This is a genomic window from Furfurilactobacillus rossiae, assembly GCF_013394005.1.
Taxonomy (GTDB): domain Bacteria; phylum Bacillota; class Bacilli; order Lactobacillales; family Lactobacillaceae; genus Furfurilactobacillus; species Furfurilactobacillus rossiae.
Genome location: NZ_CP040586.1, coordinates 1,844,103 through 1,901,317 on the forward strand (window position 1 = coordinate 1,844,103; position 57,215 = coordinate 1,901,317).

General features: G+C 43.7%; 56 protein-coding genes, 20 tRNA genes and 3 rRNA genes (2 of these 79 cut by a window edge). 6 read left to right on the forward strand and 73 right to left on the reverse strand.

What is annotated here, in order from left to right; translation table 11 throughout:
- Positions 1-1,129 carry the 3' portion of a hypothetical protein gene (locus tag LROSL1_RS08845; RefSeq protein ID WP_225440517.1) on the forward strand. It extends 11 nt beyond the left edge of the window, so 1,129 of the gene's 1,140 nt are visible here — the last part of the coding sequence; its start codon lies off the left edge, out of view; it ends in the stop codon at positions 1,127-1,129.
- Positions 1,130-1,452: 323 nt separating this feature from the next.
- Here LROSL1_RS08845 and LROSL1_RS08850 read toward each other — a convergent pair whose 3' ends face one another.
- From LROSL1_RS08850 to LROSL1_RS08860, 3 genes are all read right to left on the reverse strand, one after another.
- Entirely contained in the window at positions 1,453-2,211 is a 759-nt protein-coding gene (locus LROSL1_RS08850; RefSeq protein ID WP_017262785.1) for an adaptor protein MecA, read from the reverse strand.
- Between the two features lie 206 nt (positions 2,212-2,417).
- Complete coding sequence (gene spxA / locus LROSL1_RS08855; protein ID WP_026017224.1) at positions 2,418-2,816, reverse strand: transcriptional regulator SpxA; 399 nt, start codon at positions 2,814-2,816, stop codon at positions 2,418-2,420.
- Positions 2,817-3,150: 334 nt separating this feature from the next.
- On the reverse strand, positions 3,151-3,891 hold the full coding sequence (locus LROSL1_RS08860) for an MBL fold metallo-hydrolase (RefSeq protein WP_178914387.1): 741 nt from the start codon (positions 3,889-3,891) through the stop codon (positions 3,151-3,153).
- Between the two features lie 125 nt (positions 3,892-4,016).
- Here LROSL1_RS08860 and LROSL1_RS08865 point away from each other — a divergent pair, with 125 nt between their 5' ends.
- A complete protein-coding gene (locus LROSL1_RS08865; protein WP_017262782.1) occupies positions 4,017-4,514 on the forward strand; it encodes a hypothetical protein in 498 nt (165 codons plus the stop codon).
- A gap of 159 nt (positions 4,515-4,673) precedes the next feature.
- Here LROSL1_RS08865 and LROSL1_RS08870 read toward each other — a convergent pair.
- The 26 genes from LROSL1_RS08870 to LROSL1_RS08995 form a co-directional block, all read right to left on the reverse strand.
- A tRNA-Met gene (locus tag LROSL1_RS08870) sits at positions 4,674-4,747 on the reverse strand.
- A 17-nt stretch (positions 4,748-4,764) separates the two neighbouring features.
- Positions 4,765-4,837 (reverse strand) — tRNA-Glu (locus tag LROSL1_RS08875).
- A 34-nt stretch (positions 4,838-4,871) separates the two neighbouring features.
- Positions 4,872-4,959: transfer RNA gene (locus tag LROSL1_RS08880), tRNA-Ser, on the reverse strand.
- Positions 4,960-4,968: 9 nt separating this feature from the next.
- A tRNA-Ile gene (locus tag LROSL1_RS08885) sits at positions 4,969-5,042 on the reverse strand.
- Position 5,043: 1 nt separating this feature from the next.
- A tRNA-Gly gene (locus LROSL1_RS08890) sits at positions 5,044-5,117 on the reverse strand.
- Positions 5,118-5,132: 15 nt separating this feature from the next.
- Positions 5,133-5,205: transfer RNA gene (locus tag LROSL1_RS08895), tRNA-Phe, on the reverse strand.
- A gap of 5 nt (positions 5,206-5,210) precedes the next feature.
- A tRNA-Asp gene (locus LROSL1_RS08900) sits at positions 5,211-5,284 on the reverse strand.
- Positions 5,285-5,288: 4 nt separating this feature from the next.
- A tRNA-Met gene (locus tag LROSL1_RS08905) sits at positions 5,289-5,362 on the reverse strand.
- A gap of 19 nt (positions 5,363-5,381) precedes the next feature.
- Positions 5,382-5,473: transfer RNA gene (locus LROSL1_RS08910), tRNA-Ser, on the reverse strand.
- Positions 5,474-5,508: 35 nt separating this feature from the next.
- A tRNA-Ile gene (locus tag LROSL1_RS08915) sits at positions 5,509-5,582 on the reverse strand.
- 20 nt (positions 5,583-5,602) lie between these two features.
- Positions 5,603-5,676, reverse strand: a tRNA-Met gene (locus tag LROSL1_RS08920).
- 30 nt (positions 5,677-5,706) lie between these two features.
- Positions 5,707-5,780 (reverse strand) — tRNA-Pro (locus LROSL1_RS08925).
- A gap of 33 nt (positions 5,781-5,813) precedes the next feature.
- Positions 5,814-5,887: transfer RNA gene (locus tag LROSL1_RS08930), tRNA-Arg, on the reverse strand.
- Positions 5,888-5,894: 7 nt separating this feature from the next.
- Positions 5,895-5,980, reverse strand: a tRNA-Leu gene (locus LROSL1_RS08935).
- Positions 5,981-5,999: 19 nt separating this feature from the next.
- Positions 6,000-6,071: transfer RNA gene (locus LROSL1_RS08940), tRNA-Gly, on the reverse strand.
- Positions 6,072-6,086: 15 nt separating this feature from the next.
- Positions 6,087-6,159, reverse strand: a tRNA-Thr gene (locus LROSL1_RS08945).
- Between the two features lie 36 nt (positions 6,160-6,195).
- Positions 6,196-6,268: transfer RNA gene (locus tag LROSL1_RS08950), tRNA-Lys, on the reverse strand.
- Between the two features lie 6 nt (positions 6,269-6,274).
- Positions 6,275-6,347: transfer RNA gene (locus LROSL1_RS08955), tRNA-Val, on the reverse strand.
- Between the two features lie 5 nt (positions 6,348-6,352).
- Positions 6,353-6,469 (reverse strand): 5S ribosomal RNA (rrf, locus tag LROSL1_RS08960).
- Positions 6,470-6,533: 64 nt separating this feature from the next.
- A 23S ribosomal RNA gene (locus LROSL1_RS08965) occupies positions 6,534-9,453 on the reverse strand.
- A gap of 154 nt (positions 9,454-9,607) precedes the next feature.
- A tRNA-Ala gene (locus LROSL1_RS08970) sits at positions 9,608-9,680 on the reverse strand.
- Positions 9,681-9,703: 23 nt separating this feature from the next.
- Positions 9,704-9,777, reverse strand: a tRNA-Ile gene (locus LROSL1_RS08975).
- 78 nt (positions 9,778-9,855) lie between these two features.
- Positions 9,856-11,429: ribosomal RNA gene (locus LROSL1_RS08980) — 16S ribosomal RNA — on the reverse strand.
- Together the 16S, 23S and 5S rRNA genes with 20 tRNA genes alongside form the textbook arrangement of a ribosomal RNA operon.
- A 341-nt stretch (positions 11,430-11,770) precedes the next feature.
- Complete coding sequence (locus tag LROSL1_RS08985) at positions 11,771-12,136, reverse strand: hypothetical protein (protein WP_017261142.1); 366 nt, start codon at positions 12,134-12,136, stop codon at positions 11,771-11,773.
- 33 nt (positions 12,137-12,169) lie between these two features.
- A complete protein-coding gene (locus LROSL1_RS08990) occupies positions 12,170-12,550 on the reverse strand; it encodes a CvfD/Ygs/GSP13 family RNA-binding post-transcriptional regulator (RefSeq protein WP_017261143.1) in 381 nt (126 codons plus the stop codon).
- 23 nt (positions 12,551-12,573) lie between these two features.
- A complete protein-coding gene (locus tag LROSL1_RS08995) occupies positions 12,574-13,158 on the reverse strand; it encodes a peptidylprolyl isomerase (protein WP_178914388.1) in 585 nt (194 codons plus the stop codon).
- A gap of 358 nt (positions 13,159-13,516) precedes the next feature.
- Here LROSL1_RS08995 and LROSL1_RS09000 point away from each other — a divergent pair, with 358 nt between their 5' ends.
- Positions 13,517-14,158 (forward strand): VTT domain-containing protein, encoded by a 642-nt coding sequence (locus LROSL1_RS09000; RefSeq protein WP_017261145.1) that lies wholly within the window; start codon positions 13,517-13,519, stop codon positions 14,156-14,158.
- Positions 14,159-14,224: 66 nt separating this feature from the next.
- On the opposite strand, the gene LROSL1_RS09005 is transcribed toward LROSL1_RS09000, so the two are convergent.
- The 16 genes from LROSL1_RS09005 to LROSL1_RS09080 all read right to left on the reverse strand — a co-directional run bounded on the left by LROSL1_RS09005 (position 14,225) and on the right by LROSL1_RS09080 (position 26,998).
- Positions 14,225-14,890, reverse strand: coding sequence for a TIGR01906 family membrane protein (locus tag LROSL1_RS09005; RefSeq protein WP_318652998.1), 666 nt, complete (start codon positions 14,888-14,890; stop codon positions 14,225-14,227).
- A complete protein-coding gene (locus LROSL1_RS09010; protein ID WP_178914390.1) occupies positions 14,872-15,660 on the reverse strand; it encodes a TIGR01457 family HAD-type hydrolase in 789 nt (262 codons plus the stop codon). The genes LROSL1_RS09005 and LROSL1_RS09010 overlap by 19 nt, the downstream gene beginning before the upstream one ends.
- A 15-nt stretch (positions 15,661-15,675) precedes the next feature.
- Complete coding sequence (locus LROSL1_RS09015) at positions 15,676-16,395, reverse strand: YutD family protein (RefSeq protein ID WP_178914391.1); 720 nt, start codon at positions 16,393-16,395, stop codon at positions 15,676-15,678.
- A gap of 50 nt (positions 16,396-16,445) precedes the next feature.
- Positions 16,446-17,057, reverse strand: coding sequence for a metallophosphoesterase (locus LROSL1_RS09020; RefSeq protein WP_178914392.1), 612 nt, complete (start codon positions 17,055-17,057; stop codon positions 16,446-16,448).
- Positions 17,058-17,227: 170 nt separating this feature from the next.
- On the reverse strand, positions 17,228-18,619 hold the full coding sequence (locus LROSL1_RS09025; RefSeq protein ID WP_017261150.1) for an amino acid permease: 1,392 nt from the start codon (positions 18,617-18,619) through the stop codon (positions 17,228-17,230).
- Positions 18,620-18,853: 234 nt separating this feature from the next.
- Complete coding sequence (locus tag LROSL1_RS09030) at positions 18,854-20,038, reverse strand: acetate/propionate family kinase (RefSeq protein ID WP_017261151.1); 1,185 nt, start codon at positions 20,036-20,038, stop codon at positions 18,854-18,856.
- A gap of 46 nt (positions 20,039-20,084) precedes the next feature.
- Positions 20,085-21,095 (reverse strand): class I SAM-dependent methyltransferase, encoded by a 1,011-nt coding sequence (locus tag LROSL1_RS09035; protein WP_178914952.1) that lies wholly within the window; start codon positions 21,093-21,095, stop codon positions 20,085-20,087.
- An 89-nt stretch (positions 21,096-21,184) separates the two neighbouring features.
- Positions 21,185-21,511 carry a hypothetical protein gene (locus tag LROSL1_RS09040; RefSeq protein ID WP_178914393.1) on the reverse strand — a complete coding sequence of 109 codons (327 nt, stop codon included), beginning with the start codon at positions 21,509-21,511 and terminating at the stop codon, positions 21,185-21,187.
- Positions 21,501-21,953, reverse strand: coding sequence for a competence type IV pilus minor pilin ComGF (locus LROSL1_RS09045; protein ID WP_152323447.1), 453 nt, complete (start codon positions 21,951-21,953; stop codon positions 21,501-21,503). Before LROSL1_RS09045 ends, LROSL1_RS09040 begins: the two co-directional genes overlap by 11 nt.
- A complete protein-coding gene (locus tag LROSL1_RS09050; RefSeq protein WP_178914394.1) occupies positions 21,913-22,155 on the reverse strand; it encodes a hypothetical protein in 243 nt (80 codons plus the stop codon). Before LROSL1_RS09050 ends, LROSL1_RS09045 begins: the two co-directional genes overlap by 41 nt.
- Positions 22,136-22,564 carry a pilus assembly FimT family protein gene (locus LROSL1_RS09055; protein WP_017261156.1) on the reverse strand — a complete coding sequence of 143 codons (429 nt, stop codon included), beginning with the start codon at positions 22,562-22,564 and terminating at the stop codon, positions 22,136-22,138. The genes LROSL1_RS09050 and LROSL1_RS09055 overlap by 20 nt, the downstream gene beginning before the upstream one ends.
- Positions 22,551-22,898, reverse strand: a complete 348-nt coding sequence (gene comGC, locus LROSL1_RS09060) for a competence type IV pilus major pilin ComGC (RefSeq protein ID WP_017261157.1) — start codon at positions 22,896-22,898, stop codon at positions 22,551-22,553. Before comGC ends, LROSL1_RS09055 begins: the two co-directional genes overlap by 14 nt.
- A complete protein-coding gene (locus LROSL1_RS09065) occupies positions 22,898-23,977 on the reverse strand; it encodes a type II secretion system F family protein (protein ID WP_178914395.1) in 1,080 nt (359 codons plus the stop codon). The genes comGC and LROSL1_RS09065 overlap by 1 nt, the downstream gene beginning before the upstream one ends.
- Positions 23,904-24,902, reverse strand: a complete 999-nt coding sequence (gene comGA, locus LROSL1_RS09070; protein ID WP_017261159.1) for a competence type IV pilus ATPase ComGA — start codon at positions 24,900-24,902, stop codon at positions 23,904-23,906. Before comGA ends, LROSL1_RS09065 begins: the two co-directional genes overlap by 74 nt.
- Before the next feature lie 139 nt (positions 24,903-25,041).
- A complete protein-coding gene (locus LROSL1_RS09075; RefSeq protein WP_017261160.1) occupies positions 25,042-25,785 on the reverse strand; it encodes a YebC/PmpR family DNA-binding transcriptional regulator in 744 nt (247 codons plus the stop codon).
- Between the two features lie 136 nt (positions 25,786-25,921).
- Complete coding sequence (locus LROSL1_RS09080; RefSeq protein ID WP_178914396.1) at positions 25,922-26,998, reverse strand: S66 family peptidase; 1,077 nt, start codon at positions 26,996-26,998, stop codon at positions 25,922-25,924.
- A gap of 135 nt (positions 26,999-27,133) precedes the next feature.
- On the opposite strand from LROSL1_RS09080, the gene LROSL1_RS09085 reads away from it, so the two are divergent.
- Entirely contained in the window at positions 27,134-27,583 is a 450-nt protein-coding gene (locus LROSL1_RS09085) for a hypothetical protein (RefSeq protein WP_225440519.1), read from the forward strand.
- 45 nt (positions 27,584-27,628) lie between these two features.
- Here the strand turns inward: LROSL1_RS09085 and ccpA are convergent, their stop codons facing one another.
- Entirely contained in the window at positions 27,629-28,630 is a 1,002-nt protein-coding gene (ccpA, locus tag LROSL1_RS09090) for a catabolite control protein A (RefSeq protein WP_178914397.1), read from the reverse strand.
- 209 nt (positions 28,631-28,839) lie between these two features.
- Here ccpA and LROSL1_RS09095 point away from each other — a divergent pair, with 209 nt between their 5' ends.
- Positions 28,840-29,946 (forward strand): M24 family metallopeptidase, encoded by a 1,107-nt coding sequence (locus tag LROSL1_RS09095; RefSeq protein WP_178914398.1) that lies wholly within the window; start codon positions 28,840-28,842, stop codon positions 29,944-29,946.
- A gap of 133 nt (positions 29,947-30,079) precedes the next feature.
- Here LROSL1_RS09095 and LROSL1_RS09100 read toward each other — a convergent pair whose 3' ends face one another.
- The 7 genes from LROSL1_RS09100 to racE form a co-directional block, all read right to left on the reverse strand.
- Positions 30,080-30,304: a hypothetical protein gene (locus tag LROSL1_RS09100; RefSeq protein ID WP_017261165.1), complete on the reverse strand. Its 225-nt coding sequence runs from the start codon at positions 30,302-30,304 to the stop codon at positions 30,080-30,082.
- A 133-nt stretch (positions 30,305-30,437) separates the two neighbouring features.
- Positions 30,438-31,043 (reverse strand): YtxH domain-containing protein, encoded by a 606-nt coding sequence (locus tag LROSL1_RS09105; protein ID WP_178914399.1) that lies wholly within the window; start codon positions 31,041-31,043, stop codon positions 30,438-30,440.
- Between the two features lie 20 nt (positions 31,044-31,063).
- A complete protein-coding gene (locus LROSL1_RS09110) occupies positions 31,064-31,477 on the reverse strand; it encodes a DUF948 domain-containing protein (protein ID WP_178914400.1) in 414 nt (137 codons plus the stop codon).
- Between the two features lie 93 nt (positions 31,478-31,570).
- On the reverse strand, positions 31,571-32,425 hold the full coding sequence (locus tag LROSL1_RS09115; RefSeq protein ID WP_017261168.1) for an aldo/keto reductase: 855 nt from the start codon (positions 32,423-32,425) through the stop codon (positions 31,571-31,573).
- Positions 32,406-32,951 carry a metallophosphoesterase gene (locus LROSL1_RS09120; protein WP_178914401.1) on the reverse strand — a complete coding sequence of 182 codons (546 nt, stop codon included), beginning with the start codon at positions 32,949-32,951 and terminating at the stop codon, positions 32,406-32,408. The genes LROSL1_RS09115 and LROSL1_RS09120 overlap by 20 nt, the downstream gene beginning before the upstream one ends.
- Complete coding sequence (locus LROSL1_RS09125; RefSeq protein ID WP_017261170.1) at positions 32,951-33,553, reverse strand: XTP/dITP diphosphatase; 603 nt, start codon at positions 33,551-33,553, stop codon at positions 32,951-32,953. Before LROSL1_RS09125 ends, LROSL1_RS09120 begins: the two co-directional genes overlap by 1 nt.
- Before the next feature lie 61 nt (positions 33,554-33,614).
- Positions 33,615-34,439, reverse strand: a complete 825-nt coding sequence (gene racE / locus LROSL1_RS09130) for a glutamate racemase (RefSeq protein WP_017261171.1) — start codon at positions 34,437-34,439, stop codon at positions 33,615-33,617.
- A 192-nt stretch (positions 34,440-34,631) separates the two neighbouring features.
- Here racE and LROSL1_RS09135 point away from each other — a divergent pair, with 192 nt between their 5' ends.
- On the forward strand, positions 34,632-35,141 hold the full coding sequence (locus LROSL1_RS09135; protein WP_017261172.1) for a DUF2507 domain-containing protein: 510 nt from the start codon (positions 34,632-34,634) through the stop codon (positions 35,139-35,141).
- 176 nt (positions 35,142-35,317) lie between these two features.
- On the opposite strand, the gene dltD is transcribed toward LROSL1_RS09135, so the two are convergent.
- The 20 genes from dltD to mutS all read right to left on the reverse strand — a co-directional run.
- On the reverse strand, positions 35,318-36,592 hold the full coding sequence (dltD, locus tag LROSL1_RS09140) for a D-alanyl-lipoteichoic acid biosynthesis protein DltD (protein ID WP_017261173.1): 1,275 nt from the start codon (positions 36,590-36,592) through the stop codon (positions 35,318-35,320).
- A gap of 2 nt (positions 36,593-36,594) precedes the next feature.
- Positions 36,595-36,831 carry a D-alanine--poly(phosphoribitol) ligase subunit DltC gene (dltC, locus tag LROSL1_RS09145; protein WP_017261174.1) on the reverse strand — a complete coding sequence of 79 codons (237 nt, stop codon included), beginning with the start codon at positions 36,829-36,831 and terminating at the stop codon, positions 36,595-36,597.
- A 63-nt stretch (positions 36,832-36,894) separates the two neighbouring features.
- A complete protein-coding gene (gene dltB / locus LROSL1_RS09150) occupies positions 36,895-38,103 on the reverse strand; it encodes a D-alanyl-lipoteichoic acid biosynthesis protein DltB (protein ID WP_017261175.1) in 1,209 nt (402 codons plus the stop codon).
- Positions 38,100-39,629: a D-alanine--poly(phosphoribitol) ligase subunit DltA gene (gene dltA / locus LROSL1_RS09155; RefSeq protein WP_178914402.1), complete on the reverse strand. Its 1,530-nt coding sequence runs from the start codon at positions 39,627-39,629 to the stop codon at positions 38,100-38,102. The genes dltB and dltA overlap by 4 nt, the downstream gene beginning before the upstream one ends.
- A gap of 21 nt (positions 39,630-39,650) precedes the next feature.
- Positions 39,651-39,797, reverse strand: coding sequence for a teichoic acid D-Ala incorporation-associated protein DltX (locus LROSL1_RS09160; RefSeq protein ID WP_017261177.1), 147 nt, complete (start codon positions 39,795-39,797; stop codon positions 39,651-39,653).
- Between the two features lie 203 nt (positions 39,798-40,000).
- Entirely contained in the window at positions 40,001-40,318 is a 318-nt protein-coding gene (gene trxA, locus LROSL1_RS09165) for a thioredoxin (protein ID WP_017261178.1), read from the reverse strand.
- A 135-nt stretch (positions 40,319-40,453) separates the two neighbouring features.
- A complete protein-coding gene (locus tag LROSL1_RS09170; protein ID WP_178914954.1) occupies positions 40,454-42,823 on the reverse strand; it encodes an endonuclease MutS2 in 2,370 nt (789 codons plus the stop codon).
- A 21-nt stretch (positions 42,824-42,844) separates the two neighbouring features.
- Positions 42,845-43,372: a CvpA family protein gene (locus LROSL1_RS09175; RefSeq protein WP_178914403.1), complete on the reverse strand. Its 528-nt coding sequence runs from the start codon at positions 43,370-43,372 to the stop codon at positions 42,845-42,847.
- 109 nt (positions 43,373-43,481) lie between these two features.
- Positions 43,482-43,799, reverse strand: coding sequence for a DUF1292 domain-containing protein (locus tag LROSL1_RS09180; RefSeq protein ID WP_017261181.1), 318 nt, complete (start codon positions 43,797-43,799; stop codon positions 43,482-43,484).
- An 83-nt stretch (positions 43,800-43,882) separates the two neighbouring features.
- Positions 43,883-44,317: a Holliday junction resolvase RuvX gene (gene ruvX / locus LROSL1_RS09185; RefSeq protein WP_017261182.1), complete on the reverse strand. Its 435-nt coding sequence runs from the start codon at positions 44,315-44,317 to the stop codon at positions 43,883-43,885.
- Complete coding sequence (locus tag LROSL1_RS09190; protein WP_017261183.1) at positions 44,314-44,580, reverse strand: IreB family regulatory phosphoprotein; 267 nt, start codon at positions 44,578-44,580, stop codon at positions 44,314-44,316. Before LROSL1_RS09190 ends, ruvX begins: the two co-directional genes overlap by 4 nt.
- A 303-nt stretch (positions 44,581-44,883) precedes the next feature.
- Complete coding sequence (gene alaS / locus LROSL1_RS09195) at positions 44,884-47,529, reverse strand: alanine--tRNA ligase (RefSeq protein WP_178914955.1); 2,646 nt, start codon at positions 47,527-47,529, stop codon at positions 44,884-44,886.
- A 333-nt stretch (positions 47,530-47,862) separates the two neighbouring features.
- Complete coding sequence (locus LROSL1_RS09200; protein WP_178914404.1) at positions 47,863-49,239, reverse strand: DEAD/DEAH box helicase; 1,377 nt, start codon at positions 49,237-49,239, stop codon at positions 47,863-47,865.
- Positions 49,240-49,283: 44 nt separating this feature from the next.
- Positions 49,284-50,225, reverse strand: a complete 942-nt coding sequence (locus LROSL1_RS09205) for a DHH family phosphoesterase (protein WP_017261187.1) — start codon at positions 50,223-50,225, stop codon at positions 49,284-49,286.
- Between the two features lie 79 nt (positions 50,226-50,304).
- Positions 50,305-51,444, reverse strand: a complete 1,140-nt coding sequence (dinB, locus tag LROSL1_RS09210; RefSeq protein ID WP_178914405.1) for a DNA polymerase IV — start codon at positions 51,442-51,444, stop codon at positions 50,305-50,307.
- Between the two features lie 149 nt (positions 51,445-51,593).
- Positions 51,594-52,058 (reverse strand): preprotein translocase subunit YajC, encoded by a 465-nt coding sequence (gene yajC / locus LROSL1_RS09215; protein ID WP_017261189.1) that lies wholly within the window; start codon positions 52,056-52,058, stop codon positions 51,594-51,596.
- A gap of 75 nt (positions 52,059-52,133) precedes the next feature.
- Positions 52,134-53,141 carry a Holliday junction branch migration DNA helicase RuvB gene (gene ruvB / locus LROSL1_RS09220; protein WP_178914406.1) on the reverse strand — a complete coding sequence of 336 codons (1,008 nt, stop codon included), beginning with the start codon at positions 53,139-53,141 and terminating at the stop codon, positions 52,134-52,136.
- 187 nt (positions 53,142-53,328) lie between these two features.
- Complete coding sequence (ruvA, locus tag LROSL1_RS09225) at positions 53,329-53,931, reverse strand: Holliday junction branch migration protein RuvA (RefSeq protein WP_161000865.1); 603 nt, start codon at positions 53,929-53,931, stop codon at positions 53,329-53,331.
- Between the two features lie 88 nt (positions 53,932-54,019).
- Positions 54,020-56,071, reverse strand: a complete 2,052-nt coding sequence (gene mutL / locus LROSL1_RS09230; protein WP_178914407.1) for a DNA mismatch repair endonuclease MutL — start codon at positions 56,069-56,071, stop codon at positions 54,020-54,022.
- Between the two features lie 52 nt (positions 56,072-56,123).
- Positions 56,124-57,215: the 3' portion of a DNA mismatch repair protein MutS gene (gene mutS, locus LROSL1_RS09235; RefSeq protein ID WP_178914408.1), read on the reverse strand. 1,536 nt of this gene lie beyond the right edge of the window; the window shows 1,092 of its 2,628 coding nt (coding positions 1,537-2,628); its start codon lies beyond the right edge, outside the window; it ends in the stop codon at positions 56,124-56,126.

Below are 57,215 nucleotides of genomic sequence, written 5' to 3' on the forward strand. Positions count from 1 at the left end.
ATTTACATTAGGAGTAATTGCCCTGAGTGCCCTATTGCTTACAGCATGTGGCAACAATAGTTCAAAAGGTCAAAGTAATTCCGAGCAAAAATCAAGTCAGCAAAACAGTACTCAAGGATTTAAAAACAGTTCCATGTCAAACGCTAAAAGCATAGTCGTGATTAATAGTGTGAATACGCTAACTGCCACTGATCCAAGTGTTGAGGGTACAGTGCATGCAGTTATTTTCAGGGGTACTTTCACGAACAAAACTAAATCAGGAATCAGTGCTGAAGGTTTCTTTAACAAATACATATCTGCCTACTCTGTTAGCAGCGTAACTGACAAAAAGTTGGATACGGATGGACTTCAGGTTAACTCACCCTATGATTCTGAAATTTCATCGGCGCATGACGAAACCCATCCAGAAAAAACATCTCACTTTGCCATAGCCTTTCAAGTTACCTCACTTTCAAAAAAATACAAACTGACAGCGTTAAATGATACTCAAGATAAACTCGGTTCACAAACCTTTTCTGCTACATCTTTGCAAGCAAAATCGACTGCTACAGAATCTAGTTCAAACTTTAATGCCACTAATAAAAATACTCTCTCGAGATCTAGCGTGCCTTTGAACTCGTCACAAAAAGAAAAAATTAACGCCGCTTTCCTAGATTGGGCTGCTGAAAGAGCTGAAATCGGTCACATGGCCGTCAGTGATTGGTATTTTGATCATGGGGCTGCTGGCAATGGTGACTGGTACGCAAATACGCCAGATGGCCGTGTACAAACACAGGACAATGGCAATCCAGGTGCTGATGCTTTTAAAATCCATTCCATTGGTGGATGTGTCTTTTACAAGTCAAAAGACGGATCTACGGGAAAACAAGATTTATATCAAGGTTCCTTCGCAGATAACTATGCAGTTGCCATGGATTTCGACCAACCTGTAAGTAAATATATGCTTGGCGACAACGGGATCGTATATGAATTAAAAACTGGCAATGGAGAAAATGTATCTACCAATACAGGTTTTGGCCAAACTAGTGGCGAAGGAACGGAAGAATACCAACCAGATCAAGACTTCGAAATTTCGTCGGACTCTGCAGCTCAATCTGAACTGAAGGAATTAATAAATCAATATAAGTAAAAAAACACACCTTCCAGATGTGCTTTAGTCGCTCTGCTAACTATTATTGATAACAAATATACTCAACCATCAAATGATGGTTGTTTTTTTCAGATATACGCAACTTGTAAAAAAATTCTGTCATCAACCATGTCTTTTCACATGATTGACGACAGAATTAAAGGACAATTAAAATTATTTTTTCGCCATCAGCGCTAACACTATTTATAAAAATCGTACCCAACTTCGTTCCGACTTTAGGCTGAAAACGAAAGATATTCAATGACATTTTTTAATAGAAAGTACCATTAAACCAAACGTTTAGCGTCCTCTTTTTCCAAAGACTAGCCGAAATAATGTCGTGCTAATTCAAGCGCTGAAGTTTCCATAATCTTTTCACCATGCTCTGACAAAACATCACTAGTAATCGTAGTTTTGTTTGCGTATTCCAAAGCCACCGCCACATCATCTTTGATAGTTTCTGGCGTAGTTTGATCTGTGAAGAAAACCAAATCAAGGTAATATTGATCACGGTATTTATAAAGATTCGATACAGCGCCATCTAAATGAAGAACCTTAGCAATTGAGACAAGATCTTCAAAATCGTTCAGACGGAGTACAACCTCCCGCGTAGGAACGTTAGGATCAGAAGTATAATTCTTTAAAGCCTCAGGATCATTATCATCCGTGGCTTCACTACTGATTGTTGTTTTACGGTCATCATCGTCTTCTGAATCCTTACCCTGCAACTGTTGTTTTAAAAAGTCGGAGATCTGGTCAGTTGATGCATTGTCACCAAAATCGACTGCGCCGCTAAAACCAGCACTAGCTGCATCAAAATCATCAGTCCCATCACTTTCATCGCCTACATTCTTGCTGATAAACAGCTCTAAACCGTGGCGATTTGGCAAAACTTGAAATGTGACTGCGTCATTATCTTGGAATTGATGGTCTACGTCAACTTCCTCTAAGATGCTGTAAAAGAACCGTTCTATCTGCTGATGATTACCAAGTAGATCAAGTACTGTAATGCCACGCGCAGATAAATCATCATTGCCAATAACGACTCGAATTGTATTCTCGTTAATGCGTTCCATTTCCATGCGAAACACCCCTTTCGCAAAAGGAATTCCATCCTAAATGTTTATTCATATTTTAGTCCTCTAATCGTCAAAGTAAAGTTTAATCAACTATTTTTAACGGTTTCGATTCAGTCAATCACTTTAGTGCATAAAGATAACAAAAAGACCCAACCTATGCTATTATCCCATAGATTCGGCCACTTGCAAATTAATCTCAAAGTGTAGTTTTATAAATTTGCTAATCGTTGTGCTTCAGCCAATTCCAATGCACGCACGTCACGTGGCAAGAAGCGACGAATTTCATCTTCGTTGTATCCCACTTGAAGTCGCTTATCATCCATAATAATAGGACGACGTAACAAAGCCGGGTTTTCGTGAACAAGATCAATTAACTTATTCATTGGCAGATCATCAAGATCAACATGAAGATCTTGGAAAACCTTCGAACGTTTGGAGATGATTTCTTCAGTTCCATCTTCTGTCATTCGTAAAACAGTTTTAATTTCATCGGCTGACAGCGGTTCGGCAAAAATATTCCGCTCTTTGAAAGGAATATTGTTTTCAACGAGCCATGCACGAGCCTTTCGGCAAGAAGTGCAACTCGGTGAAGTGTAGAGCGTAACCATGTTACTCATAAATTGTCGTCCCCCTTTAAGCATGTTGCGAGCGTTATGAGATCTCTTATCTCATGCTTATATTGTACAGCACGTTTACAAAAAAATAAAGAGGATTTTATAAAGAAAGGGGAACATCTATTCGTGAAATTAAAAGACATTTCTTTAATTTATGTGTTTTATCTATTAACTAATATGCATAAAACAGCATAAGTAAATAAATATATTACCACATTTATTATTTCTAACGAATTGTATCAATAGGTTTTGTCATATGGTAATCGGTTCAAAACAGCGTCATATAAGGATTACGCTTCTTTTTCGTAAGTAAAATAGTTGTGTTATGTTAAATAATAATTTGATTAATGTCTGACGCCAAATTAATTTGTATTTTTTTGCCGGCAACTAGCTGTGCCTCTGCTTTTAATGATTCCAAATTGCCTGTTTGCGGTAAATGAGTCAATAATAACTGTTTGACCTGCGCTGCTTTGGCTAAGGCGCCCGCTTGGGTGGACGTCATGTGCCACATCTTGCCAGTATGATTTGCATAAAAGTTGGTGTCAACCATTAACAAATCCGCCCCCTTTGAGAAGCGATTTAACGTATCAGTCACTGCACTATCCGCCGTGAATACGAGCGTGTGACCAGATTTTGTTTCAGTAATGCGAACTGCAAACGTTGGAACTGGATGAACAGTTCGCGAAAAGGTAATCATAAATGGCCCAAGGACTAAAGACGATTGTGGATCATACGCATGGCCTTCTGTCGCGCCTGCCCACGTTAATGCGGCAAAATTCAATGGATCTTCTGTATTACCATAGATTGGCAGTACAGCATGTTTACGCGCACCCTGCTGAAGTTGCCATTCATATTGAAGCACGCCCACATCTGCTGTGTGATCGTGATGATAGTGTGTCAACAATAGTCCATCAAGTTGTAATGGGTTCAGCACTTTCTGCAATGCAAGCAAAGTGCCACTTCCAGCATCAATCATTAAATTGTAATCGTCACTCTGCAATAAATAGCCGCTTGTACCTACTCCGTTTGCAGGGTAACCGCCATAATAACCCAATATTGTTAGTTTCATCGTTTTTCCCTCCTCTCTAAAGGTAACTCATTCATGAAATTAATTCGAATAATGAATGCCCATATTTTGCACATCATTTAAAGGTGCGCTTATAATTAGGGTAAATAAAGCATGGAGGTATAATTATGACATCGGCGATTTCCTTAGCATTTGGCACTAAAAACATTTTACAGAACTTGCAGGAACAAAATCCTCAAAACAAGTTGATCTCACTATCTGAAACAAGTGGAGTCGCGCGTCTCATGCTGCTTGATGTAAGTGATTTGCCCACAGTATTTGCAAACCCCATTACGTTTAAAGTACTAAACGAGTTACCTCAACCCGCATATAAAGACTTTTTTGCTTTCATCAATTTGCAATTGGACCCAGACCACGCGAAAATTTTACGCGCAAGCGTTGATCACTTTTTAGATCAGGAACGTCCCTTAGGCTTGCGAGCGTTTGCCTTGCTGGAAAAGGAAAAAGCTAGCAGTGAATACACTATATTAATGTCTTGGGATCACGTTAATGACTACCACGCATGGATTTCTAGTAGTTCATTTGCACCTTTTGAATCGTTTTACAAGCAGTCACAATATAGTTATCGTGAAACTGCATACAATCGCGTTAGCCTAACACGCTAAATACTGCATTTTTTAAAACATACACATATTAATAAGAGAACATTCCAGCAAAAATCACAATTTTGCTAGAACGTTCTCTTTTTCTTTTATAAACAGAGGTCACACTTCAATTCCACAAAAAAACTACGCATAACATGCGTAGTTACAATTGATATAAGATTGCGGGGGCTGGATTTGAACCAACGACCTTCGGGTTATGGGCCCGACGAGCTACCAGACTGCTCCACCCCGCGATAATAGTAAAAAGAAATGACCCCTACGGGATTCGAACCCATGTTACCGCCGTGAAAGGGCGGTGTCTTAAACCACTTGACCAAGGGGTCATAAAAAAATGACCTACATTCCAAAAACAAAAAACGGAGAAGGAGAGATTCGAACTCTCGCGCCGCTTGCGCGACCTATACCCTTAGCAGGGGCACCTCTTCAGCCACTTGAGTACTTCCCCAAAACCAAGTGGGCACAAGTGGACTCGAACCACCGACCTCACGCTTATCAGGCGTGCGCTCTAACCAGCTGAGCTATGCGCCCATGGAGCGGGTGACGAGAATCGAACTCGCGACAGCAGCTTGGAAGGCTGCGGTTTTACCACTAAACTACACCCGCATAACATGGTATGAATGGCGCGGGACAGAATCGAACTGCCGACACATGGAGCTTCAATCCATTGCTCTACCGACTGAGCTACCGAGCCATAAACGGTCCCAACGAGACTCGAACTCGTGATCTCCTGCGTGACAGGCAGGCGTCCTAACCAACTGGACCATGGGACCAAAATTGCGGGGGCTGGATTTGAACCAACGACCTTCGGGTTATGGGCCCGACGAGCTACCAGACTGCTCCACCCCGCGATAATAGTATATAAACAAAAGGAGGATAAGAGATTCGAACTCTTGCGTGGACTTGCGCCCACCTGACGGTTTTCAAGACCGTTCCCTTCAGCCAGACTTGGGTAATCCTCCATAAGCTGAATATAAGCAATGGACCACCATATTAGTGGACCTTGTAGGACTCGAACCTACGACCGGACGGTTATGAGCCGTCTGCTCTAACCAACTGAGCTAAAGGTCCAAGTTCACTCATATGCTTAATCGCGGCGGGGGGGATCGAACCCTCGACCTCCCGGGTATGAACCGGACGCTCTAGCCAGCTGAGCTACACCGCGATCATAAATAACTAGAGAGCTATTTATAAATCGGGAAAACAGGATTCGAACCTGCGACCCCCTGGTCCCAAACCAGGTGCTCTACCAAGCTGAGCTATTTCCCGAAAATGTAATTGTTTGCAGAATAAAAACTGCAATGCACCCAGTAGGAGTCGAACCTACAACCTTCTGATTCGTAGTCAGACACTCTATCCAGTTGCGCTATGGGTGCAAATAAGTGCCGAGGACCGGGATCGAACCGGTACGGTCATCACTGACCGCAGGATTTTAAGTCCTGTGCGTCTGCCAATTCCGCCACCCCGGCATTATTGTGAATTGGCAAAAGCGGAAGACGGGATTCGAACCCGCGACCCCCACCATGGCAAGGTGATGTTCTACCACTGAACTACTTCCGCATATAAATGGTGCAATGCCGACTAGAGGATTCGAACCTCCGACCCCCTGTTTACAAGACAGATGCTCTGCCAACTGAGCTAAGTCGGCGTTAACCGAAATTTTTTCACTACCCTCTAAGGGCAATGAGCCGTGACAGTCTCGAACTGTCGACCCTCTGATTAAAAGTCAGATGCTCTACCAACTGAGCTAACGGCTCATTAAATGGAAGATACAGGGCTCGAACCTGTGACCCTCTGCTTGTAAGGCAGACGCTCTCCCAACTGAGCTAATCTTCCAATATGCATGGCGACGACCTACCCTCGCAGGGAGCGATCCCCCAACTACTCTTGGCGCGACGAAGCTTAACTTCCGTGTTCGGCATGGGAACGGGTGTATCCTTCGTGCCATCATCACCACACTCTGAGCGTTATCCACTCAAAACTGAATCATGATCTTCTTTTCTTTAACCGGACCACCACTTCGTGGTTAAGTCCTCGACCGATTAGTACTAGTCCGCTCCATGTGTCGCCACACTTCCACTTCTAGCCTATCTACCTCATCATCTCTGAGGGGTCTTACTTCCATATAGGAATGGGAAATCTCATCTCGAGGCGAGTTTCACACTTAGATGCTTTCAGCGTTTATCTCATCCATACATAGCTACCCAGCGATGCGCCTGGCGGCACAACTGGTACACCAGCGGTATGTCCATCCCGGTCCTCTCGTACTAAGGACAGTTCCTCTCAAATTTCCTGCGCCCGCGACGGATAGGGACCGAACTGTCTCACGACGTTCTGAACCCAGCTCGCGTACCGCTTTAATGGGCGAACAGCCCAACCCTTGGGACCGACTACAGCCCCAGGATGCGATGAGCCGACATCGAGGTGCCAAACCTCCCCGTCGATGTGGACTCTTGGGGGAGATGAGCCTGTTATCCCCAGGGTAGCTTTTATCCGTTGAGCGATGGCCCTTCCATACGGTACCACCGGATCACTAAGCCCGACTTTCGTCCGTGCTCGACCTGTCTGTCTCACAGTCAAGCTCCCTTGTGCCTTTACACTCTACAAATGATTTCCAACCATTTTGAGGGAACCTTTGGGCGCCTCCGTTACCTTTTAGGAGGCGACCGCCCCAGTCAAACTGCCTACCTGACACTGTCTCCCGCCACGCTAAGTGGCGCGGGTTAGAGTGGCCGTATAACAAGGGTAGTATCCCACGGTTGCCTCCTTCGAGACTAGCGTCCCGAGCTCTACGGCTCCTACCTATCCTGTACAAGTTATACAGACACCCAATATCAAGCTACAGTAAAGCTCCATGGGGTCTTTCCGTCCTGTCGCGGGTAACCCGCATCTTCACGGGTAATATAATTTCACCGAGTCTCTCGTTGAGACAGTGCCCAGATCGTTACGCCTTTCATGCGGGTCGGAACTTACCCGACAAGGAATTTCGCTACCTTAGGACCGTTATAGTTACGGCCGCCGTTCACTGGGGCTTCAATTCTGAGCTTCGCTTACGCTAACCCATCCTTTTAACCTTCCAGCACTGGGCAGGCGTCAGCCCCTATACGTCATCTTACGATTTTGCAGAAACCTGTGTTTTTGATAAACAGTCGCCTGGGCCTTTTCACTGCGGCTACACTTGCGTGCAGCACCCCTTATTCCGAAGTTACGGGGTCATTTTGCCGAGTTCCTTAACGAGAGTTCACTCGCTCACCTGAGGATACTCTCCTCGACTACCTGTGTCGGTCTGCGGTACGGGTAATTAAACTCTAACTAGAAGCTTTTCTCGGCAGCGTGACATCAACGACTTCCCTACTTAAATTTCGGTCCTCGTCACAGCTCAATGTTAAAGAAACAAGCATTTAACTCATCTCACACCTCACTGCTTGACCGGACATTTCCAATCGTCCGGATCGTTTAGCCTTCTGCGTCCCTCCATTGTTCAAACAAGTTTAACTAGTACAGGAATCTCAACCTGTTTTCCATCGACTACGCCTTTCGGCCTCGCCTTAGGTCCCGACTAACCCTGGGTGGACGAGCCTTCCCCAGGAAACCTTAGTCATTCGGTGGATCAGATTCTCACTGATCTTTCGCTACTCATACCGGCATTCTCACTTCTATGCGCTCCACCAGTCCTTACGATCTGGCTTCACCGCCCATAGAACGCTCTCCTATCGCGCCACTTACGTGGCACCCACAGTTTCGGTAATATGCTTAGCCCCGGTACATTTTCGGCGCAGAATCACTCGACTAGTGAGCTATTACGCACTCTTTAAATGGTGGCTGCTTCTGAGCCAACATCCTAGTTGTCTGTGCAACTCCACATCCTTTTCCACTTAGCATATATTTAGGGACCTTAACTGGTGATCTGGGCTGTTCCCCTTTCGACGGTGGATCTTATCACTCATCGTCTGACTCCCGGATAACACATCAATGGCATTCGGAGTTTATCTGAATTCAGTAACCCATGACGGGCCCCTAGTTCAAACAGTGCTCTACCTCCATGATGATTCATCCGAGGCTAGCCCTAAAGCTATTTCGGAGAGAACCAGCTATCTCCAAGTTCGTTTGGAATTTCACCGCTACCCACACGTCATCCCAGCCTTTTTCAACAGACACGGGTTCGGCCCTCCGGTGCGTATTACCGCACTTTCAGCCTGCACATGGGTAGGTCACCTGGTTTCGGGTTTACTTCAACATACTTAGTCGCCCATTTCAGACTCGCTTTCGCTACGGCTCCGGTCTTTCCACCTTAACCTTGCATGCTAACGTAACTCGCCGGTTCATTCTACAAAAGGCACGCTATCACCCATTAACGGGCTCTAACTACTTGTAGGCACACGGTTTCAGGAACTATTTCACTCCCCTTCCGGGGTGCTTTTCACCTTTCCCTCACGGTACTGGTCCACTATCGGTCACTAGGGAGTATTTAGCCTTACGGGATGGTCCCCGCAAATTCCGACGGAATTTCACGTGCTCCGCCGTACTCAGGATCCTGAACTGAGGGACTTTGATTTCGTCTACGTGGCTCTCACACCCTATGGCGACGTTTCCCAACGTCTTCGACTATCAAGGTCTTTGGTAACTCAAATGTTCAGTCCTACAACCCCAAACTGCAAGCAGCTTGGTTTGGGCTGTTCCCCGTTCGCTCGCCGCTACTTAGGGAATCGATTTTTCTTTCTGCTCCTGTTGCTACTTAGATGTTTCAGTTCACAACGTCTACCTTCAACTAGAGTATGTATTCCCCTAGTGATAATCAGCGGTTAAACTGATTGGGTTTCCCCATTCGGAAATCTCCGGATCAAAGCTTACTTACAGCTCCCCGAAGCATATCGGTGTTAGTCCCGTCCTTCATCGGCTCCTAGTGCCAAGGCATCCACCGTGCGCCCTTTATAACTTAACCTAACAGTTCATACAAACTGCGGTTATGAGTTTAGCGATAAACAATTTAACTTGTTAAAAAACTCAAAAACGCGGTGTTCTCGGTTTAAATAATAAAAAGAATCATGATTCAGTTTTCAATGTACAACGTTTCAGTTGGTCACTTGCGTGACCAATGGAGAATAACGGGATCGAACCGTTGACCCCCTGCTTGCAAAGCAGGTGCTCTCCCATCTGAGCTAATTCCCCATGTTGTCTTCAGGCTTGATCGATGGGCACAAGTGGACTCGAACCACCGACCTCACGCTTATCAGGCGTGCGCTCTAACCAGCTGAGCTATGCGCCCAATCTTTTGTTTGAGGTAAATCCCTCAAAACTGAACAACGTTTCCACTAATGTGTAAGGTTCCGATTTGTTTCCTTAGAAAGGAGGTGATCCAGCCGCAGGTTCTCCTACGGCTACCTTGTTACGACTTCACCCTAATCATCTGTCCCACCTTAGGCGGTTGGCTCCCGAAGGTTACCCCACCGACTTTGGGTGTTACAAACTCTCATGGTGTGACGGGCGGTGTGTACAAGACCCGGGAACGTATTCACCGCGGCATGCTGATCCGCGATTACTAGCGATTCCGACTTCGTGTAGGCGAGTTGCAGCCTACAGTCCGAACTGAGAATGGCTTTAAGAGATTTGCTTGGCCTCGCGACTTCGCTGCTCGTTGTACCATCCATTGTAGCACGTGTGTAGCCCAGGACATAAGGGGCATGATGATTTGACGTCGTCCCCACCTTCCTCCGGTTTGTCACCGGCAGTCTCATTAGAGTGCCCAACTTAATGCTGGCAACTAATCATAAGGGTTGCGCTCGTTGCGGGACTTAACCCAACATCTCACGACACGAGCTGACGACAACCATGCACCACCTGTCTTTCCGTCCCCGAAGGGAACGTCCGATCTCTCGGATTAGCAGAAGATGTCAAGCCCTGGTAAGGTTCTTCGCGTAGCTTCGAATTAAACCACATGCTCCACCGCTTGTGCGGGTCCCCGTCAATTCCTTTGAGTTTCAACCTTGCGGTCGTACTCCCCAGGCGGAATACTTATTGCGTTAGCTGCGGCACTAAGGGGCGGAAACCCCCTAACACCTAGTATTCATCGTTTACGGCATGGACTACCAGGGTATCTAATCCTGTTTGCTACCCATGCTTTCGAGCCTCAGCGTCAGTTACAGACTAGGTAGCCGCCTTCGCCACTGGTGTTCTTCCATATATCTACGCATTCCACCGCTACACATGGAGTTCCACTACCCTCTTCTGCACTCAAGTTGTCCAGTTTCCGATGCCCTTCTCCGGTTAAGCCGAAGGCTTTCACATCAGACTTAAATAACCGCCTGCACTCCCTTTACGCCCAATAAATCCGGATAACGCTTGCCACCTACGTATTACCGCGGCTGCTGGCACGTAGTTAGCCGTGGCTTTCTGGTTAAATACCGTCACTATCTGAACAGTTACTCTCAGATACGTTCTTCTTTAACAACAGAGTTTTACGAGCCGAAACCCTTCTTCACTCACGCGGCGTTGCTCCATCAGGCTTGCGCCCATTGTGGAAGATTCCCTACTGCTGCCTCCCGTAGGAGTCTGGGCCGTGTCTCAGTCCCAATGTGGCCGATCAGCCTCTCAGCTCGGCTATGCATCATTGCCTTGGTAAGCCGTTACCTTACCAACTAGCTAATGCACCGCGGGTCCATCCTAAAGTGATAGCCGAAACCATCTTTCAAGCGAAAACCATGTGGTTTTCGTTGTTATGCGGTATTAGCATCTGTTTCCAAATGTTATCCCCCACTTTAGGGCAGGTTACCCACGTGTTACTCACCCGTTCGCCACTCACTTCAATGTCTCGTCAATCTGGTGCAAGCACCGTCAATCAAAAACCGAAGTGCGTTCGACTTGCATGTATTAGGCACGCCGCCAGCGTTCATCCTGAGCCAGGATCAAACTCTCAAATTAATGAGTTATTTGAAATAGCTCTTGTTTTGTTGTTACTTGGTTATAAAGTGAATTGACTTCACAATTGTAATTGCTTCGAACTTTCGTTCAAAGACCCTACACATTTGATTCGTCGAAACGTTGTTCAGTTTTCAAAGATCTACTTCGTTGCCTCAAGACAACTATTTGATAATATCATTCAAACTCAACTGTGTCAATTAAAAGTTGAAGAACTTTTTTGTTTCACAATCGATCCAGATGATTGCTGCATCAACATTCCGTAGCAGCAAGTAATACTATATCAATCACATGAATCTGGGTCAAGTCAAATTTCAAAAAAATTGAAAAATAGTTTATTTCAGTTAATCAAACACTGGTGCAGAGTCAAACTTAACGTCATGGAATAGCATATGCAACTGATCTCCTTGAACAAAGTCAAGGCCTTGATCAAGTGCACGTTGCTTCAACTCTGACGTAATTTGAAGATGATCAAAAACAAACAGCGAGACATTGGCCTCACCTATCTCACAAGTTGTTAACTCGCTTAACCTTAATTGTTCGAGATCTACTTCTAAAGCATCGTGCAAACATTCAAGAATACTTGCCAACGCAGTCTTATCTTCCAAAACCTTAGTACAGAAAAAGCCGTAATTGCCATCATCCTTAGTAACCAAAAAGCTTGGGATGCCATCATTGATTGTCAAAATAGTCCCTGCAACTTGTTTCATAAAACTCTTTCATCCTCCTCTTACAACTTAACATTACTTCAAAAACCGTTGACGAGCTTCCGCCAGCCACCCATCCATTGCATCTGCAATTGGTTGAAACCCCGTGTGAACATGATAATTTGTCCAATACCGCTTGTGCACATCACGGGCGTTGACCACCGGTACATCTTCTTGATCCTCTTCCAAACAGCGTAATGACAGACTGATCTTTTGCGAGTACTCATCTATATCAAGTATTTTAGCCCGTACAGACTGTCCCACCTTTAGATAGTCATGGATATCACGTACAAACCCATAATGTGTCTCTGAAATGTGAATGAGCCCTTGATGAGTTTCATCTAAACTAATAAAAGCACCATACGGCTGAATCCCAGTTACCACACCAGTCACTGTTTGACCAATCTGGTACTTCATAAACCGCGCCTCCCCGCAACTTATTACGCTTCGCTCACGGAGACACTGTTGATTAAAATTGGCGTATCTGGACGATCCTCATAGTTAGTTGAAACCTTAGCCATCTCATCCACAACATCCATTCCCTCAATAACTTGCCCGAAAACAGTATGATGTCCATCAAGCCATGGTGTACCACCCTGCTCATACTTGGCAATAACTTCGCTGGCTAATCCCATTCCCTTTAATTGTTCGATCATATCTGAAGGAACTCGACTTGCCTGCACGATGAAAAATTGGCTACCATTAGTATTTGGACCAGCATTAGCCATTGATAATGCGCCTCTAAAATTAAACAGCTTATCTGAAAACTCATCTTCAAACGTTTGCCCGTAAATGCTTTCACCACCGGCACCAGTGCCTGTTGGGTCACCACCTTGAATCATAAAATCAGCAATAACACGGTGAAAACTTACACCGTCATAATAGCCATTTTTTGCAAGGCCAACGAAATTCGCAACCGTTTTGGGTGCCTGGTCTTCAAACAATTGGAATTTAATATCGCCCATCGTCGTGTGCAGCGTTACTTGTGGGCCCTTAGCCTCGCCAATTTCAATCTGTGGATACATTTTTATTCTCCTTACTACAGCTCGTTTTATTTTTATACGCATTTTCCTGTTCACATTCTCATTGAAGAATGTCAAATCTTTATCATTGTAAACAACCGACTGCTGACATGCAATTGTTGGTGACCTTTTTTGTCCTTACTTATCCTCTATTTACTTCTCATGTGTAATTGAAACCAACACCACTATGATTGCAATGACAATATTAGGCCAGTCTGTCATTGTGATTTTGAAACTTTTTGTTAATTTCCATATATTCGCTTAATCGCCTATTTTGTTTGCCACTCATTTCTGCTATAGTGAGCCCATTGTCATTTGACATCTTAACAAACTTACTTTTGCAAATTAGAGAGGATTACCTATGTCGACCCTAATTGATTTCGTTTTACATATTGACGCGCACCTTGTTTCACTCGTCAATAACTTTGGTAACTGGACTTATCTCATACTGTTTGCCATTATCTTTATTGAAACCGGTGCGGTGATTCTGCCGTTCTTGCCGGGTGACTCACTGGTATTTGCAGCTAGCGCACTTGCCGCAAACAGCTTATATCACCTGAATATTTGGACCTTTGTCATTCTATTCCTGATAGCTTGTATCTCTGGTGATTCACTTAACTTTATCATCGGTCAGCGTATCGGCCATGCCTTGTCGAATCATTCTCTGTTTGGAAAACTGATTCGCAAAGATGCGCTTGAACGTTCAGAAACGTTCTTCAATGCCCATGGCGCGATGGCCATCATTCTGGCACGGTTTATGCCAATCATCCGAACTTTTGCCCCATTTGTCGCTGGTGGTAGTAATATGCCGTACCGTCGCTTTATCCGTTTTTCCTTGATCGGCTGTATTTCATGGGTAACCCTATGTTCTGCTGGGGGATATTTCTTTGGTAACATTCCGTTTGTCAAAGCGCACTTCTCTGCAGTCGTTTTAGGAATCATCATCATCTCGTTGATTCCTGCCGTAGTTGGTTATATTCGTGGGAAAGTTAAGGCGTCATAATTTTGCCAAATAAAAGCACGTCGCTTAGCATAATGTGATTTCACACAGTGCTAAACGACGTGCTTTTTAGTGTTTCAAAACTAGTCCGTGCCTTAAACTATGCTGGCCGACTAGTAAGCCAACGACTATCCACGTTTCAATTAAAACAAAAAACAATGCGAAACAGGCAAGAAAGAAACTAGCTGGCAACGCGTTGATAATCGCATCCTGATTGGGGTCAAACAACCAATCGTCATTTCTAAACAGCAGTTTATGAAATGTGATAAAAAAACTTTCAAAATTCAAGCTCATAATCACACCGATAACGGGAGCAACAGGCAACGCAATCCGCATCGGAATGACCAACTGCCATAAACGGCTTTCCCGATACATTCGCCACAGTCCCCACGCTGTAACTATAGCCGTTACAATCAGGACTACATTATTGAGTAACAACAAGTTCTTTACATCTGCGAAGTGTTTGAGCGCTCCCTCCGAATCAGTAAAATTATTCATGTGTAGCCGCTCCACCCATGGAAAATCTAAGTAATGGAGCAACTGATAATAATTTTTCAGCATCGTTTGCCGATTCAAATTTACATCATGCAAAATTGTTGTGGTTGATAACATGATGCGATATAGCCAGACAGCGTGGACTGTCAGAAAAATTGAACTTGTTAAGATAAAAAAACAGCCACACAAATAGCGTAGCCAGTGGTTTACTTTTTTTATAATCATCCGTGTAACCGCCATTTAGTTAAATCTGACGCCACATACGTCGGAACAATATCTGCATCGCCTGCGGGAGCCTGTTCAGTTAGTCCTGTCAGTGTCAGTAGAGAGTCCATGTTGGCATTCTTTGCAGCCATAATATCAGTATGCAGGTTGTCGCCAATCATCAGCACATCTTCTCGCGGCAATTGAATCCTGTTGAGTGCCTCGTTCATGATGATTTTAGCGGGTTTACCGATTGTGATCGGCGTCTTTCCTGTCGCGTAACGGACAAAATCAACAACTGCTCCAGCACCTGGTAACATCCCCCGCTGATTCGGAATATTAGTATCCAGGTTAGTCCCTACAAACTGTGAGCCATGCTGAATAGCCAACACCGCCTGTACGAATTTTTCATAGGTAACCTCACGATCAAGTCCAACAACCGTAAACGTTGGTGCAAACGATGCATCCGCAACAAGTGCAAAGCCAACATTACGCAATGCATCCTGAAGTCCACGTTCCCCAATAACATAGGCAGTTAATGGTTTATCCGCCGCCAAACGACGCAAATAGTCCGCTGTAGCTAAAGCAGTCGTGTACACATGTGCTGCCGTCGTGGCGATGTGGTGATGTGCGCGCAGATTTTCCGCGACATCTTCAGGACTACGCGTAGAATTGTTTGTTACAAACAAATAGGGAATCTCACTATCAATCAGCCGTTGCATAAACGTTTGGGCTGTTTTAATTTCCTTTGTTCCCTGGTAGATGGTGCCATCTAAATCAATAAAATAACCTGAATAACGCTTCATCCTTCAAGATCCTCACTATTTATCGTTATTCTGAGTTTGCGAATGCGATTTTTGTCTAATTGTAAAATGACGCCGTGATGGTCGTTTGTTTTGCGTAGACTGAACCAGTTGTCCACTATGGCCAGTTGGACGTGTCGTTTTGCTAACTGTACGTTCCTTCGTGTAAGCTGTTTCCTTTTTATGATGCGTTTCAAACTGATGACGTTGTTGTCCACCCTGATGTTGATTATGTTGATTAGACGAACCATCGTTTTTCCGTGCTGTTTGGACTGTTTTGGTTTCCTGACCACTATTGCTTCGACGTCGTCTGGAACGATGGGAACGTTGATGTTCTTCCTTTTGTGGTCGATCTTGTTGTTCAATTTCAACGTCTAAATTATGAAGCACAAAATAGGCACAGCCAAAATTACAATACTCATATAAATAATCTTGCAGTGCCGTTATCGTTTGGCTCACTGGTACATTGCGTTTTTTAGCAGCATAAAAGCCCTTCAGCCGAAGTTGATCAAATCCACAATCTCCTACCAAGAAATCATATTTACTCAAAACAGTGCTATATCGCTCAGCAAATTTATGCACATCAAACGCATCATGAAAATTAGTCACTAATTCGTATGGGTGCCCGTTAATAAAAAATTGTTGCTCATTTTCACGAACAATGGTAAACATCGCAGCCCGCTTTTCTTGAGCTTCCTGAGCCAACTCTTGGATGTGTTCACGATCGATAACGATCACCTTCCTAACCTTTATTGCTACAACAATTACATTCCATATTTTACAAACAATCAATGACGCTTTTTATAATCAATCGTCTTGCCCTCAATCATTTGCTCGATCTCTACAAACGAAAATGGTCGACCAAATGGAATTTCGTGATCAATATAGCTCTTTTCGGGCGTATCAACACCAACATTAATATTTTCCTTAGCTGGAAAAGCATAATGGTGGATGTGACCATGCAAATTGATAATGTTACCAACGATCCCCATAGAGAATGGGTAGTGTGTTAAATAATACTGTCGGTGATCATATTTCAAATACGCGCCAACATCGTGGAATTCAAACTTTGGTTTTCCATCAAGCATGTTTTCGTTATGTGCTGCCAAATATTTAAACAATGCACGGTTATCATGATTGCCCTTAATCAACACAATGTGACCATTCAACCGATGCAAAATGTCGTTCACCGCAATGTGTGACGTGATAGCTGGCCGTGTGAAGTACATCGCGATATCACCTAAATGATAAACCGTGTCCGTATCTGTAACGACAGAATTCCAATTTTTAATAATCGTCTCATTCATGTCTTCGACGGTCAAAAAAGGTCGTGGAGCGAAGTCGTTCATCCCGAGTAACTCTTTATGATAAAAATGTGTGTCCGACGTAAAATACCGCATCCGCAAACCTCCCGTCAATTTCGTCTATTTATTGTACCACATGTTACCATGAACCACCTTGTCGAGACCGCCTGCCCCTGCTTAATGCTCCATTAGCAAATGACAAAACAAAAGCCATTATCTGTCCGTTCAAACGGCAAGGTAATGGCTTTAAAAAATCTATTTAATCATCAATCATGTTGTGCCATTTCGGATTCAGCCTTCATGCTAATTGACTTCGCAACAAACAAAAAGATAAACCAAGCTACAGCACCAATAAGTGCAATCAATGTTTCCGTCTTAAATAACATCACAATTGCTACGAAACCAAGAAAGATCAATACCAAGTAATCAGTTAATGGTGCAAACGGCATTTTGAAATCAGCTAATGGAAGATGTTGTGTCTTCATTGATTGCCGATATCTCAAGTGCGCAACGATGATCAACCCCCAAATGAGAATAAAACATGTCGTTGCAACACTGGAAATAAAGGTAAATACACCAGCAGGAAATAAGAAATTCAAAACTACCGCGATAGCAATAATCAAAGTTGAGAAACGTAATGCATTAGCTGGCACCTGATGTGAAGATAACTTACTCATCCGTTTGGAAAAGCGTGACTTACCACCATACGTCAATGAGTATAGCATTCGGCCAGTTGTAAACAGAGAACTGTTACATGCCGAAGCGGCTGCAGTCAATACAACAAAATTAATAATACCAGCAGCTGCTTTAATCCCAACATTTTGAAAGACTTGAACAAATGGACTGCTGGATGGTGACACATAAGACCACGGATAGATACTCATAATAACCAACAGCGAACCCACGTAAAATAAGATAACCCGCATGGGAATTTCATTGATTGCCTTGGGAATAACTTCATGCGGATTGGCCGTTTCAGATGCAGTCATCCCCACCATTTCAATTCCGACAAACGCAAACACAACCATCTGAAATGAGAGAACAAATCCCTTTGCACCCTTGGCAAAAAAGCCACCATCACGAAATAAATTGCCAAAGGACGCGTGACCGACAGGCGTTTTAATCGAAAGAAAGATCATTGCCAGCCCGCCAACAATCAGCGCAATAATCGCCACAATTTTAATGATGGCAAACCAAAATTCTGCCTCACCAAACGCCTCTACAGTGATTAAGTTTAAACACAACAGCACAATTAAAATCACAAAACCTGGTAACCACTGCGGCACTTTTGGAAACCAAAACTGAAAGTATAATCCAGCAGCCGTGATTTCTGCCATGGCAATTGTGATCCATGATACCCAGTAGGTCCATCCAACCACAAAGCCAGTGCGTTTACCTATGTAGCGGTCAATAAAGTCGATAAATGAGTGTTGCGATAAATCCGACATGAGCAACTCGCCCAAAGCACGCATCAGCCAAAAGCACATCAATCCAGTCAACATATACACTAAAATAATGGCTGGCCCCGCCAGATGAATGGATTGTCCAGCTCCTAAAAACAGCCCGGTCCCAATTGTTCCACCTAGCGCGATAAGTTGTACATGCCGACTTTTTAACGATCGCGATAATTCTTGCTGATCCGTTTGATTTTCTGCCATCGAATCCTCTACTTTCCGTATGTCCGTTTAAAATTAGTACTCACTAATTCATAAATTATATTATACGAGCGTTTTTCATAATGAACAAACGAAACGATTTCACGGGAAAGGTGAAAATAATTCATCTTAACATTACACGTATTAAAAAAAGAGAGTTAGGTGACGGTAAAAGATCCGCCAGCTAACTCTCTTTTTATCTTAACAATATCCGTTAATCGTACTAATCACAGTCAATTATTTCTTCAATCTTTCAACATCACGAGCAATCATTAACTCTTCATCAGTTGGAATCAACAAAACCTTCGCTGTTGAATCATCTGTCGAAATAATCGCTTCTTTGCCATGAACGTCATTACGGTCATCATCGATCTTAATGCCAGCGTAATTAAACGCATTGACTACTGCAGCACGAATGGCCTTCGCATTTTCACCGATTCCAGCAGTAAATACCAACGCATCAACGCCACCCATTTCAGCAATGTATGAACCAACATACTTCACAATGCGGTTAACAAAAATCTTGATTGCCAATTGAGCCCGATGATCGTCACTCGTCTGTAAATCACGCATATCACCAGACGTACCTGAAATACCAAGCAAACCAGACTTCTTATTCAAAATGTCAATCATCGCTTCAGGGTTAGTAATCCCCAACTTCTGCTGAAGGAACGTGACCAGCGAGGGATCTACATCCCCTGAACGCGTCGCCATTGTGATTCCTGCCAACGGTGTAAAGCCCATGGATGTATCAATCGATTCACCATTTTTAATCGCGTCAATTGAGGCACCTGCCCCTAAATGCAACGTAATGACTTTCAAGTCCGACAATGGCTTACCAAGAATTTCAGCGGCCCGAGCGGAAACATAACGATGACTTGTACCATGCGCACCATAACGACGTGCACCAAACTTCTCATAGTACTCGTAAGGGATAGAATACAAGTAGTTTTCTTCAGGCATTGTGCTGTGGAATGACGTGTCGAAAACGGCGACAGCAGTCGCGTTTGGTAGAACTTCGCGGAAAGCACGGATACCTGTCGCATTGGCAGGATTGTGCAATGGGGCATATTCAGCTAGTTCATCGATCTTCGCTAAGACATCATCATCAATCACCACGGAATCCTTGAAAAATTCACCACCAGCCACGACACGGTGCCCAACACCAGTAATTTCATCAAAACTACCGATGACTTTCAAATCAATAAGTTCCTTCAACAAAACGTTGATGGCAACCTTGTGATCTTTAAAGGGTTGTTCAATTTTAAAATGTTGACCATCGCCATAGTCAATGGTAAATGAGCCTTCTGCTAAACCGATTCGGTCCACTAGCCCCTTTGCAATGACCTCTTCCGAAGGCATGTCGAAAAGTTGGAACTTCAAAGTTGAACTACCTGCGTTAACTGCGATTGTTTTTGCCATGTGCGCGATTCTCCTTTTAGTTACTCATCAAATTTATGAAACGAAACTATTTTTGAATATTTGCTGCGACCCAGTTATCAATTTGATCGGTGAACTGGCGGACAGCGTTTGAATCCTTAAATGATGGAAATTCACCCAATAGAACCTGACCGGCTTGCTTTGCATTGCCGCCCTTTTTCTGAAGCATCAAAATAGCCTTGCGAGCCGCTTTATTAATAAATAATTCTGTCGGCAAGTTGAGCAGCCCCTGAAGGTGCGCCTCCGTTTGAATCCACTCAACCAGTCCCTTGGCCTCAACCGATGTGAATAGTTCGCTAGGAACAAGGAAAATTCCCCAGCCGCCGGGTGTCAACTGATTAACAGCTTGTTCAAGAAGTAAATGATGCACATACGAATGTCCTGATTGGGCTGCCGTTTTAAACTGTTTGGCGTGTTCATCCAATGGGTAATACCCCACCGGTAAGTCACTCACCACTAGGTCTGCCTTAGGCATCACTAATGGATCTAACGCATCTTGATGAAACAATTGAATATCGTGTTTCTGCAAGGTGCCGACAACGTTGGCCGCCGCGAGCATAGAATCATCGTTATCAACACCAAAACTGTCGATTTTTACCGAGTTTGACTCGGCTAGTTGGTTAATAACCGTCGTCAGTAAATTACCGGTTCCCACCGTAAGATCCAACAGATTTAACTGATCGCGGTGAATAACGCGACTGGCTAAATATGCAACCAAAAAGCCAATGGTATCCGGTGTTAGTTGATGATTAGCATCAATTGCATCAGTCTCAACATCCTTCAAAAGGACTAATTGTAGACCACGTCGGATGGTTTCTTCATCTAGTTGATTTAAATTAATCTGACGATACAAAGTCGTTAACTTTTCGACTGCTTCCGTATCTGGCCGACCATTTTCAACTCTGACCTGACCGCCGTCAATAAGATCATCACCCACTTCAATGAAGGCATCTAAATAACTCGTTTCCAGTTGTGTTTGTAAAATCCCAATCGCTTGATCAAGTGTTTGATAAAGTGCTTGTGCCTGTTCTTGTGACAGCGTTACTCACCTCTTTAAATATTTGTCTTTTTAAAATTGCATCAAAAACAAAAATCGATGTCCTTGTTAAGGATACCGATTTATGCAAGTTATTTCAAGTTATGTTTCCGCTCCCAAACTTGATAGGACGCGGTTTCTCCACTCGCTAAAATTATTTTTATTTGTGAATTTTTTAACGTAGCCTGTCCTTCATGAAAAGAAAAGCTGGTTTGCTGGGAATGTCTTGCCTGCATCAGACTGACCTCATTCACGATTGTTTGAATCTGCCAATATTTTCGCTCATTTCTTTGGGCATAAATAGTCGACTCATACGTCATTAACTGAATGAGTAAAATAGTTAGCGTCATAATCATCAAAAAAATGGTGGTTGGCATAACAAATGCTGTTCGAAATTTTGTCTCACCGCTAACTTTCAAGACTAGCCTCCGGAAGGAACGTTGTTCTGCTTACTTGTCGGTGATGACGTGTTTTAAATGATATGGTCAAGCAACCATTTGCATACATCATCGAAGCATCTGATATGTTTTCTACTAATGGCATATAACCACCCTTAGTTGTCGTCATAATAAGGTTGTTTCGCTTAGCGACTAAGCGATAATGCTGAACAACTCCCTTATGCGTTTGCCCAATCAACCTGACCTCATTGCCCTGCTGACTTTCAAACCGAAATTTTTCTTCTGGATTTCCTAAATGCATAACAGTGTTATCCAGTTGGTGAATGCTTTGATACTCGTTCGAAGCGTTATAACGCAATTGTTGCAATGTTAATGTCACGGTAAATAATACCAGCACACCAATTGTTAGCCCCCACAACGTTTCAACTATTGTGAACGCTGGCCTTGACCTCACTCTTACCATTCATAACCTCACCTAACTGTCGACTTGTTTTTTCGTAGCGTAAACGCGCTTTTTTTGTACGCTGTCGTTCGAAAGTTAACCGCGTGTTCATTTGCTGTGTGACCCCCATTACTAGCGTACAAGCACTGAGCGCTAGCGCCAAAGCCAACATTGCCTCGACCATAACAAAGCCAGCTCGTTGACTAACGTTTGAGCTTTTCAATGTGAATAATCCCCCATCCTAATTGTGGCTTAATCGCATATTCTCCGCCCAATGAGGACGTTAAAACAATTCTTCGTGGCGCAATCATCTCATCTTTAATGATCAAGATTTTAGGTGAGGTCTTTGTCACAGATAAGGTTGACGGCATTTTAATGGTCTGCGGTTGATGATAAGTTTCTTTGTAAACAACTTTTCGATCATCAATATTAATTTCTGTGACCAAACGTCCCAACATCGTATGCATTTTAGCCCGTTCAAATAGACTCACTAGTGTTTCGAAAAACTGAGCCTCGGCCTGGCGCTCACGAGTCACTTTAAACGTTTGCACACCAATTCCTAGAATTGCTGTCGTAACTGCAAGGACTAACAAACTTTCAACCAATGTAAATGCCGACCTACTTTTTAACATCCACAGCTGCCACATTGTTGTGGATTTCAATACCCTCATCCTTTGCCTTCGAAATTTGCTTACCCGTGAGATAATTTCCCGTCTGAAGTTCATCGAAGGTCACGTCTTTATCACCATTATCATTCTGATAAAGATCTACCTGTGTTTGAACTACCTGTGTCATGGCTTCCCCATGGGTTTTAGTAGCATTTCGACGGGATGCCGTTAAGTTCGGTACAATAATCAGAATCAAGAGTGAAATAATAAATAGAACAATGGCCATTTCAATTAACGTAAATGCCTGACGTTGTTTAACCCGCATTTTTTGAGCATAGATTTTCAATCTTTTTATCATTATGATAATCCCCCTATTGTGTGATAAAGCGGCAACAAAATACTGAGATAGACACCGACGATGCCTAAACCGATAATGCCAAATAACAATGGCTGAATCAGGCTAATCAAGCCTTCTACTCGGTTAAATAAACGGTGATAAGTTAGTTGAGCATCAACCTTGAGATCTTTAGCAATTTCACGATTACTCAAACCTTTGTTGAAAAAAACTTTAAATGTCGCCGGTATAAAACGATAGCGATCGACAAAAGCGTCTAATTTAGCACCGTTCCGCAAATGATTATTTAATTGATCAGCTAACTGGCGTAATAACGACTTTGCTTCATACGTTTGCAATAATTTCATAACATCATGCGACTGCATGCCACTGTTTAGTAGCAAGCTCAGATTAAGTGATAAATAATAATGCCAATACATTTTCAAAAGTGGGCCAACGACGGGCAATTTGCAGGCAACTTGTAATTGCCTAAGCCGAGGCTGATGCAAAAAACGCCAGCTGATAGTGATGAGACCAGTGATAAAAACTAGCAAACATATTTTTAAAGACCAGCCGATGCTGGGAATCGATAGCTGTTTTGCACCCAGACCTGATAATTCTGGTAGCAACAGCTGTTTGATGGCAACAATTAACAGGCCTAAACAGATTAAAATGCCCAGTGGATATCGCAGTACTGCACGAATCTTTTGCTGTTGACGGACCTTAACGGCCAAAAAATTACCTAGGTTCGTCAAAACTGAAATCAATTCGCCATTTTCCTCAGCAATTTTTATTTGATAAAAGCAGTCTACAGAAACAAACGGACGCATTGCCTCAGCAAACTGAATTCCCTGTGCCAATCGATTCTGAATGTCTGCGATTGTTTGATGCATTTTGGGCAGCATCACTCGTGCAAAATTTAGTCCTTCGCGCGGTGAAAATCCTGCGGTCAATACGTCAGCCATTAAACTGAATAATTGTGCAGTCTGTGGTCCTGACAATTGTCGTAATGCTTCACGATTGCGCCAACTAGCCAGCCTGATATCTTTGAGCCACCTCAGGGGCCACCAAACCGTCGTCAACTGCTTCTCTGAGCGCATCATGCCACCTCCTTGTCATTTGTGTTTTCCTCTGTTGACCATTGAAAAATGGCCTGGCTTCACTAAATAATTCTTCACGTGTCAACCAATCGTATATTGTTACTGGCTGTTGCCGCCCCGGTAACAATCGCTGATAGCACACCCCTGCAATTGCCTGTTCTAAGTCGTTTTTGGCAATGCCCAACTGCGCCAACCGACTAATGACACCAAGGGCACTTTGAGCGTGAACTGTTGATAACACTAAATGTCCGCTCAAAGCGGCCTTGATTGCCACCCGTGCCGTTTGTTCATCACGAATTTCACCGATAATAAAGACATCTGGTCGGTGCCGCAACGCTAACTTCAAAAGCGCATCATAGGTCATGCCGGCAAGCTCGTTCACTTGTAACTGCAAAAAATCAGGCTCCTCAATTTCTACTGGGTCCTCAATTGACAGCACCACAGAATCCGTTTGCCGCTCGTGCGCTAGTTGGTAGATTGTGGTTGTTTTGCCAGAACCCATCGGTCCACTGAGAACAACTAGTCCTGCCGAATTTGTCAGTCCACGAATTGCTGGCCACTGTTTATTTTGTCGAACTGAATGGCTCACCTCCGCCAAAGCATAAATAATTCGAATCACCATCGACTCACGGTCTTGAAAATCCCCGACAGTCGACAATCTCAGATGCACTTGTGCCTTATCAACTCGAACATGTAGTGCTCCCAGTTGTGGGCGTCTGCGTTCGCTAATTGACATATTCGCCTCATACTTAACGTAAGCAATAAGTTGTTCTGCGTGCTCACAACTCAACTCCCCCATTTTTTCAATTCCGGTTACCGTATGGCAGACAATCTCGTAACCTTGGAACTTTGGAAAAAAATACACATCACTTGCATGTTTGGCAATTGCCTGAGTCAACGTATGCATCAATCTTTCTACTGGTTGCATCTCATCACTCCTTTCATACCCTTTACATACGCAAAAAGTGACCCTGTTGTTTGCCAATTTCAAAAAAAAGACAAAAAAAGACATGATCCAAAAGAATCATGTCCTAGCTTGCACTATTCAATTCAAGTCTTGAAAACGCCTATTCGGTGATATCCTCATCCGCAACTTCAGCCGCTTCATAAACATCTGAAACGTCATCGTTGTCGCTCAACTCATCAATCAAATTGACATATTGTTTAGCTTTGTCGCTTGGGACTTTGGTTACATTTTCCGGAATCATTGTTATTTCGGCAGTATCTAAATCAAAACCCTTTTCTTGTAAGGCATCACGAACGGCAGCCAATTGGGTTGGATCCGTGTAAATTTCAAATGCGTCATCAGTCGTATTCATGTCGTCAGCACCGGCATCCAGTGCGTCCATTAACATGGTATCCTCATCAGCATCCAAGCCATCACGTAGGATGACAATGTACCCACGGCGGTTAAACATGAATGCCACAGAACCTGAGGCACCTAATGCACCACCATGATGGGTGAAAGCAGAACGAATTGCCGAAGCGGTCCGGTTCTTATTATCTGTCAATGCAGCAACCATGATGGCAGTGCCACCAGGGCCATAGCCTTCGTAAGTAATTTCTTCAAACTTTTGACCACCAGCACCAGTTGCTTTGTCCAAAGCACGTTTAACAACGTCTTTAGGCATGTTAGCAGCACGCGCTTTTTCCATGACTAACCGTAGTTGTGCGTTTCCGTCAGGGTCGGCACCACCAGTTTTTGCGGCTTGGTATAAGTCACGTGATATTTTTTGGAAAATTTTTCCACGCTTGGAATCCTGGGCGTTTTTACGACCCTGAATATTATGCCATTTTGAATGTCCTGACATGTTCAGCACTCCTTTGATAGTTAGTATGATTTTTGAGCAAAAATAACCTTATACACTATACCACTGGGCCGCGGCCGGTTCAATCTTTTAACCAGATAATCACAAACGAACTGCGGTCTCGTGCTGATGCCTATTTTTATTTGCTGAAATATGGTTCCTCAATCGTCACCGTAGCGGCATCTAAATCGATACTAGCTAAGGCCCCATATGGCAACACTGTGCGTGGATAGGCGTGGCCAAAGTTCATATTGAACAAGATGGGGGTCTGATACGACGCCGTAGCAGCAAGAATTAGTTTTTGGTAATCTTCAAAATACGCCTCGTCTTGAGGTTTACCAACCAAAATTCCGCTTACTGCCTTTAAAATGCCAACTTGGTCAAGCCTCAAAAGCATCTTTTCATAAAGGGACGGCTTGGGCTTTTCCTCACTCGTCTCGATAAATAAAAATTTATTCTGCCAATCAGCGACCTGTGGGATAATTTGATATTTTGTGGTCACTGATGACTCACCAACATACCGCGTTTCAGTCAATAAATCATAGAAACTGTCCAAACAACCACCCAGCAGCTGACCACGAATGACACCGTGTCCCCTAAGAGCCATGTAACCGTGTTTTTCTACATGTGCTGTCAAAGGAATGCCAACTGTGTCAACTGAAAAATCCTGACGACTGTCATACCAGCGATCACTGCTATTTATCTTCGAAATGACTGGATTTTTAAAAACACGTTCAAATTCATGTTTGGTATATGGCAACATTTCCGGACCCAATTCGGCAAAATCCGCCAGAAAACTCGGTCCATAAAATGTCGCCAATCCCATTTTATAAAACATTAAATGATTGACTGTCGTATCCGAGAACCCTAAAAAGACTTTAGGATGCGTCCTCACTTGCCTAACAAACGCTTCATCTTCACACAGGAATGGTAATAATCGATATGTGTCATCCCCGCCAATGGCAGACATTATTCCCTGAACCGAGTCATCGAAAAACGCCTGCCTAAGATCCGCTGCCCGTTTCTCAGGATGGTTACGAAGAAACTGAGTCCCCTTTAACGTATGCCTCATGTACACAGGTTCTAGACCCAGCTCGTGCAATCTGTGTTCTCCTAAGACTAATTCATGATGGAAAGCTGCCTCGCCGAGTCCGCCACCGGACAAACTGACGATTGCGATGTGATCACCACGTTTTAATTGAGCCGGTTTAATCATCTGGTCACCACCTTGTTTCAGAATAGCATCAGTATGAACCTTTGTTGAACTGATTAACATGAATTTCACAAGTTTTCATAAGCCACATGATATAGACAACTGTCGTACAATGTAATGAAAGAAAGGAAGCCCATTATGAAACAGCCACCAATCGCGAAATTATACGAAGCCTATTCGGCCATTGCAGATCACCGCGTCCAACAACCTGATGTAAACCGCTGGCAAATAACATCTAGTGATACCGCTCAGTATTACACGGTTATTAGCAGTGATGATGCACAAACGTTCAGTAGTAACGACAGTGCCACATATTGGCAAGGTTACCCGGGTTACCCTATTCTGGCCGTTTGGCTTACTCTAGGTGTATTGCCAATCAATCAGAAAATCTTACCTACCTTTGAAAAAATTAACTGGCACGCTCGTAATGAAGCAGTTCATAATCATTACGAGCAGGCAATTAACCAATTTCTAAGTGAGCAGACTGGCGACATGGCTAAAATAATTCAACAATCGTTAGCTGATCAAATGTCCCAACTGGCTACTTTAAACTTCACAATTAAACGAAATCGATCGCCTAAAAAATAAAATAGAGCTTGCGTAAAAATGCGTGAGCTCTATTTCTGTATACCTTTACTTAGTCGATTGACGCTTCTTCAAACCATAAGGTAGAACAACCGTCTTATCGCCAATTTCTTCATTGTTCATCAATTTAGTTAACAAGCGCATGGACACAGCACCAATGTCATAAAGAGGTTGCGTAATCGAACTCATCGTTGGCCGGGAAATTTCTGTGAAGCGCGTATCATTACTAGTGATGATTTCGAAATCCTCTGGTACCTTAACGCCAGCGTCAGTTAGACCGTTTAATACCCCGGCAGCTAATTCATCGTCACCAACGAATGCAGCAGTTGCCTTAACATCTTGCAATGCCTGGGCCAATGCATAACCAGCCTTATATGAATAATCTGTTTGGAAAATCAAGCCTTCATCGTAGCCAATTCGTTTGCTACTCAAAGCCTGCTTGTAACCTTTCAAACGGTAATCCTTGTTGATACTTTCATCCATTGATCCCGTCACAAATGCAATGCGTTTGTTGCCACGACTAACCAGTTTTGCAACAGCGTCAGTTACCGCAGCGACATAGTCAATGTTGACGGATGGTGACTGGTGTTCGGGATCAACCGATCCAGCAAATACAATTGGCGCATTAGCCCGGTTAAAGGCATCGCGCAAATCTTTACTTACTTGGTTACCCATGAAAATAATCCCGTCCACCTGCTTAGCGGTCAAGTTATCCACAACTTGTAATTCTTTATCATGATTTTCATCGGAGGATGCCAAAATGATATTGTACTTATACATCAAGGCAACGTCATCAATTCCCCGAGCTAATTCAGAAAAGTACGAGTTTGTTAAATCTGGGATGATAACCCCGATCGTTGTTGTTTTTTTAGAAGCCAAACCACGTGCAACCGCGTTTGGCCGATAATCAAGCTGGTCAATCACATCCAAAACTTTCTGCCGTGTAGCCGGTTTAACATTGGGATTGCCATTAACAACCCGTGAAACCGTAGCCATTGAAACCGCTGCTTCCCGGGCAACATCATAAATCGTGACTGTTTGTTTATCCATTGTTATACCCTTTCATTACTAATTTAATTTGTTTTCATCGGTTTTCATAACCTGTTAAATATAACAGAGCATTAAAATGAAAGCAATCATGAAACCGCTTACTTTTAATATAAATCAAACCTTTGTGGTCTGCAAGTCAGAAGCCACTGGTGTGATATACTGGTTTTACATTTGATTTTCAAAATTAACATGAAAAATGAGGCGAAGTTATGGCAGATTATTCACAACTCAAACAAGTTCAGCAATGGATTGGCAAACAAGGAATGGATCTTGGCTACTTTAGCAACTTTCAAACAATTCAGTATTTAACGGGCTTTGGATCAGACCCCATTGAACGGGTGCTGGCCCTGTTCGTTTTTCCAGATGCTGATCCTTTCTTGTTCTGTCCTGCTCTGGAGGTTGAGGCCGTCAAGGACACCGGCTGGCCTTACGGCGTGTACGGGTACTTAGACCACGAAAATGCCTATGCAATGATTGCCGACCAAATTAAGGCCCGCACTTCTTCACCTGCTAAATGGGCCATCGAAATGGGTAACTTAACCATTGAGCGATTCAACAAAATGCATGAACAGTTCCCTGACGCGATGTTTGACTTAGACGCCACAGATTACATTGCTAATTTGCGTGTCATAAAGACACCACACGAGATTGAGTTACTTAACGCTGCTGGCGCTGAAGCTGACTACGCCTTTGAAATTGGCTTTAAGGCTGTTGCTGCCGGTGTTCCTGAGCAACGTGTCGCTGCCGAATTACAATACGCGTTAATGAAACGCGGCGTGATGAACATGAGTTTTGACACCCTAATTCAGGCCGGTGCACACGCTGCCGAACCACACGGTGCAACTGGCGCCAATAAAATTGAAAATAACGAACTCATTCTGTTCGATTTAGGAACTATTCATGAAGGCTACATCTCAGATGCTTCGCGGACTGTCGCTCTTGGCAAACTGTCAGACAAACAAGCAGATATCTATAAAGTTTGTTTAGAAGCTCAGTTGGCAGCCATGGACGCCGCTAAACCAGGTATTACCGCCGCCCAGTTAGATAAAGTTGCGCGTGATATTATTAGTAAGGCAGGCTATGGAGAGTACTTTATTCACCGTCTCGGTCACGGTATGGGGCAATCTGAGCATGAATTTCCAAGCATCATGGAAGGTAATGATCTGGTGCTGAAAGAAGGCATGTGCTTCTCAATTGAACCTGGAATTTACATTCCTGACGTCGCTGGTGTTCGGATTGAAGATTGTGTCCACATTACCGCCGATGGTTGTGAACCATTCACTCACACCAGCAAAGACTTAACTTACGTCGGTTAATCCAATAAACGCATCACACCTGGCGTTAAAATTTAGGTTTCTAAAAGCCACTGAAAATTCCGAAACTATCTCCGGAGTTCTCAGTGGCTTTTTCTCTCAATATAATCAGTATGACTAAAATTATCAGCGTCCATTAATAAAGTCTTGGACCAGGATGCCAGGACTTGCGTCGCCATTTAAATAGATTAACAAGGTTAACGATAATAAGGACAAGCATCACTGTCACACCAAACAGCAACAGCAAACTGTCCATTAAACTGAGATTACCCGCCAGAGCACGATTAACTGCCATTACAATGAGCCAGGCCAATACAACGATGCTACTAACATAATGTGTTGGATAAAACGATGGTTTCATATTAGCGCCTCCGTTAGCTTTTTTCTTATTATACAATTACTTATATCACTAATACAAAACAATCAACTCAACAAAAATGCTTCAATTCACGTTGGTGTGAATTGAAGCATTTTTGATTGAAAATCAATAATAGTTATTTTTTTGCTTTATCGCTGGCGCTGTCAGCAGCACTTTTTGCTGTTGAAGTCGCTGACTTAGCAGCTGGACTTGTTTGGCTTGCCTTGCTTTGCGCAGCGCTGGCGAGTGACTTAGCGGAGTTAGCCGTGGACTTTGCGGCACTAGCAGCTTTGTCTGTAGCTGATTGTGCACTGGCCTCAGCCGCAGAAGCTTCCGAAGTTAATTTACTATCAGCAGTAATCACAATGTCGTCGCTGTCGTCATCATAATCTTCGTCATTAACACCGTTCAGTTCGTCCCGCAATGAAGCTGTCTCATCATCAAAGTCGTCATGCTTCTGACGGAAACGGTCACGGAATGAAGCACCACGATCACCTAATGAACCGGCAAAATCATGTGCTGATTCATTAGCCGATTCCGTGTAGTCTTTCAATGATTCCTTGGCATCGTCCACTGCATCGGCGGCGTAAAATGCATAATCAACAGCACGATCGCGAACTGCCTGATAACGTTCTGTTGCTTCTTCACGTAATTTATCGCGTTGTTCCTGTGATAATGAACGATACCCAGCATAAGCTGCAGCACCGCCTAACACTAGCCCTAACCAAAAACCTTTAGCCATTTTGTCGTCCTTCTTTCACGTTATTTATTCGTTGTCCGAGACTGTTTTTTCGTTTGATGGTTTCGATACATCTTATAAACAGATTTAGCAGCCTTGGTAGCAACACCTACCTTACCTGCACTTTTACCAGTGCTGGTAACCCGTGTGGTCAAATCACGTGTTGCGTTGTTTAAGTCTGAAACACTTTCACCTAAATCAGCAGCGGCCTGAAAGACCGGATCCACTGTTGCAACTTTATGATTCACATCATCTAACAGCTCGTTTGCATTGCCAAGAATATCCTCTACCTGCTTGGATAAAACATCCACAGAGCTACGGATAACTGCGACACTCTGGTTAACTTCGTGAAATGTCTGCAATAACACCATCAGAAAAATGCTAATAAAGATTGCCAAAATTAAGAATGCAATTGCTGCAATTACGCCACCTGTCATAATCTTTCCTCCAACTTTTCATAATGAATCATGTACTTAGCATCAGCATACCATAAACCGCAAACGCACAAAACCGTTTTCATTCGTCAATCATTATTCTGCGTCACCCAAGTTCGTGAGCTGGGTCATTTCTTCCGCCGATAGTGTAATTCTCGAGGCAGCAGTGTTGCTAAAGAAGTGATTGACATTGCTAGTCCCAGGAATCGGTAGAATCACGTCTGAACGATGCAATAACCATGCCAATGCTATTTGAGCCGGAGTCGCGCGATGTGCCTTCGCAATATCGGCCAATGGACCAGTGGCTGTGGCAAGATGCCCCGTCGCCAATGGATACCATGGAATAAAGGCAATATGGTGCTGATCGGCGTAGTTCAAGACGCCTTCATCATGTCTATCTGTTAAATTGTAACGATTCTGAACTGATGCAATCGGCGTAATCTTTTGAGCTGCTTCAATATCATCAATCGTAACCTGGCTTAACCCAATATGTTTAACCTTGCCTTCTTTTTTCATATCGGCCAGCACACCAACTTGGTCAGCTAATGGATAATGCGGATCAATTCGATGCAGTTGAATCAAATCAAGACTTTCCAACCCCAATGAAAAAAGATTTATCTCAACTTGTTGACGGAGATAATCAGGATTGCCAAGCGGCGTCCAAACATCTGGTCCTTGTCTGGTAAAACCAACTTTAGTAGCAATCATTTTATGAGCACCCTCATAATCCTGCAAAGCTTGTCTAACATAATCATTAGCAAACAGTGGACCATACGCATCGGCCGTATCAATGAAGTTAACATCACTGTTCAGAACAGCATCCATCACATCAACTGCAGCCTTAGGATTCGCATTTGGCCCCCAAACACCCTTTCCTGGCAACTGCATCGTGCCATAACCCAGTCGGTTAACTTCTAAATCGTCATCAAACTTAAATGTCTTTGCTACCATGCTTAGTTTTTCCTCCGTAAGTAACAGTTAATTCTGGAATAGTACGTCCATCTCGCGTGCAAAACTCAATCGTCGTGTGATCACCGGTTGATGTGACCAGTGCAAACGTACCACCTAGACTTGCATATTGGCCACGCGGTTGACTAATACTGCCAGGATTCAAGAAAACAATCCCAGATGTTTCAACCACGCCCAATTCATGCGAGTGTCCAAAAAAAGCAAAGTCTGCCTTTGCTTCCCGTGCGGCTAATGCCAGTCGCGTTAAATCTTGTTTGATTCCGTAACGATGACCATGTGTCAAGAAAATTCGTTTGCCATCCACTGTGACCGTCTGTGATACAGGATACGAAGAATCAAAATCCATATTACCGCCGACCACATGATAATTTTTCCATACTGGATCGTCCGCTGGCAATTCAGAATCACCACAGTGACAAAAAGCATCCACTTGACCTGTAAACCGATCAGCAAGAGTTACCAAAATGTCTCGATCACCATGACTGTCACTTACCACTAGTAATTTCATCAGTCTTCACGCCACCAAATTGGAAATTGTGCCATCAATGAATCCATGGCTTTGCCACGATGACTAATTTCGTTTTTTTCATCCATGTTCATCTGGGCAAACGTCTTTTTCTTTGAAGCCACGTAAAATAGTGGGTCATAACCGAAACCATCTTTACCACGCGCCTCACGTAGAATCGTGCCCCGCACATCACCACTAACAAATAACCGTTTACCATTTGGCTTAACGGCCACGATCGTCGTGTGAAAATTAGCCGTGCGTTCATCATCCGGCACCTTGTCCATGGCTGCCAAAAGCTTACGGTTGTTTGCTTCGTCATCATGGTTGCCGGCGTAACGGGCTGAGTGGATACCAGGTTCACCATTTAGCGCATCGACCTGGAGACCAGAATCGTCTGCAATAATCGGTAATTCGACCGTCTTCGCCAGCGCGTCTGCCTTGATTTGAGCGTTTTCAGCAAACGAACTACCATCTTCTGGCGGCATCGTCACACCAGGAAAATCTTTTAGCGTCAGCACTTTAATCCCCAGTGTTGCAAACCGTTTGCGGTATTCCGCAGCTTTACCTTCATTTTGAGTTGCAATTACAATTGTATCTGCCATAACTAGCCTCCACCTTGTTATTGTCTTACACCCTTAATAATGACCATTTTCAGTAAAAATTTCAATCAATGACCGCTTTATCCACATTCATTCCCGATAATTCAAGCCACTGCATCGCGATCGTTTTGAACATTGCTGGCGAACCGGTTGTAAAGTAATGATCTTCGCCAACCTTTTTCTTAGCAGCCATATGATAAACATCAAGCAACTGCGCTACCACATTGACAGTTTCTGCTCCGGAGTCAATCAAGGTTACATTACTCCCCATGACATTTTGAATCAGCGGCCGTAACAACGGGTAATGCGTACACCCCATGACCAGCGTGTCAACCTTGCTATTGGAAAACGGTTGCAGTCCCTGTGCTACGATTTGTTTTGCAATCGGTGCTTGGTATTCATTGCTTTCAACAAGCGTGACAAACTTCGGGCAGGCCACACTCTGCACATCAACCGTAGCATTCTGTGTATGAATCGCCCGTGCATAAGAGCCACTTTTGACTGTTCCCTCTGTTGCAATAACTCCAATATGGCCATTTTTTGAAGCCTTGATGGCCGCCTTGGAACCTGGATCAATCACACCGATAACGGGAATCGTCATTTTCTTTTGCAGATCTGGCAGTGCGGCAGCAGTTGCGGTATTGCACGCAATGACCAGCATTTTAATGCCTTGCTTTTCTAGAAAATGAACCATCTGCCAAGTAAAATCGACAACCTGTTCAGCGGGTCTTGGCCCATAGGGCAATCGAGCTTGATCACCAATGAAGCGGATCGTCTCGTTTGGCAATTGACGCAGTGCCTGCTTAACCACCGTTAAACCGCCGACACCAGAATCTAAAAAGCCAATTGGCAAATCTGCCCGCAACCGAGTTTTATCCATTTCAACCATAATGACAAACGCCCCTTTATGTTTTCGTACTTTTTTCGTTCTCTAAAAAACTTGAAACTATAGCATGACGCTTTCTGTGGTCTTTTTCAAGCATGCAGTCTGAAAACTTCTGTCCAGTCTTTTTTGACGGATGAAAGTTTGCCGCTGCAAGGCTATAATTAAAGTAATTTATGTATCTTAAGGAGACCAGTCATGGACCAATCAACCTATAATAAACTTTTACAACAGCCCGCAGTGTCTGCACTCGGCGCTGGTTTCATCCGCGACGAAGTACTTCCCGCTATTCTGGGCAGTGACCAGTTGACCATTCTCTATTGGATTGGCCGTCAAATGGCGCGTCAAAACCCTCTTTCAGAAGAACAAGCCATTACCACGTTGTTCACACAACTTAATTTTGGTCGGCTGGTTCAAACTCACGGTGGTCGCAAACAACAACGTTTCGAACTAAACGGTCCGGCAGTCAGTCATCGGTTAGCTGCCTATCCTGAAGCAAGTTTCGACTTTGAGGCCGGTTTTCTTGCCCAAGAAATCGAAATCATTACTGGTGCCGCTACTGAAGGAACCGTTGATGAAATTCATAAGGACCATGTGACGTTTATCATTCAGAGTGATCCAAAAAACATCGTCGGTGAAGTTGCCGCCAGAGTACCGAGCTTAAACATTCATAGTGAAGATACCAACGACGCGGAGCAGTCAAAATAACAACACGACTCTCAATTTAAGGACCTACCCGCTCTGACGACTCCACACATAAACAGGCATCTATGTATGAAAAAACACTTCAAATCCATTATGGACTGAAGTGTTTTTTTACGACTAATTAGTCTAAAAATACTTTTAAAACATTAACGTGTGCACTACTGAGACAAAATCTCTAACTATTTAAAATTTGTCAGATTTTGTGCCGTTGGATCCAACTGTTGCCAGTCTTTTGAGTAGTAACGTGTATTGATGTGATACTTCGGCTTAGCCTGTTTGTTAGCCATGAATGGACGAACACCCTTATCCACAGCAACCCAACCACGCCAACCTAGGTGAATCGTGTCTTCCATAAAGTATGGTTGACCGCCATCCTGACTCAAATCAAGCACATTATTGAAACCTTGTGAGGACAATTGCTGCTTAATCTTATTGTTCGTTTGGTCGATCATCTCACGATTAAGTCCCGTATACTTGGCCCACCGCTCATTGATTGGTGGCAAGATGAAAAGGACATCCGTATGCGTTTGTGCGAACTGATTCAGTACCAGCTCAAAATCACTGTATTCAGGAGATTTTCGGTAATCAAACTTAGCCTGTTCACCCTTTAGCTCTGCAACATGACCACGTAAACGATTGCTGTAAAAACTATTCTTGATACCCAGCGAATTATTGGTTGTGTTCTCTTTACCCAACGTAGTTGCCGTTTTGTCGAGTGCAGAATAACTTTGGGAATCTGGCAATTGCTTGACGCCTTTGTCAATCTTACTCAAGTTATGCCCTAAACGATAATCAGAGAAAAGTTGATCTTCATGAGATAAAATCAAAGCACTAACGGATAATTGAAGACGATTGTAATTTGACAACGGCTTACCCTTAGCTACTTTACGTAACATTTGAGCAATCGCATGGTCTGAATGACCGGAAGGCATCTCCAACAATCTTTGGGCTGCATACCGATTCATTTTTGTGTTCTGAATTTGTTGGAGCCAATCGACGGTCTGAAGCTTGGAATAGTAGAATCCAAAAGCGTCCGGACGGGCACCCTGTGGCACAAACCACTGAGGAGAAATAATGAACACTGCTTTTTTATTTTTCATCTGAGTGTCAATCGTTTGCATCGAATAATACTGTGTTAACGATTGTGTACCGGCCGCGCCGAGCAAAAACGGACGGTAATTACGGTGATACTTTTGCGCCAAAACTGATGGATGCAATGGATCCATCCGTGACAGCTCACTAGAGCCAAAAAATGGCACGTACTTACCAGCTAACGCCTGCTTTTTAATCTGACGGCCCTTAAAAACTTGTGGCGCTAATGAAACCGCCGCGCGACGCTCCGTTTCCGCCGAGTTGTGAGCAAAGTTAATTGGCGAAAGTAATAGCAAAAGTAAAATGATGAATGCCGTAATGACCGGGCCGATAATCAACCAAAGTCGTTTCGAGGAATTCATGATTAGTCTACAAGTCCTTCCACCTTAGTCACAATTTTATTAGGGGTGTCCCATTCGCTGCGAACAAATTCAGATACAGGTACGTTAACACCTAACTGACTTTGTAATTCGAGTAACAACTGAACTGAACCCATTGAATCCATCAAACCAGAATCAAATAAGTTTGTGTCCATATCTTCCGAAACATCGTTCCCCGTTAAGTCGTTCAAAATTGAAATAACCGTTTCTTTAACATCCATAATTAGTTTTCCTCCTGTAATTAGCTAGCAATAACAACGTGTTACTAAATTAAATCACTTGGTTTAATAATGACCGAACCAAAGTTTGCTCAAGAATCCAGAGAAGAGCAAGAAACTAAAACAAACGAAGTTGAACGTCAGAAAAATCGCAAATGCTTCCGTCAGTTTATTATGCGGAATACTCTCACGATGCTTCTTCTTAAAGCGTAGCCACCAATCGTTGACGACTAGTCCAACACCATGTAGTAACCCATAAGCAATGTAATACCAGGTTACCCCATGCCAGAAACCCATGATTAACATATTAAAAATATAGGCAACATTGCTGACCGTTACCCGGCTCTTAAAAATCTTGTTTTTCATCATGGCAAAAACTAATCGCATGAAGACAAAATCACGGAACCAGAATGATAGCGTCATGTGCCAACGATTCCAGAAGTCCTTCAAGTTATGAGACTGGAATGGCCGGTTAAAGTTCATCGGTGTTTCGATACCCATCAAATATGAGATGGCAACCGCGAATAAAGAATATCCGGCGAAGTCAAAGAACAAGTACATCGACCAAGCATACATCACTCCGACCAGTGGCCATGAGAAGCCTGTTCCACCATAGCGCAACGTTAACGTTTCTAGCTTTGGTACAAGCATGGTACCAAACAAATAGGCTAATAAAAACTTATACATAAAGCCCAAGAAAATGTAATGCACGGCTTTTTCAATCATGCCAACATATTTTTCGCGATCGGGAACTTTTTGATAATCATCAAGCCAACGTCTGTACCGATCAATTGGTCCCGACGAAATGGTTGGCATAAACAGTAGAAACTCAAGAAACAGCATCGGATGGAATTCTTTAATAATGCCATCCCGCATTTCCATGATCATCCCAACTGACCTAAAGGTTAAATAGCTAATCCCCAAAAATCCAAATAAAGAAGTATGTCCAGGATTAATGGCGGGCGTAATCTTAACAAACAGCAATGGGACAATACTCAATAAAAATGCGCCGTAAAAGATCCACCGATTATTGGCTTTTTTACGATAGGCCATATAACCGCCGACCATGAGCCACTCCCAAATCACGAAGCCAATCAGTGCCACACCTTGTTGCCACTTCTGACTATCAAACATCAAAAAGATAAAAACAAGCGACACGGCACTTTGGTACCAACGCCAGCGATGACCGTGGTACAAACCGATCATTAGCGGGATTAACCCAATCAATAGATAAACAAAGTATTGGGGATTCCCATATGGCTCTAAATTAATCATGCAGGGTTCACCTCGGCAATAATCGATTTAATGTCGACCTTCCCGTTTGCTGTCAATGGCAGGCTGTCTTTGTACACAAACCGGTTAGGAACCATATAATCCATCATGACATCTTTCAGTTCCTGTTTAATCGCCGTTGTTCGTTGAAGATCTTTCTTAAAGTCGTCCTTTGAATTCGGTACAACGTACGCCCACATTTGGCTCACTTTGTGGTTGCTATCATACTTTGGCACTGCCACAGCCTGTTTGATCCACTTATTGGCGTCAAGATAATGATTAACCTCTTCCAGTTCGATTCGGTAGCCATGTAACTTGATTTGGAAGTCAATGCGACCTAAGTAATGCAACATGCCGTCTTCATCAAGAAAGCCAAGATCACCAGAATGATAAGCTGTGCGACCATCTTCTGTAAAGAATGCTTTTTCCGTTTTTTCTGGATTATTAAGGTAACCCTTGGAAACACTTGGTCCACTGATAATGATCTCGCCATTTGTGCCGGCAGACAATGTCTTGTTTTCGTCATCGACGATGCGAATCTGCGTGTCAGACTTAACCGTGCCAATTGGCAAACGCCCTTTTTCAATCAAGGCGTCAGTAATTTCAACGCCAGTAACGGCAACTGTCGTTTCAGTTGGTCCATAAGTGTTAAAAATGTGCGCATGCGGAAAGCGCGCCCGTAAATTTTTCGCGGTGGAAACAGTCAGCTCTTCACCACAGAACAAAAAGTGACTCAAGTCTGGCAAATGCTGTTCGTCAAACGTCGGTTCTAACAGACAAATGTCAGCAAACGATGGCGTTGAGACAAACACATTCAGGTTCATTGTCGGCAATGTTTCAAACAGTTGTTTGAAATTATCCGTCACCTGTTTTGGCAGTGCCATTAAAGTGCCACCCAGAGCTAGTGTTGGCGCCCAATCCATAACAGATAAATCAAATGAATATGGTGGCTGTGCCAACGTTACTGGATTTTGAGACAATTTAAAATCATCGCTAAGCATCCAGTTTGTATAACTGAGTAAATTTGTGTGACTGATTTGCACACCCTTGGGTTTCCCCGTTGTTCCTGACGTGAAGATAATGTAGTAATTGTCATCACCATCAACAGGATGATCCAATTGATAAGTTGCAGTTGGCGCACTGAGCAAGTCAGTTAACGTATCGCCCGTCAATACAGGTTGTTCGCCAACATCCACTGGCAATGCATCGACAGCAATCACAGCAGCTGGATGCGCAATGTCCTCAATCATCGTTAACCGATCATTTGGTGAATGTTTGTCCACCGGAATGTACGCATGTCCAGCCTTAACGGCACCCAAAAAACTTGCAATCATTGCAAACTGTTGACCACCGAAAACGATAATCGGCGATTTAGCAGGTAGATTGAGTCCGTCCAAATAGGCAGCAATGGCGTCTGATGCACGTTTTAACTGTGCATATGTATGCGTCTCCCCCATGTCATTGTAAACAATGGCATCAGGAGTCGTTGCCGCCCAGTTATCAATCGTGGTAATCATATTATCAATCATAATTTCCCTCCATCCCACGTTCTAGAATTCGTTATAGATGAACTTACTCTGATTCAAACCAGAGTAACTGTATAAGTAGATCAACAATAACAAAATCACGAAATAAAAAGCAGTCCGTAAGACAAATGTGACCCATGGCTGATTTAGCCATATTTTAAACTTTGCCATATTTTCTCTGTCCTCCACTTTGTACCAATATCTCCAGTATAACGATTTTGACCCCATCCATTGTTAAAAAAAGTCTTAAACTAGACTGGCTCTATTTTGGTACACCGACTAGCATACCAGAAAACACAAAAAAAGACCCTAACCACATAACGATGTGGTCGGAGTCTCACTAAATTCTCACTTTACGAACATTACGCGAGAACCTACGCCATATACTGTGCTAGCGTCTTTTGAATTTGTTCCTTTGTGTGGTAGCCCACGAGTGTGTCCACAACGTTGCCGTCCTTCTTGACGATCAACGTTGGAATCCCCATGATACCAAATTTTGATGGCGTGTCAGGATTTTCATCTACATCCATCTTTGTAAATGAAACTTTGTCGCCCATTTCGTCTGCTAATTGTTCCACAACTGGGGATTGCATTTTACATGGGCCACACCAAGTTGCCCAGAAATCTGTCACTGCAACACCTGTATTAGTATCTGCATCATAGGTTTTATCTGTTGTTACATTAACTGCCATAAACATTCAGCCTCCCGTTCACTAACTTTTTGTACGTAAACATAGTGTACTCTTTTTTGGAAAACACGCAATTCTTTTGCTTACCTTTGCTAACTGATTACTTCATGCATTAGATACACGTTTCTGTCGCATTCACTAACCAAGTTTGACAACGGTTGCGCCATCACCACCGACGTTTGCTGGTGCAAAACCAAAGCTTTTGACCCGCGGATTAGACCGTAAGTACTCTGTTACTCCTTGGCGCAGTGCACCAGTTCCTTTACCATGGACAATCGTCACTTCACCAAGATTAGCCAACAACGCTGAATCAATAAAGCGATCCACTTCACTCATTGCGGCGTCGTAACGGTGACCACGCAAGTCTAATTGTGCCTGCGCGCGTGCACCGATATTACTGTGAACTGCTGTACGACTGGCACGCTGTTCCTTTTCATTGGCGGTTGGTTCATTAGACTTTTCAAGATCTGAATCGTCTACTTTCATCTTAAGTGCACCCATTTGAACTTCCCATTCATGCGCACTCAATTGACGATTGATCATCCCGTGTTGGCCATAAGATTTGACTACCACAGCATCCCCAGGATGGAAAGTATGCTTTTTTCTCGCACGTGCCAATACTTTATTGTTAGCCAGTGACGGATCTTGTCTCAACGCATTAAGTTTTCCTTGGGCGTCAATGAGCTCGTTCTCGCGAACGCCAGCTCCCCGCTTCACTTCCATTTGACGCAGGTGATGAATGATCTTGTCGGACTGTTTCTTGGCATCTGCCACAATGTGATTTGCTTCTTGCTTTGCCACATCCAGCTGATGCGTTTTTTGTTCCGTGAATCGATCAAATTGAGCAGTCAACTCGGTCTGTAACTTTGTCGCGTCAGCTAATTGTTCAGCCAACGCAGCTGCTTCATCAGTAGCTTGTTTTCGTTGGGCAACAAGATCACCAATCATTGCGTTCAAGTCTTGGCTATCTTGACTCGTCAACTCACGCGCTGCCGCGATAATATCTGAACGCAAACCCAACCGCTGCGAAATTTCCAGTGCGTTTGATCGTCCTGGAATGCCTAATAATAACCGGTAAGTTGGCTGCAATGTCTCACCATCAAACTCCATGCTTGCATTGGTTGTCCGTGGTCGATCATATCCATAAGCCTTTAATTCAGGATAGTGGGTAGTCGCCACCACATCCGCACCAATCGTTCCAAACGCATCTAGGATAGCGATTGCTAACGCCGCGCCTTCTTTAGGATCCGTCCCGGCACCAATTTCGTCTACCAGCACTAGGCTGTTTGACGTTGCCTGATTGAGTATTTGAATCAAGTTGTCCATGTGCGAGCTAAACGTACTTAGCGACTGTTCAATGGACTGCTCATCACCAATATCAGCAAAAACATTGTCAAACACAGCGACATGACTACCCTCAAATGCCGGAATAAATAGCCCAGATTGCGCCATTAATTGGCTTAGTCCCAATGTTTTCAAAGTGATCGTCTTACCGCCTGTATTAGGTCCAGTAATAATGATTGCGTCGTAATCGTCACCAAGCGTAATGTCATTAGGCACAGCTGTTTCGGAATCTAATAATGGATGCCGTGCTTGTCTTAAGTTAATGTGTCCATCTGTGCTCAATTGCGGTTCTGTCGCATTTAGTTGATGTGCATAGCGGGCCTTGGCATTCACAAAATCCAGATGCCCCAACACATCCGCATTTGCCAAGATATCTTCACGGTGTGGTGTTAGCACAGCTGATAATTCCTGTAAAATGCGGGCCTCTTCATTACGCTCTTGAACCTGGCTCTGCCGCAAACGATTATTTAAGTCCACCACATCTTCTGGTTCAATATATAAGGTTTGACCCGATTGACTTTCATCATGAACCACACCGCCCAAGCGTCCGCGATACTCTGTCTTAACTGGGACAACATAACGATCATTACGCATCGTGATAATCGGTTCACTCAAATAACGAGCCTGCTTGCCACGAACGTAATTTTGCATACGCGACCGAATCAGGTCTTCAGTGCTCTTAATACGGCGACGAATTGTGGCCAGTTCCTCACTTGCAGCATCACTAACCCGACCATCTGGCTCAATCGCAGTATTTAACTGACGAGTTAGGTCAGGCAATGCAACAATTTGTTTGGCCGTCTCATTGAGTTGTCGCAGCTCAGTGCCATCCTCTGCGAGCTGACTAAAGAAAGTTCTAACACTCATTGCGGTTTGCAGAACACGGCCAACCGCAGCTAATTCTGTTCCGTTTAAGGCTGCATCAATGGCCAATCGTTTCATGTGCGGGGTCAAATCAGCGAGCTCTGGCAACGGGATACCGCCTTTGAGCCTAAGAATGTCCGTGGCGTCTTTTGTTTCGTCCAAACGTCGCTGAATAATGCTTGGATCTGTTGCTGGCTGTAATTCAGCAAGTTCTCTATGACCAATCGGCGAGCTTAACATACCGGTCATTTTTTCTTTTACTTTATCAAATTCGAGGGTTGTGAGCCCACGTTTATTCATCAATTTGTATTCAGTCCTTTTCTACCGAGTCAACCACCATTGAAAGATTTTTTCTGACAGCAGTGGTGTTTGGTGCAAAATCCAGTGACTTACTGGTGAATGTAATAATTGATCATGTATCCATGCCGCTGGCCAGACAGAAGCAATTGCGAGGCCAAAAAAGATTAATAAATACATCAGCACGCCGGCAATCAACGCACCACTCAGCGCGTTGATGCCGTGAATCACTGGGATATTGGTAAATAATTTTAACGATCGCGTTAACCAGCGAAGGAGAATCAAGCCAATAATCATCAACAACCAAAAAGCCAAACCAGCAGACCAAAAATGATTCACTTGGCTATTTAACAGCTGATCATTTGCAGTTGGTTGATGATTCATCGGCAACAAATGTGCCAGCCAACTAGCTACTGTTGGCGTTAATAGTTTGACAATGATAATGACAAACACATAGCCAACCGTCGTGGAAACTTCAACGACAAAACCACGCCGATAGCCTCTGCCCAACGCGATAAGCAGTAATAATATAACAATTAACGATAACACCATGCTGTTACGCTCCACCTATTTCTAGATTTAAGTCAGTTGACGCAAGCAGCGCTGCACTCCTCATGAATAGGAATACAGCGCCGTCATTAAACACAAGTCAGTATACAAGTTAATTTGACATGTTTGAGTCATCATCAAGGAAAGTATTTAGCATTTCCTCAACCATGTCCCATTCGTCGTCATTCTCAATCGGTGATAGTTCGCCTTCCGTGGAACCATCTTCCTCAGGATCAAATGCATATGCCTGAATGTCCACTTCTTCATCATCTGCCGCGCTGGCTGGATAAAGTAAAATGTATGATTTGCCATAATCGTCTGACTTAAATGTGAATAAAACATTGTAAAGTGTCTCATTGCCATTATCGTCAACTAATGTAATTTGTTGTTCGTCATTGTCTTCTGCACCACTGTGTTTGGTTTCTGCCATTTTAGTTCCCACTTTCTTTATTACAAGATATGAAGAGTTTTTACAAAATTAAATAATTGATTGTCACTTTAGGCATCCAATAATCATGCCTGTGTCAGTTTACCATGAGCATCTAAATAATTCTGCAAAATTAAAGCAGCAGCTAACTTATCAATCACTTGTTTACGCTTTTTACGTGAGGTGTCCGCTTGTTCAACGAGCATCCGCTCAGCCTCAACCGTCGTCAACCGTTCATCGACAAAGTCAACCGGTTGGTGAAAACGTTCAGTGAGTAACTCACCGTAATGTTGTGAGGCCGCCACACGTGGTCCAAGCGTGTTGTTCATATTTTTCGGTAATCCCAATACAAAGCCTTGTGTCCCATGAGCTTTGACCAACTCTTCAATTCGATCTAAGCCGAATTCACCCTCATCTTCGTTGATACGGACGATTTCAACACCTTGCGCGGTCCAACCGAAGGCATCACTGACTGCAACGCCCACAGTGCGTGAACCAACATCTAATCCCATTAATTTCATTTATTGCTGTTATCCGCCTTTAAATATGAACGTACTAGTTCTTCAATAATTTCGTCGCGCTCATGCTTCCGAATTAAATTACGAGCATCATTCAAACGTGGAATGTATGCTGGATCCCCCGACAACAAGTATCCTACAATCTGATTGATCGGGTTATAGCCCTTCTCTTCAAGTGCAGCATACACCGTTGTTAACGTATCATGAACGTCTTTTTGTTGCTGATTATTAAAATCAAAGAACATGGTTTTATCTGTCGTACTCATCTGTATCCCTCCATGGTCAATCAACCCAACGGACTTCCGCGTGCAGTAACAGACCATTACCGTGAGCCCTAAAATCTACACACTCCGATTAATAACTATTCTACTGAAACATTGGTCAAATAACAATTATCCAGCCTATTGTAACCGTATTGTCAAATAAACAGCCCCAAACTGAAATAAAAAACAGAAACTAACGATGACTGCACCGTTAATTTCCGTTTTCAATAAACTATTATGAGCCAACAAAGCCATTAGTCACTCTTAATTACACAAGTTGTTTGAGTGAACCAATCCTTAAATTTATTATTTTTCCAACCAAGTCTTGGCCTGAGCCAAAGCTTCTCTAATACCATCTGGGTTCTTGCCACCGGCCTGAGCCATGTCAGGGCGGCCACCGCCACCACCATTAATAGCTGGCGCAATCGCTTTGATAAGATCACCTGCTTTGCGACCGGCTTTAACTTGATCTGGTGCCATTGCTACTAACAAGCTAGCTTTACCTTCATTGGCAGTTGCCAATACAAGCACATCTGAAGGTAACTTTTGTTTCCAATCATCGGCTAATTGCCGTAATTGGCCCATGCCAGCAACGTTAACCTGCTGAGCAATTAGACTTGTTCCATTGACTGTTTCGATATTGTCAAATGCACTAGCAGCTTGTTGAGAGGCCATCTTGGCTTGCAATGTACGCTGATCGCTTTCAAGCTGTTTAACTTCACCCTGAAGTGCCTCAACACGATGTGGCACTTCCTTTAGTTGCTGTGCCTTAACCAATGCAGCTGTTTGGCTCAACAGGTTTTCTTCATCGTTTAAGAACTTAAAGGCATCTCCAGCTGTAACGGCTTCAATCCGGCGTACACCGGCACCAACACCTGTTTCTGACACAATCTTGAATAAGCCCAGCTCGTTTGTATTTGAAACATGGTCGCCACCACAGAATTCTGTGTTGAAGTCACCAACAGAAACAACCCGTACCCGTTTGCCATACTTTTCAGAGAACATGGCAATAGCGCCCATCTTCTTAGCCGTTTCAATGTCGGTTTCCACAGTTTTTACAGGGATTTCAGCAAAGATCTGATCATTAACCATCTGTTCAACCTTATGCAGATCTTCACTGGTAACCTGACCAAAGTGCGTGAAATCAAATCTTAAGTAATGCGGTTCAACCAGTGAACCGGCCTGAGCAGTATGCGTTCCCAGTACGTTACGCAGTGACTGATCTAACAAGTGGGTAGCAGTATGATTTTTTTCAATTTTGCTGTGACGAGCGGCGTCTACCGTTAACGTGTAAGTTGCGCCTTTAACCAACTTGCCAGTCACTTTCACTGTATGCAAGTTCTGACCGTTTGGTGCATGTTGAACATCTGTGACTTTGGCTACCTGATGCCCAGTTTCATCAACGATACTACCAGTATCAGCAACCTGACCACCCATTTCTGCATAGAATGGTGTCATATCAAAAATGACTTCAGCACTGTCAACATTATCATTCGTCTGATCGACTAATTTTTCATCAACAATGATATCAAGCAACTTAGCGTTTTCAACCGTTAACTGGTTATAGCCCACATACTTGCTAACTGACTTAATATCCGTTAACAAAGCACGCTGAACACCCATTGATTTAGCTGATGAACGTGCATTACGAGCCCGAGCACGTTGCTTTTCCATTTCACTCTTAAAACCGTCTTGGTCAACGCCTAAGCCTTCGTCACCAGCATATTCGGTAGTCAATTCAACAGGGAAACCATAAGTATCAAACAGTTTAAAGGCTTCTGCCCCGTCTAATTGTGTTTTCCCGGCAGCTTTGGTTGCAGCAATCGTATCATTCAACAATGACAAACCAGTGTCCAAGGTTACATTAAACCGATCCTCTTCAGAATGAATAACACCGGCAATATAGTCAGCTTGCTCTAAAACAGCTGGGTAATGGCTCTTCATGATTTCCCCAACAACTGGTACAAGCTTGTATAAAAAGGCTTCGTTAATGCCTAATTTCTTGCCATTCAAGATGGCCCGACGAATCAATCGACGGATAACATATCCACGGCCTTCGTTTGATGGCAATGCGCCGTCACCGATGGCAAACGTAACTGCCCGAGCGTGGTCAGCAATGATCTTGAAGGAAACGTCGTCATTCTTGTTGGCCTCATACTTTTTACCATCAGAGAGCTGTTCTGTCGCCCGAATGATCGGTAAAAACAAGTCCGTTTCAAAGTTAGTCCGGGCATGCTGAAACACAGAAACAACCCGTTCCAATCCCATCCCCGTATCAATATTTTTATGCGGCAATGGTTCGTAAGTACCTTCCGGTGTGTGGTTAAACTGTGAAAACACAATGTTCCAAATTTCTAGGTACCGTTCGTTTTCACCACCGGGATAATTCTCTGGATCATCTTCGGCGACATTGTTCATTTCTTGACCACGATCATAGAAGATCTCTGAGTCAGGACCTGAAGGACCTTGACCAATATCCCAGAAATTGTCTTCTGCTTCCACAATATGGTCTTCCTTAACACCGGCGTCCAGCCACTCTGCTTTAGCGTCAGTATCCTTTGGATAAACCGTGATGTACAGTTTTTCTGGATCGAAATCAAACCATTGTTCGCCGGTTAATAGTTCCCAAGCCCAGTGGACAGCGTCATGCTTGAAGTAGTCACCCACGGAAAAGTTTCCCAGCATCTCAAACAACGTGTGATGACGCGCCGTCCGACCAACATTTTCAATATCATTAGTCCGAATACTCTTTTGTGAACTCGTCATTCGTGGATTATCAGGCACAACGGATCCATCAAAATATTTTTTCATCGTTGCAACACCAGAGTTGATCCATAACAAAGTTGGATCATCCACGGGAACTAGTGAAGCACTAGGCATAATTTTATGACCGTGCTGTTCAAAAAAATCAAGGTACATTTGCCGAACTTGGCTACTTGTTAATTCTTTCATGACTTTCCTTTCATCACCTGTGACAGAAACAAAAAACAACACTGCCGCTTGCAAAGACGGCCAGGGGCCGCGGTACCACTTTGCTTGCAACGATGTTGTCGTTAACCACTCACTCATAACGCTGAGTCGCGTGTTTGTTTTAAAACAAGTGTTTATCAAATTTTATTCAAGGGAGCACAGTCACGCTTACATCACTCTTTTCACCGGCCAGAGCGTCGCTTAAAAGTAAGTTCATGCTGCATATCCTTGACTGATTTTTAGTATAGCATTCACGCTTGGCATGTCAATTTGTTTTCAGAAAATTAACAAGCTACACCTCACTTGCTTTCAGAACTAGTGGCTCCTATTTGACCGTTGGGATTCACCTTGACGCCGATTTTGACGGCGCTGGCTACGAGCCGACTCACGCATTTCAATTCGCTTGTCCGCCTGAGCCTTCCGCTTAATGGCCGTCTTAATCTGATGTTTATAACCAGGCTTAATCTTCTTTTTCTTTTTCTTGACCATCCCAACCAAGGTCGGATCAAGTTTTTCATGAGTAGCCGTTCGTTGGAAACGACGGTTCCGATCGTATGAATCAACAACTTCCCCGTGACGAACATCCTTTGGTGCAAACTTAACACCAAGTTTTTCGATCTCGGCAATTTCGTTTTCTTCACCTGGCTTGTACAGCGTAATTGCAATGCCGGGCATTCCATTTCGACCTGTACGACCCACTCGGTGAATAAAGAAATCAAGATCATGCGGAATATCATCGTTAATAACGTGTGATACCCCTTTGATGTCAATCCCACGGGCCGCTAAATCAGTTGCGACCACATATTGGTAATCTAAGTTTTGAACTTGCTTCATGACCCGTTTACGCTCACGCGCCTGTACGTCACCGGAAATCATGGCAACCTTTAACCCTCGTCCCTTAAGGTAAGCAGTAAGTTCAGCAGTTCGTTGTTTTGTATTACAAAATACCAACACTAAGTAGGGTTCCCCCATCGTCAGTAATTCGTAGATTAATTCATCTTTTTGTTTACCCTTAGTCGAAATCAACCAGTTATCAATTGTTGGGCTGATAATTGAAGTTACAGGAATTTCTTCTACCACAGGGTTCGTCAAATATTTTTTCAAAAATGGTTGCAATTTCTGTGGAATTGTCGCGGAAAAGACCATCATTTGAAGATCCTTTGGCAAGGCCCCAGCAATTTTATCCACGTCCTTTAAAAAGCCCATGTCTAACGTCATATCTGCTTCATCAATTACAAATTGATGAGCTGTATGCAAATCTAGTTCATGTTCTTCCATGAAATCGCGTAAACGACCTGGCGTCCCAATAACCACTTGCGGCTGATGCTTATCTAATTGGCGTTCTTGACGCGACCGATCAGTACCACCAACGTAATTGGCAATTCTGATCTGATCCTTGAAATGACCAGCCAACTGCTTTGCGTCCTCATAAATCTGGCTAGCCAGTTCACGTGATGGGGTCGCAATAATCGCCTGTACTTCATCAACGTCTACCTTTAATTGATCAAAGATTGGCAGCAAGAATGCGTGGGTCTTCCCACTTCCCGTTTGTGACTGGCCAACTACAGAGCGACCGCCTAAAATCACAGGAATAAGCTTAGCCTGAACTGGCGTCGGCTTAACAAAACTAATTTCCTGCAGTGCTTCCAATAACTCCGGTCGCAACTGTAAATCCTTAAATGTTTCCGTCATTGTTTCTCCTTTAACGCGTGAATCATCACGACTCACATTTGCGTTTACTTATCCTTAGCTGTCAGTGTTTCAAGCTTAGTAATCATCAGTTTAACTTCATCAAGATCCTTAGCCTTCGCACCACTGGCCAACGGATGACCACCACCATTGTGTTCACGAGCCAAACCGCTAATGGCAGGTCCCTTGGATCGCAAACGGACACGATAACTGTGATCATCTTGTTCTTCAAAAATGGCCCAGGTCTTGACACTATCAATTTTGCCAGCCATGGGGACAAGGCTAGCAGTTCCAGCATCACCTAAATTAAACGATTTAATCGTTTCTGCGCCCAAAATAACATGAGCGGCACCCGATGAAGAAATCGTAAGGTGATCATACAAATACGCGGTCAACCGAGCCACTGGCAAAGGCATTTCGTCTTCCATCTGATTAACGGCAACCGCATCTATACCAGTCTCCATCAGCTGTGCCGTTACGATCATTGTATGAGGTCGCGTATCCGAGTACAAGAATCGACCGGTATCGCCCACGATTCCTGCGTAAAGGACCCTCGCTGCTTCCTTAGACACCTTCAGGTCAAAACGATTGGCAAAATCGACAATCATTTCAGACGTGCTTGATGCGTCCTCTTCTACCCAGCTCAAATCACCAAACGGATCATCATCAGGATGGTGATCTATTTTGATAACTTCCTGACCGCGGCGCCATCGTTGATCATCCACTCGAGGTTCGTTTGCGGTATCCAACACTAAGATGAGCGCAGAATCGAACTGAGCATCTTCTACTTCATCCATTTCTGCCAACCAAGCTAATCCCGGAATTTGCTTACCAACCGCAAAGATTTTTTTCTCTGGAAAAGCCTGTTGCAGAATTTTAGCCAGACCAACCTGTGAGCCAACCGCATCTGGATCTGGCCGCTGATGGCGGTGAATAATAATTGTCTGTTTGCGTTTAATGTCATCAAAAATTGCCTTTTGCACGTCCATCTTTTATTGGACCTCCACTTATCTCGTATCTGCAAGTATAGCGAAAAAAGCCATTAAACACAAAGCAGACTCAATCAATTTAAAATGCCCGATCAGAATTCAACGAATATAGTGGCAAACTTAAGTTTTCAAAAGTTAACGGATCTAGGTTAGTCATGGTAATGCCCAGCAACCGAACCCCCTTACTCAAGTCGGCCGTAACATCAAAAATTTCACGGGCCGCTTCATAAAGTACCGTGGTGTCATTTTCAAAATATTCAGCCTGCGTTTGACGCTTTGTTATTGTATTAAAATCAGCGTCACGAACCTTTAAAACAATCGTTTTCCCATGACGCTGTTGCTTGTTTAGATGACTGACCAAATCTGTAGCAAGTAATTGTAATTGGGTTTCGACATCCGCTTCGTTATCCAACGGTGCATCATACGTTTCTTCGCGACCAATTGACTTGCGCGTTCGTTGCCATTCGACTGGGCGGTCATCACTGCCACGCACATGACGATAGAGACTGTACCCTAATTTGCCAAAGTTTTGCATCAGATCTGCCTCCGACCATTTCAGTAGATCGGCTCCCGTCAAAATACCCAAATCATGCATCTTAGGTACCGTTTTCTTGCCAACACCACGAAATTTTTCAATGGGTAAAGGTGAGAGAAATGCCTCTGCATCGCCGGGTAAGACGACCGTCACACCGACCGGTTTGGCAAAATCAGATGCCAATTTGGCCAGAAATTTATTGTAAGAAATGCCGGTTGAACAAGTTAAATGAACCTTTTCCCAAATTTCTGCCTGTAGCTGATGTGCTAGGGTCACTGCAGAATCAATTTCTTGCTTATTATTAGTAACATCCAAATAGGCCTCGTCGAATGCAATCGGTTCAATATGATCTGTATATTCGTGAAAAATTTGGTGGATCGTTGCCGAAACAGCACGGTACTTGGTGAAATCCGGTGTTTTAAAGATTGCCTTTGGTGCCAGTTTTTGTGCTTCCTGCGCACTCATTGCTGAATGTACACCCAGTTTTCGGGCAACGTAATTAGCCGTTGTCACAACACCGTGACCACCCGTTTCTCGTGGATTGCGAGCAACAATCAGTGCTTGATGACGAAATTCAGGATGATCACGTTCCTCAATCGACGCGTAAAAAGCGTCCATATCAACATGGATAATTTTCCGTTCCGCATTAACTGTGAGCGGAATTTTCAACAACGTGTTGGCCACCGATTTCGCCCCCTTTTCACCCAGACTGATTTCAACTTAAATTAACTGTATATCCATTTTAGCAAACATACGTTCGTTTTGCCAGAATAAAAAAGGCCAACACGATTGCACCGTGTGACCTGTCTTATTCTGCAATTTATGCAAACCGATTATTCACTATCTTTTTCAGTTGCTTGGCTGGCAACACTGTCAGCACTTTGTGCAACGCTACTAGTAGCTTCACTAGTTGCACTTGTAGCTTCACTTGTTGAAGCACTTACACTGCTCGTGGCTGCGTCAGTAACTTTAGCAGTGCTTGTTGACTTAGGCGTTTCTACGTGATGAATGGCCTGCAGGTCAAACACAAGGTAAATTCCGTCTGCATCAATCGTAACCGTCTTGTTAGCACTGTCGAGTGAATCAATCACGCCGTGCATACCGCCAATGGTAACCACGCGATCACCCACGTGAAGACCACTCATCATTTCCTTACGTTGATCCTGTTGCTTACGGTTAGGACGCATGATGAAAAAGTAAAAGATTGCGACAAACAAAACAATCAGAAGTACTGAACTCCATAAGTTACTTCCTTGAGCAGCCGCACCGACTAAAGTCGTTGTTAAAGAGCTTACCAATTTATCCACCTCATTCATTTATTCTGTAGAGTACTGTAACAGACTTTCCGACGCTTGCCAAACGAATCCAGCAAATTAGTCCCCTTTTGGTTCGGGAATTTTTAAATGTTGGTAAGCTGCCGAAGTCACGGTTCGACCCCGCGGTGTTCGTTTGATCATGCCAATCTGTAGCAGGTATGGCTCATAAACTTCGGCAATCGTATCCGATTCTTCACCAATGTTTGCAGCCAATGTGGTCAAGCCAACCGGCCCACCATCATAGTATTTAATCATGGTTCGTAACAATTTTAAATCCACTTCATCTAAGCCGAGATCATCCACGCCTAAGACTTTTAGCGCATGATCCACGATTTCAGCATCAACGGCATCGTGATCGCTAACCTCAGCAAAATCCCGCACCCGTTTTAACAGCCGATTAGCAATTCGGGGAGTGCCACGAGAACGACGGGCGATTTCATGAGCCCCCTCCTTAACAATCTGAGTCGCAAGGATATCGGCAGAACGCAACGTGATTTCTTCCAAGTCAGCAGTCGAATAATAGTTCATATGTTCCACAATTCCGAATCGATCACGCAAAGGCGCTGACAGTAACCCTGCTCGCGTAGTCGCCCCAATCAAAGTAAATGGAGGAAGCGGAAAATGCACCGGATGAGCTGTGGGACCTTGGCCAACAACAATATCAACGAAAAAGTCTTCCATTGCGGAGTACAACATTTCTTCGACAATTTTTGGCAAACGATGAATTTCATCAATGAACAAAATATCGCCGGGCTGAAGTTCGTTTAACAGGGCAATTACGTCACCCGGCTTTTCAATTGCTGGACCACTAGTGGTTTTGATGTTTACGTGCATTTCATTAGCAATCACCATGGCAAGCGTTGTTTTTCCTAAACCTGGTGGTCCATAGAGTAACACGTGGTCTAATGATTCTTCACGGGCGCTAGCGGCCTGAATATAGACCTCTAACTGATGTTTGACAGTATCTTGACCAATATATTGAGCCAACGTTTCGGGTCGTAAAGAACGTTCTAAAGACTCTTCCTGATCATCCACAGGCTCATTTGACATTAACTCGTCGTCCATAACAGTCCCCCTTCTAGTTTATTGCTCAACTTCTCCCGGGCTTCGGCACCACTCTCTTAAACGTGCACCTAACGCCCAGAAGTCTGTGCATAACCTGAAGCTGAATGATTCGGAAAAACACCGAATTCTTCACCTTCACGTTATTGCTCAACTTCTCCCGGGCTTCGGCACCACTCTTTAAATCATACTACGCTTGGGTTAACAAACGTAGGGCCTGGCTTAAATAGGCATCCGTACTTGTTGTTTGATTATCATCTAGCTTTTTTGCCACCCGTTTAACGTCTGCACCACTGTAGCCTAATGCGCTAAGCGCCGCCAACGCATCACGAAGAGCTGATGAATTAACAGTAGGTCCTGTTTCGACCTCTGTAGCTGATGTAACGATTCCAATATCGCCCAATTTTCCTTGTAAATCCAAAACAATTTGTTGTGCCGTCTTTTTACCAATGCCGGGAAACTTCGTTAAATACTTAACATCATTATTTGTAATTGCACTGATTAGGCCACCATGATCTTCGTTTGCCAAAATGGCAAGTGCACTCTTGGGACCGATACCTGATACGTTAAGCAATTTTAGAAATAACTGCTTTTCTTCACTGTCGACAAAGCCAAACAAGTTAATGTCAGTATCGCGAACAGCTTGGTAAACGTAGATTTTAACGTTCTTTTTAGGGTCCTCTTGAAACCGGTACGGGTTCGCTGTTTGCAACAAATAGCCGACCCCGTTTACTTCAAGAACAACATAGGCCGGCGTCACCACCGTCACGAGACCAATTAAATACTCAAACATTCATTTTCCTCCGTGTGCGCCGGTCAACTTTAAACGGTCTGAGCGAGAGCACGTCATAACTCAAATCCACCCCAAGTCAAACCACACGCTAAAATTCATGCTCATCAAATTCTGCCCACGATTCATGAGAATCCTGAATTCGCTTAAACATTTTTTCCATATCAGCGTTAGTAAAATGAACCACGACAGGCCGACCATGTGGACAATTAAACGGATTTTCCGTCTGAGCCAAATCATGTAATAACGCCCGGGCTTGCCGTTCATCCAAATGATGATTGGCCTTAATTGACCGCTTACAGCTCATCATGATCGCTGTTTTTACACGAAATTTGGCAACCGTCAAATCATGATCAGTAAGCACCCAGTCAATCATTTCACGAATCGTTGATTCTTCTTGGCCCTCTTCAAACCATGTCGGATGCTGACGCACAATAAAACTGTTGTTACCAAACGGTTCTAAAAACAATCCCAGCTGTTCGAGCTTATCCTTAGCATCATTAATCTTTAAGACATCACTAGTCGGATAGTCCAGAACAATCGGCACCAATAGGTTTTGCAAATCACGACTAACTTCACCAATTTTGACACGGTAGTATTCATACTTGATTCGCTCTTGAGCTGCATGCTGGTCGATGAGATAAAGACCATCTTCAGCTTGGGCAAACAGAAAAGTGCCGTGCATCTGGCCAATGTAAGTTAATTCTGGAAAACGGCGTTGACCGTCACTATCGGTTGATTGATTTGGTAGCATTTCCGTTTCTTCGTTTGGCACTGGTACTTGTGGCGCTTCTTCATCGCCAAATGGCGTCGTGTCGTCATGAGCATAACGCGCATCGAAAGCTGCGACTGAAGCGTCCGCCATATCGCCCACATGATGCACCACAACTGGTGCCAATGTTTGTGTTGGTAAGGCATTTGGTAACGTTGTTTCAATGTTAGCATCGTCTGTACTTGTCGCTTCAGTAGCTGGCTCAACAACCGATGAAGATGATTCTACCGATTGTTCTTGCCGTCCTGCTACCTGTTGTGGCCGTGCGTAATGAACATTCACATCCGCATTTCTAGTGGCCGATGCTTCGCTTAGTCGCTGTGCTAAAGCATTTGAATCCAGACTTGGTTCCCCACGTAAATTTTGATAAGCGTCAGGAATTAGGTTTTCCCGCGCAATCCGGTTATAAACCGCTTTATCAATTAAATCCGCGAGCTCAGGCTCTTTACTTAGCCTAACCTCCTGTTTAGTTGGATGAACGTTAACGTCAACTAAGAACGGATCCATCGTTAAATTAAGAACGGCGATAGGATACCGTCCCACCATCAGTTTGGAACCGTAACCTTTAATGAGCGCTTTAGTCAGTTGGTAATTTTTAATGTAACGGCCATTAATCAAAATTGAAATGTAGTTACGTGAAGCACGCGTTAATTCAGGCAGCGATACGTAACCAGTCAGTTTAAAATCAGCATCCTCATTTTCGATTGCCACCATTTTGCGGGCCGTTTGAACACCGTAGATTCCTGCAACGACCTGCTGACTGTCTCCGCGTCCTGCTGTCCGTAGCAGTTCACGTCCATTGTGGCTTAAGCTAAACGCGACATCTGGGTGACCCAGTGCAAGTCTGTCCACAATATCCACAATGTTGGCCAGCTCTGTTTGTGGCGATTTTAAATATTTTAAGCGTGCCGGCGTATTAAAAAATAAATCGCTGACAGTTACTTCAGTTCCTGGTCGTGACTGAGCAGCGGTGTGTGTCAGAATTTTGCCGCCCTTAATGTGAACTTCACTCCCCGCACCCTTACCTGTCGCCGTTTTTAGCCAAACATCGGCAACCGATGCGATACTAGGTAACGCTTCACCACGAAAACCCAGCGAATGAACACGAAACAAATCTTCGCGCGAGGTTATTTTACTGGTGGCATGCCGGGAAAAGGCCATTTCGACGTCTTCATCCGCAATGCCAACCCCGTCATCAACTACTTGAATCGATTTTAGTCCCGCTTCTTCAACCAGCACATCAATCGTTTTAGCATGCGCGTCAACAGCGTTCTCAACAAGCTCCTTTACCACCGATGCTGGTCGTTCAACCACTTCCCCAGCAGCAATTTGATCTGCGAGGACAGTGGGTAATTCATGAATTTTTGCCATACTGTTTAATCCTCTTATTAACTTTCACCGCTCCATTTGAGTAACGGCCAAATTATGACTGCAGCTTTTGCTGAATATCATAAAATTTGTTCATAACATCCATCGGTGTCATACCCATTAAATTCATCTGTTTTAAATCTTTAATGATGTCAGCAACCTTAGGATCCATTGTCGGTGTTTCAAACAACGCCAACTGTTTGCTAGTTGCCGTCTGCTTTCGTTTTGACGCAGGTTTCGGTGTTGGCTCTGATAAAGGTTCATCCACATTCACAGGAGTTGGTGTTTCACCCGCATTAGCCTCAAGCTCCTGCAGAATTGTGCTAGCTCGAGACAATAATCCATCCGGCATTCCCGCTAGCTTAGCCACGTGAATCCCATAAGACTTATCAGCTGGTCCTGGTTGAATTTGGTGAAGAAATACTAGTTGCCCATTCTCCTCAACCGCACCAACGTGAATATTTTTCAACGCATGCAAAGATTCGTCTAATGCTGTTAATTCATGATAGTGCGTGCTGAACAGAGTTTTAGCATGAACGTGATCGTGGACATATTCGATAATCGCTTGGGCTAATGCCATCCCATCGTAAGTCGCAGTACCCCGGCCGATTTCGTCAAATAAAATTAAACTATTAGCGGTCGCGTGCATAAGCGCATCATTAGCTTCCTGCATTTCAACCATGAATGTTGAATTACCGGAAATTAAATCATCTGCGGCGCCGATTCTGGTGAAAATTTGGTCAAACACCGGCATACTGGCAGATTTAGCCGGTACAAAACAACCCATTTGGGCCATCACGACGGTCAATGCCAGTTGGCGCATATAGGTACTCTTCCCAGACATGTTTGGTCCAGTAATGAGCAACACTGTTGTATCGTCAGCCATTCGTACATCATTAGGCACATATTCCTGTTTTCCGAGTACTTTTTCAACAACAGGATGACGGCCATCTTCGATTTCTAAATCATGCCCGTTATTCAGTTCAGGGCGGACAAAACGATAGTTTTCTGAAACAACAGCGAAACTCTGTAACACATCTAAACTGGCCAAGGATTTGGCTAGTCGTTGCAAACGGCCAATGGCAGCCCTTACAACCTCCCTAACCTTAGTAAAGAGTTGATACTCCAATGCGGTCGACTTTTCCTG

What these genes read in the sequence shown, in the direction of transcription:
- LROSL1_RS08850 (WP_017262785.1), bottom strand. Translation starts at nt 2,211, where the DNA reads ATGGAAATGGAACGCATTAACGAGAATACAATTCGAGTCGTTATTGGC.
- spxA (WP_026017224.1), bottom strand. Translation starts at nt 2,816, where the DNA reads ATGGTTACGCTCTACACTTCACCGAGTTGCACTTCTTGCCGAAAGGCT.
- LROSL1_RS08860 (WP_178914387.1), bottom strand. Translation starts at nt 3,891, where the DNA reads ATGAAACTAACAATATTGGGTTATTATGGCGGTTACCCTGCAAACGGA.
- LROSL1_RS08865 (WP_017262782.1), top strand. Translation starts at nt 4,017, where the DNA reads ATGACATCGGCGATTTCCTTAGCATTTGGCACTAAAAACATTTTACAG.
- LROSL1_RS08985 (WP_017261142.1), bottom strand. Translation starts at nt 12,136, where the DNA reads ATGAAACAAGTTGCAGGGACTATTTTGACAATCAATGATGGCATCCCA.
- LROSL1_RS08990 (WP_017261143.1), bottom strand. Translation starts at nt 12,550, where the DNA reads ATGAAGTACCAGATTGGTCAAACAGTGACTGGTGTGGTAACTGGGATT.
- LROSL1_RS08995 (WP_178914388.1), bottom strand. Translation starts at nt 13,158, where the DNA reads ATGTATCCACAGATTGAAATTGGCGAGGCTAAGGGCCCACAAGTAACG.
- LROSL1_RS09000 (WP_017261145.1), top strand. Translation starts at nt 13,517, where the DNA reads ATGTCGACCCTAATTGATTTCGTTTTACATATTGACGCGCACCTTGTT.
- LROSL1_RS09005 (WP_318652998.1), bottom strand. Translation starts at nt 14,890, where the DNA reads ATGGCGGTTACACGGATGATTATAAAAAAAGTAAACCACTGGCTACGC.
- LROSL1_RS09010 (WP_178914390.1), bottom strand. Translation starts at nt 15,660, where the DNA reads ATGAAGCGTTATTCAGGTTATTTTATTGATTTAGATGGCACCATCTAC.
- LROSL1_RS09020 (WP_178914392.1), bottom strand. Translation starts at nt 17,057, where the DNA reads ATGCGGTATTTTACGTCGGACACACATTTTTATCATAAAGAGTTACTC.
- LROSL1_RS09025 (WP_017261150.1), bottom strand. Translation starts at nt 18,619, where the DNA reads ATGGCAGAAAATCAAACGGATCAGCAAGAATTATCGCGATCGTTAAAA.
- LROSL1_RS09030 (WP_017261151.1), bottom strand. Translation starts at nt 20,038, where the DNA reads ATGGCAAAAACAATCGCAGTTAACGCAGGTAGTTCAACTTTGAAGTTC.
- LROSL1_RS09045 (WP_152323447.1), bottom strand. Translation starts at nt 21,953, where the DNA reads ATGGTAAGAGTGAGGTCAAGGCCAGCGTTCACAATAGTTGAAACGTTG.
- LROSL1_RS09055 (WP_017261156.1), bottom strand. Translation starts at nt 22,564, where the DNA reads ATGTTAAAAAGTAGGTCGGCATTTACATTGGTTGAAAGTTTGTTAGTC.
- comGC (WP_017261157.1), bottom strand. Translation starts at nt 22,898, where the DNA reads ATGATAAAAAGATTGAAAATCTATGCTCAAAAAATGCGGGTTAAACAA.
- LROSL1_RS09065 (WP_178914395.1), bottom strand. Translation starts at nt 23,977, where the DNA reads ATGATGCGCTCAGAGAAGCAGTTGACGACGGTTTGGTGGCCCCTGAGG.
- comGA (WP_017261159.1), bottom strand. Translation starts at nt 24,902, where the DNA reads ATGCAACCAGTAGAAAGATTGATGCATACGTTGACTCAGGCAATTGCC.
- LROSL1_RS09075 (WP_017261160.1), bottom strand. Translation starts at nt 25,785, where the DNA reads ATGTCAGGACATTCAAAATGGCATAATATTCAGGGTCGTAAAAACGCC.
- LROSL1_RS09080 (WP_178914396.1), bottom strand. Translation starts at nt 26,998, where the DNA reads ATGATTAAACCGGCTCAATTAAAACGTGGTGATCACATCGCAATCGTC.
- LROSL1_RS09085 (WP_225440519.1), top strand. Translation starts at nt 27,134, where the DNA reads ATGAAACAGCCACCAATCGCGAAATTATACGAAGCCTATTCGGCCATT.
- ccpA (WP_178914397.1), bottom strand. Translation starts at nt 28,630, where the DNA reads ATGGATAAACAAACAGTCACGATTTATGATGTTGCCCGGGAAGCAGCG.
- LROSL1_RS09095 (WP_178914398.1), top strand. Translation starts at nt 28,840, where the DNA reads ATGGCAGATTATTCACAACTCAAACAAGTTCAGCAATGGATTGGCAAA.
- LROSL1_RS09100 (WP_017261165.1), bottom strand. Translation starts at nt 30,304, where the DNA reads ATGAAACCATCGTTTTATCCAACACATTATGTTAGTAGCATCGTTGTA.
- LROSL1_RS09105 (WP_178914399.1), bottom strand. Translation starts at nt 31,043, where the DNA reads ATGGCTAAAGGTTTTTGGTTAGGGCTAGTGTTAGGCGGTGCTGCAGCT.
- LROSL1_RS09110 (WP_178914400.1), bottom strand. Translation starts at nt 31,477, where the DNA reads ATGACAGGTGGCGTAATTGCAGCAATTGCATTCTTAATTTTGGCAATC.
- LROSL1_RS09115 (WP_017261168.1), bottom strand. Translation starts at nt 32,425, where the DNA reads ATGGTAGCAAAGACATTTAAGTTTGATGACGATTTAGAAGTTAACCGA.
- LROSL1_RS09120 (WP_178914401.1), bottom strand. Translation starts at nt 32,951, where the DNA reads ATGAAATTACTAGTGGTAAGTGACAGTCATGGTGATCGAGACATTTTG.
- LROSL1_RS09125 (WP_017261170.1), bottom strand. Translation starts at nt 33,553, where the DNA reads ATGGCAGATACAATTGTAATTGCAACTCAAAATGAAGGTAAAGCTGCG.
- racE (WP_017261171.1), bottom strand. Translation starts at nt 34,439, where the DNA reads ATGGTTGAAATGGATAAAACTCGGTTGCGGGCAGATTTGCCAATTGGC.
- LROSL1_RS09135 (WP_017261172.1), top strand. Translation starts at nt 34,632, where the DNA reads ATGGACCAATCAACCTATAATAAACTTTTACAACAGCCCGCAGTGTCT.
- dltD (WP_017261173.1), bottom strand. Translation starts at nt 36,592, where the DNA reads ATGAATTCCTCGAAACGACTTTGGTTGATTATCGGCCCGGTCATTACG.
- dltC (WP_017261174.1), bottom strand. Translation starts at nt 36,831, where the DNA reads ATGGATGTTAAAGAAACGGTTATTTCAATTTTGAACGACTTAACGGGG.
- dltB (WP_017261175.1), bottom strand. Translation starts at nt 38,103, where the DNA reads ATGATTAATTTAGAGCCATATGGGAATCCCCAATACTTTGTTTATCTA.
- dltA (WP_178914402.1), bottom strand. Translation starts at nt 39,629, where the DNA reads ATGATTGATAATATGATTACCACGATTGATAACTGGGCGGCAACGACT.
- LROSL1_RS09160 (WP_017261177.1), bottom strand. Translation starts at nt 39,797, where the DNA reads ATGGCAAAGTTTAAAATATGGCTAAATCAGCCATGGGTCACATTTGTC.
- trxA (WP_017261178.1), bottom strand. Translation starts at nt 40,318, where the DNA reads ATGGCAGTTAATGTAACAACAGATAAAACCTATGATGCAGATACTAAT.
- LROSL1_RS09170 (WP_178914954.1), bottom strand. Translation starts at nt 42,823, where the DNA reads ATGAATAAACGTGGGCTCACAACCCTCGAATTTGATAAAGTAAAAGAA.
- LROSL1_RS09175 (WP_178914403.1), bottom strand. Translation starts at nt 43,372, where the DNA reads ATGGTGTTATCGTTAATTGTTATATTATTACTGCTTATCGCGTTGGGC.
- LROSL1_RS09180 (WP_017261181.1), bottom strand. Translation starts at nt 43,799, where the DNA reads ATGGCAGAAACCAAACACAGTGGTGCAGAAGACAATGACGAACAACAA.
- ruvX (WP_017261182.1), bottom strand. Translation starts at nt 44,317, where the DNA reads ATGAAATTAATGGGATTAGATGTTGGTTCACGCACTGTGGGCGTTGCA.
- LROSL1_RS09190 (WP_017261183.1), bottom strand. Translation starts at nt 44,580, where the DNA reads ATGAGTACGACAGATAAAACCATGTTCTTTGATTTTAATAATCAGCAA.
- alaS (WP_178914955.1), bottom strand. Translation starts at nt 47,529, where the DNA reads ATGAAAGAATTAACAAGTAGCCAAGTTCGGCAAATGTACCTTGATTTT.
- LROSL1_RS09200 (WP_178914404.1), bottom strand. Translation starts at nt 49,239, where the DNA reads ATGACGGAAACATTTAAGGATTTACAGTTGCGACCGGAGTTATTGGAA.
- LROSL1_RS09205 (WP_017261187.1), bottom strand. Translation starts at nt 50,225, where the DNA reads ATGGACGTGCAAAAGGCAATTTTTGATGACATTAAACGCAAACAGACA.
- ruvB (WP_178914406.1), bottom strand. Translation starts at nt 53,141, where the DNA reads ATGGACGACGAGTTAATGTCAAATGAGCCTGTGGATGATCAGGAAGAG.
- ruvA (WP_161000865.1), bottom strand. Translation starts at nt 53,931, where the DNA reads ATGTTTGAGTATTTAATTGGTCTCGTGACGGTGGTGACGCCGGCCTAT.
- mutL (WP_178914407.1), bottom strand. Translation starts at nt 56,071, where the DNA reads ATGGCAAAAATTCATGAATTACCCACTGTCCTCGCAGATCAAATTGCT.